General features: G+C 68.1%; 56 protein-coding genes and 6 pseudogenes (1 of these 62 only partly in view). 33 read left to right on the top strand and 29 right to left on the bottom strand.

The genetic code is table 11. The features are described 5' to 3' along the window. A pseudogene (locus AC067M_RS11340) lies at positions 1–1,008 on the bottom strand (hypothetical protein); the annotation flags it as partial. A 407-nt stretch (positions 1,009–1,415) separates the two neighbouring features. On the opposite strand from AC067M_RS11340, the gene AC067M_RS11345 reads away from it, so the two are divergent. The 3 genes from AC067M_RS11345 (at position 1,416) to AC067M_RS11355 (ending at position 3,706) form a co-directional block, all read left to right on the top strand. Further along, a complete protein-coding gene (locus AC067M_RS11345; protein WP_393621971.1) occupies positions 1,416–2,168 on the top strand; it encodes a GOLPH3/VPS74 family protein in 753 nt (250 codons plus the stop codon). A 296-nt stretch (positions 2,169–2,464) separates the two neighbouring features. Beyond that, positions 2,465–3,322 (top strand): helix-turn-helix domain-containing protein, encoded by an 858-nt coding sequence (locus AC067M_RS11350; RefSeq protein ID WP_478696753.1) that lies wholly within the window; start codon positions 2,465–2,467, stop codon positions 3,320–3,322. Between the two features lie 192 nt (positions 3,323–3,514). Continuing rightward, positions 3,515–3,706 (top strand): DUF397 domain-containing protein, encoded by a 192-nt coding sequence (locus AC067M_RS11355; RefSeq protein ID WP_478696880.1) that lies wholly within the window; start codon positions 3,515–3,517, stop codon positions 3,704–3,706. Between the two features lie 166 nt (positions 3,707–3,872). Here the strand turns inward: AC067M_RS11355 and AC067M_RS11360 are convergent, their stop codons facing one another. Genes AC067M_RS11360 through AC067M_RS11370 form a run of 3 tightly spaced genes read right to left on the bottom strand, consistent with a single transcriptional unit; the run spans position 3,873 to position 6,305 of the window. Beyond that, complete coding sequence (locus AC067M_RS11360) at positions 3,873–4,745, bottom strand: MerR family transcriptional regulator (protein WP_478696754.1); 873 nt, start codon at positions 4,743–4,745, stop codon at positions 3,873–3,875. Between the two features lie 55 nt (positions 4,746–4,800). Continuing rightward, the gene (locus AC067M_RS11365; protein WP_478696755.1) at positions 4,801–5,307 is read right to left on the bottom strand and encodes a glutathione peroxidase; all 507 of its coding nucleotides are present in this window, start codon (positions 5,305–5,307) and stop codon (positions 4,801–4,803) included. Continuing rightward, a complete protein-coding gene (locus AC067M_RS11370) occupies positions 5,304–6,305 on the bottom strand; it encodes an ArsR/SmtB family transcription factor (protein WP_478696756.1) in 1,002 nt (333 codons plus the stop codon). Before AC067M_RS11370 ends, AC067M_RS11365 begins: the two co-directional genes overlap by 4 nt. A gap of 85 nt (positions 6,306–6,390) precedes the next feature. Here AC067M_RS11370 and AC067M_RS11375 point away from each other — a divergent pair, with 85 nt between their 5' ends. Continuing rightward, positions 6,391–7,581, top strand: coding sequence for an MFS transporter (locus tag AC067M_RS11375; RefSeq protein WP_478696757.1), 1,191 nt, complete (start codon positions 6,391–6,393; stop codon positions 7,579–7,581). A 129-nt stretch (positions 7,582–7,710) separates the two neighbouring features. Here the strand turns inward: AC067M_RS11375 and AC067M_RS11380 are convergent, their stop codons facing one another. Continuing rightward, the gene (locus tag AC067M_RS11380) at positions 7,711–8,151 is read right to left on the bottom strand and encodes a MarR family winged helix-turn-helix transcriptional regulator (RefSeq protein WP_478696881.1); all 441 of its coding nucleotides are present in this window, start codon (positions 8,149–8,151) and stop codon (positions 7,711–7,713) included. A gap of 62 nt (positions 8,152–8,213) precedes the next feature. Beyond that, positions 8,214–8,873, bottom strand: coding sequence for a hypothetical protein (locus AC067M_RS11385; protein WP_478696758.1), 660 nt, complete (start codon positions 8,871–8,873; stop codon positions 8,214–8,216). Positions 8,874–9,030: 157 nt separating this feature from the next. Here AC067M_RS11385 and AC067M_RS11390 point away from each other — a divergent pair, with 157 nt between their 5' ends. Both AC067M_RS11390 and AC067M_RS11395 read left to right on the top strand, forming a co-directional pair. Continuing rightward, positions 9,031–9,531 carry a GNAT family N-acetyltransferase gene (locus tag AC067M_RS11390; protein WP_478696759.1) on the top strand — a complete coding sequence of 167 codons (501 nt, stop codon included), beginning with the start codon at positions 9,031–9,033 and terminating at the stop codon, positions 9,529–9,531. Between the two features lie 233 nt (positions 9,532–9,764). Then, positions 9,765–10,499, top strand: a complete 735-nt coding sequence (locus AC067M_RS11395; protein ID WP_478696760.1) for a YqeB family protein — start codon at positions 9,765–9,767, stop codon at positions 10,497–10,499. A 105-nt stretch (positions 10,500–10,604) separates the two neighbouring features. On the opposite strand, the gene AC067M_RS11400 is transcribed toward AC067M_RS11395, so the two are convergent. The 5 genes from AC067M_RS11400 to AC067M_RS11420 all read right to left on the bottom strand — a co-directional run bounded on the left by AC067M_RS11400 (position 10,605) and on the right by AC067M_RS11420 (position 14,590). Continuing rightward, positions 10,605–11,369 (bottom strand): hypothetical protein, encoded by a 765-nt coding sequence (locus AC067M_RS11400; RefSeq protein ID WP_478696761.1) that lies wholly within the window; start codon positions 11,367–11,369, stop codon positions 10,605–10,607. A 235-nt stretch (positions 11,370–11,604) separates the two neighbouring features. Then, positions 11,605–11,748, bottom strand: coding sequence for a hypothetical protein (locus tag AC067M_RS11405; RefSeq protein WP_478696762.1), 144 nt, complete (start codon positions 11,746–11,748; stop codon positions 11,605–11,607). A gap of 48 nt (positions 11,749–11,796) precedes the next feature. After that, complete coding sequence (locus AC067M_RS11410; RefSeq protein WP_478696763.1) at positions 11,797–12,777, bottom strand: polysaccharide deacetylase family protein; 981 nt, start codon at positions 12,775–12,777, stop codon at positions 11,797–11,799. Between the two features lie 31 nt (positions 12,778–12,808). Continuing rightward, positions 12,809–13,786, bottom strand: a complete 978-nt coding sequence (locus AC067M_RS11415) for a glycoside hydrolase family 11 protein (RefSeq protein WP_478696764.1) — start codon at positions 13,784–13,786, stop codon at positions 12,809–12,811. Between the two features lie 222 nt (positions 13,787–14,008). Further along, a complete protein-coding gene (locus tag AC067M_RS11420; protein WP_478696765.1) occupies positions 14,009–14,590 on the bottom strand; it encodes a hypothetical protein in 582 nt (193 codons plus the stop codon). Between the two features lie 161 nt (positions 14,591–14,751). On the opposite strand from AC067M_RS11420, the gene AC067M_RS11425 reads away from it, so the two are divergent. Further along, positions 14,752–15,552 carry a hypothetical protein gene (locus AC067M_RS11425; protein WP_478696766.1) on the top strand — a complete coding sequence of 267 codons (801 nt, stop codon included), beginning with the start codon at positions 14,752–14,754 and terminating at the stop codon, positions 15,550–15,552. Between the two features lie 160 nt (positions 15,553–15,712). Here the strand turns inward: AC067M_RS11425 and AC067M_RS11430 are convergent, their stop codons facing one another. Together AC067M_RS11430 and AC067M_RS11435 are read right to left on the bottom strand one after the other, a co-directional pair. Further along, positions 15,713–16,414: a DUF2637 domain-containing protein gene (locus AC067M_RS11430; protein ID WP_478696767.1), complete on the bottom strand. Its 702-nt coding sequence runs from the start codon at positions 16,412–16,414 to the stop codon at positions 15,713–15,715. Positions 16,415–16,429: 15 nt separating this feature from the next. Then, positions 16,430–16,618 carry a hypothetical protein gene (locus tag AC067M_RS11435; protein WP_478696768.1) on the bottom strand — a complete coding sequence of 63 codons (189 nt, stop codon included), beginning with the start codon at positions 16,616–16,618 and terminating at the stop codon, positions 16,430–16,432. A 396-nt stretch (positions 16,619–17,014) separates the two neighbouring features. Between AC067M_RS11435 and AC067M_RS11440 the strand changes: the two genes are divergently transcribed. Beyond that, positions 17,015–17,311, top strand: coding sequence for a GYD domain-containing protein (locus AC067M_RS11440; protein ID WP_478696769.1), 297 nt, complete (start codon positions 17,015–17,017; stop codon positions 17,309–17,311). A 41-nt stretch (positions 17,312–17,352) separates the two neighbouring features. Here AC067M_RS11440 and AC067M_RS11445 read toward each other — a convergent pair whose 3' ends face one another. Beyond that, positions 17,353–17,673: a GYD domain-containing protein gene (locus AC067M_RS11445; protein WP_478696770.1), complete on the bottom strand. Its 321-nt coding sequence runs from the start codon at positions 17,671–17,673 to the stop codon at positions 17,353–17,355. A gap of 427 nt (positions 17,674–18,100) precedes the next feature. Here AC067M_RS11445 and AC067M_RS11450 point away from each other — a divergent pair, with 427 nt between their 5' ends. Both AC067M_RS11450 and AC067M_RS11455 read left to right on the top strand, forming a co-directional pair. Further along, on the top strand, positions 18,101–19,432 hold the full coding sequence (locus tag AC067M_RS11450; RefSeq protein WP_478696882.1) for a phosphatase PAP2 family protein: 1,332 nt from the start codon (positions 18,101–18,103) through the stop codon (positions 19,430–19,432). Positions 19,433–19,643: 211 nt separating this feature from the next. Further along, entirely contained in the window at positions 19,644–20,126 is a 483-nt protein-coding gene (locus AC067M_RS11455; RefSeq protein ID WP_478696771.1) for a DUF5994 family protein, read from the top strand. A 58-nt stretch (positions 20,127–20,184) separates the two neighbouring features. On the opposite strand, the pseudogene AC067M_RS11460 reads toward AC067M_RS11455, so the two are convergent. The 3 genes and pseudogenes from AC067M_RS11460 to AC067M_RS11470 all read right to left on the bottom strand — a co-directional run. Beyond that, a pseudogene (locus AC067M_RS11460) lies at positions 20,185–20,366 on the bottom strand (serine/threonine-protein phosphatase); the annotation flags it as partial. Positions 20,367–20,484: 118 nt separating this feature from the next. Beyond that, positions 20,485–20,997, bottom strand: a complete 513-nt coding sequence (locus tag AC067M_RS11465) for a DUF5994 family protein (protein WP_478696772.1) — start codon at positions 20,995–20,997, stop codon at positions 20,485–20,487. Between the two features lie 588 nt (positions 20,998–21,585). Continuing rightward, on the bottom strand, positions 21,586–24,147 hold the full coding sequence (locus AC067M_RS11470) for a GH32 C-terminal domain-containing protein (protein WP_478696773.1): 2,562 nt from the start codon (positions 24,145–24,147) through the stop codon (positions 21,586–21,588). 496 nt (positions 24,148–24,643) lie between these two features. Here AC067M_RS11470 and AC067M_RS11475 point away from each other — a divergent pair, with 496 nt between their 5' ends. The 7 genes from AC067M_RS11475 to AC067M_RS11505 all read left to right on the top strand — a co-directional run bounded on the left by AC067M_RS11475 (position 24,644) and on the right by AC067M_RS11505 (position 36,339). Continuing rightward, complete coding sequence (locus AC067M_RS11475) at positions 24,644–25,651, top strand: LacI family DNA-binding transcriptional regulator (protein WP_478696774.1); 1,008 nt, start codon at positions 24,644–24,646, stop codon at positions 25,649–25,651. A 393-nt stretch (positions 25,652–26,044) separates the two neighbouring features. Beyond that, positions 26,045–27,343, top strand: a complete 1,299-nt coding sequence (locus AC067M_RS11480) for an extracellular solute-binding protein (protein ID WP_478696775.1) — start codon at positions 26,045–26,047, stop codon at positions 27,341–27,343. Between the two features lie 42 nt (positions 27,344–27,385). Then, entirely contained in the window at positions 27,386–28,363 is a 978-nt protein-coding gene (locus AC067M_RS11485; protein WP_478696776.1) for a carbohydrate ABC transporter permease, read from the top strand. Between the two features lie 6 nt (positions 28,364–28,369). Further along, a complete protein-coding gene (locus AC067M_RS11490; RefSeq protein WP_478696777.1) occupies positions 28,370–29,257 on the top strand; it encodes a carbohydrate ABC transporter permease in 888 nt (295 codons plus the stop codon). 167 nt (positions 29,258–29,424) lie between these two features. Then, positions 29,425–31,722, top strand: coding sequence for a glycoside hydrolase family 3 N-terminal domain-containing protein (locus AC067M_RS11495; RefSeq protein ID WP_478696883.1), 2,298 nt, complete (start codon positions 29,425–29,427; stop codon positions 31,720–31,722). A 121-nt stretch (positions 31,723–31,843) separates the two neighbouring features. Then, positions 31,844–33,310, top strand: a complete 1,467-nt coding sequence (locus AC067M_RS11500; RefSeq protein WP_478696778.1) for a glycoside hydrolase family 32 protein — start codon at positions 31,844–31,846, stop codon at positions 33,308–33,310. A gap of 92 nt (positions 33,311–33,402) precedes the next feature. Then, complete coding sequence (locus AC067M_RS11505) at positions 33,403–36,339, top strand: discoidin domain-containing protein (protein ID WP_478696779.1); 2,937 nt, start codon at positions 33,403–33,405, stop codon at positions 36,337–36,339. Positions 36,340–36,382: 43 nt separating this feature from the next. Here the strand turns inward: AC067M_RS11505 and AC067M_RS11510 are convergent. Beyond that, positions 36,383–37,016 (bottom strand): annotated as a pseudogene (locus tag AC067M_RS11510) (transposase); the annotation flags it as partial. Positions 37,017–37,159: 143 nt separating this feature from the next. Beyond that, a complete protein-coding gene (locus AC067M_RS11515) occupies positions 37,160–38,044 on the bottom strand; it encodes an NAD(P)-dependent oxidoreductase (RefSeq protein ID WP_478696780.1) in 885 nt (294 codons plus the stop codon). A 49-nt stretch (positions 38,045–38,093) separates the two neighbouring features. On the opposite strand from AC067M_RS11515, the gene AC067M_RS11520 reads away from it, so the two are divergent. The 4 genes from AC067M_RS11520 (at position 38,094) to AC067M_RS11535 (ending at position 40,717) form a co-directional block, all read left to right on the top strand. After that, positions 38,094–38,501, top strand: coding sequence for a MerR family transcriptional regulator (locus AC067M_RS11520; protein WP_478696781.1), 408 nt, complete (start codon positions 38,094–38,096; stop codon positions 38,499–38,501). A 563-nt stretch (positions 38,502–39,064) separates the two neighbouring features. After that, positions 39,065–39,550 carry a hypothetical protein gene (locus AC067M_RS11525; RefSeq protein WP_478696884.1) on the top strand — a complete coding sequence of 162 codons (486 nt, stop codon included), beginning with the start codon at positions 39,065–39,067 and terminating at the stop codon, positions 39,548–39,550. 25 nt (positions 39,551–39,575) lie between these two features. Beyond that, positions 39,576–40,517, top strand: coding sequence for a hypothetical protein (locus AC067M_RS11530; RefSeq protein WP_478696782.1), 942 nt, complete (start codon positions 39,576–39,578; stop codon positions 40,515–40,517). A 62-nt stretch (positions 40,518–40,579) separates the two neighbouring features. Next, positions 40,580–40,717, top strand: a complete 138-nt coding sequence (locus tag AC067M_RS11535; protein ID WP_478696783.1) for a hypothetical protein — start codon at positions 40,580–40,582, stop codon at positions 40,715–40,717. A gap of 172 nt (positions 40,718–40,889) precedes the next feature. On the opposite strand, the gene AC067M_RS11540 is transcribed toward AC067M_RS11535, so the two are convergent. From AC067M_RS11540 to AC067M_RS11550, 3 genes are all read right to left on the bottom strand, one after another. Then, positions 40,890–41,441: a DinB family protein gene (locus tag AC067M_RS11540; RefSeq protein WP_478696784.1), complete on the bottom strand. Its 552-nt coding sequence runs from the start codon at positions 41,439–41,441 to the stop codon at positions 40,890–40,892. A 220-nt stretch (positions 41,442–41,661) separates the two neighbouring features. Next, positions 41,662–42,426 (bottom strand): class I SAM-dependent methyltransferase, encoded by a 765-nt coding sequence (locus AC067M_RS11545; protein ID WP_478696785.1) that lies wholly within the window; start codon positions 42,424–42,426, stop codon positions 41,662–41,664. Beyond that, positions 42,423–42,632: a hypothetical protein gene (locus AC067M_RS11550; protein WP_478696786.1), complete on the bottom strand. Its 210-nt coding sequence runs from the start codon at positions 42,630–42,632 to the stop codon at positions 42,423–42,425. The genes AC067M_RS11545 and AC067M_RS11550 overlap by 4 nt, the downstream gene beginning before the upstream one ends. A 129-nt stretch (positions 42,633–42,761) precedes the next feature. Between AC067M_RS11550 and AC067M_RS11555 the strand changes: the two are divergent. Both AC067M_RS11555 and AC067M_RS11560 read left to right on the top strand, forming a co-directional pair. Then, positions 42,762–42,824, top strand: a pseudogene (locus AC067M_RS11555) (AsnC family transcriptional regulator); the annotation flags it as partial. A 203-nt stretch (positions 42,825–43,027) separates the two neighbouring features. Beyond that, entirely contained in the window at positions 43,028–43,234 is a 207-nt protein-coding gene (locus AC067M_RS11560) for a hypothetical protein (RefSeq protein WP_478696787.1), read from the top strand. A gap of 29 nt (positions 43,235–43,263) precedes the next feature. Here the strand turns inward: AC067M_RS11560 and AC067M_RS11565 are convergent. Further along, positions 43,264–43,450, bottom strand: a pseudogene (locus AC067M_RS11565) (IS5/IS1182 family transposase); the annotation flags it as partial. Positions 43,451–43,621: 171 nt separating this feature from the next. Then, positions 43,622–44,218: a TetR/AcrR family transcriptional regulator gene (locus AC067M_RS11570; protein WP_478696788.1), complete on the bottom strand. Its 597-nt coding sequence runs from the start codon at positions 44,216–44,218 to the stop codon at positions 43,622–43,624. A gap of 84 nt (positions 44,219–44,302) precedes the next feature. On the opposite strand from AC067M_RS11570, the gene AC067M_RS11575 reads away from it, so the two are divergent. The 3 genes from AC067M_RS11575 (at position 44,303) to AC067M_RS11585 (ending at position 45,863) form a co-directional block, all read left to right on the top strand. Beyond that, complete coding sequence (locus AC067M_RS11575; protein WP_478696789.1) at positions 44,303–44,725, top strand: DUF1707 SHOCT-like domain-containing protein; 423 nt, start codon at positions 44,303–44,305, stop codon at positions 44,723–44,725. A 243-nt stretch (positions 44,726–44,968) separates the two neighbouring features. After that, positions 44,969–45,250, top strand: coding sequence for a hypothetical protein (locus AC067M_RS11580; protein WP_478696790.1), 282 nt, complete (start codon positions 44,969–44,971; stop codon positions 45,248–45,250). Positions 45,251–45,377: 127 nt separating this feature from the next. Next, positions 45,378–45,863, top strand: coding sequence for a DUF1877 family protein (locus tag AC067M_RS11585; RefSeq protein WP_478696791.1), 486 nt, complete (start codon positions 45,378–45,380; stop codon positions 45,861–45,863). Between the two features lie 18 nt (positions 45,864–45,881). Here the strand turns inward: AC067M_RS11585 and AC067M_RS11590 are convergent, their stop codons facing one another. Next, positions 45,882–46,757, bottom strand: coding sequence for an IS5 family transposase (locus tag AC067M_RS11590; protein WP_478696792.1), 876 nt, complete (start codon positions 46,755–46,757; stop codon positions 45,882–45,884). 502 nt (positions 46,758–47,259) lie between these two features. Next, the gene (locus AC067M_RS11595; protein WP_478696793.1) at positions 47,260–47,724 is read right to left on the bottom strand and encodes a hypothetical protein; all 465 of its coding nucleotides are present in this window, start codon (positions 47,722–47,724) and stop codon (positions 47,260–47,262) included. 273 nt (positions 47,725–47,997) lie between these two features. Here AC067M_RS11595 and AC067M_RS11600 point away from each other — a divergent pair. Next, a pseudogene (locus AC067M_RS11600) lies at positions 47,998–48,377 on the top strand (transposase); the annotation flags it as partial. 8 nt (positions 48,378–48,385) lie between these two features. Here AC067M_RS11600 and AC067M_RS11605 read toward each other — a convergent pair. After that, on the bottom strand, positions 48,386–48,913 hold the full coding sequence (locus AC067M_RS11605) for a hypothetical protein (RefSeq protein ID WP_478696794.1): 528 nt from the start codon (positions 48,911–48,913) through the stop codon (positions 48,386–48,388). Positions 48,914–49,124: 211 nt separating this feature from the next. Here AC067M_RS11605 and AC067M_RS11610 point away from each other — a divergent pair, with 211 nt between their 5' ends. The 3 genes from AC067M_RS11610 to AC067M_RS11620 are packed head-to-tail and all read left to right on the top strand — an operon-like array spanning position 49,125 to position 50,340. Beyond that, a complete protein-coding gene (locus AC067M_RS11610) occupies positions 49,125–49,730 on the top strand; it encodes a dihydrofolate reductase family protein (RefSeq protein WP_478696795.1) in 606 nt (201 codons plus the stop codon). Between the two features lie 48 nt (positions 49,731–49,778). Next, on the top strand, positions 49,779–49,985 hold the full coding sequence (locus tag AC067M_RS11615; RefSeq protein WP_478696796.1) for a hypothetical protein: 207 nt from the start codon (positions 49,779–49,781) through the stop codon (positions 49,983–49,985). Positions 49,986–50,022: 37 nt separating this feature from the next. Beyond that, complete coding sequence (locus AC067M_RS11620; RefSeq protein ID WP_478696797.1) at positions 50,023–50,340, top strand: hypothetical protein; 318 nt, start codon at positions 50,023–50,025, stop codon at positions 50,338–50,340. Positions 50,341–50,707: 367 nt separating this feature from the next. On the opposite strand, the gene AC067M_RS11625 is transcribed toward AC067M_RS11620, so the two are convergent. Together AC067M_RS11625 and AC067M_RS11630 are read right to left on the bottom strand one after the other, a co-directional pair. Continuing rightward, positions 50,708–51,046 carry a hypothetical protein gene (locus AC067M_RS11625; protein ID WP_478696798.1) on the bottom strand — a complete coding sequence of 113 codons (339 nt, stop codon included), beginning with the start codon at positions 51,044–51,046 and terminating at the stop codon, positions 50,708–50,710. Between the two features lie 36 nt (positions 51,047–51,082). Then, positions 51,083–53,050, bottom strand: a complete 1,968-nt coding sequence (locus AC067M_RS11630) for a choice-of-anchor P family protein (RefSeq protein ID WP_478696799.1) — start codon at positions 53,048–53,050, stop codon at positions 51,083–51,085. A 598-nt stretch (positions 53,051–53,648) separates the two neighbouring features. Here AC067M_RS11630 and AC067M_RS11635 point away from each other — a divergent pair. From AC067M_RS11635 to AC067M_RS11645, 3 genes are all read left to right on the top strand, one after another. Further along, the gene (locus tag AC067M_RS11635; protein ID WP_478696885.1) at positions 53,649–54,002 is read left to right on the top strand and encodes a hypothetical protein; all 354 of its coding nucleotides are present in this window, start codon (positions 53,649–53,651) and stop codon (positions 54,000–54,002) included. A 300-nt stretch (positions 54,003–54,302) separates the two neighbouring features. Beyond that, complete coding sequence (locus AC067M_RS11640) at positions 54,303–54,638, top strand: ArsR/SmtB family transcription factor (protein ID WP_478696800.1); 336 nt, start codon at positions 54,303–54,305, stop codon at positions 54,636–54,638. Next, on the top strand, positions 54,638–55,065 hold the 5' portion of the coding sequence (locus tag AC067M_RS11645; protein ID WP_478696801.1) for a cation diffusion facilitator family transporter. 292 nt of this gene lie beyond the right edge of the window; only the first 428 of its 720 coding nucleotides appear in the window; its start codon is at positions 54,638–54,640; the stop codon falls past the right edge of the window. Before AC067M_RS11640 ends, AC067M_RS11645 begins: the two co-directional genes overlap by 1 nt.

Genomic DNA, 55,065 nt, shown 5'->3' on the forward strand with positions numbered 1-55,065 from the left:
GGGGTCCGTCTTCGCGGGGCTGTCCGTTTCGGCGGGCTTGGGGTCGGTCTTCGCGGGGCTGGAGCTCGTCGCGGAGTCGGCCGCGCTGCCGGAGCCGGTCTTGCCCTTCACGCCGCGCTTGGGCTGGGCGTCGCCTTCCGAACCCGCCTCTGCCGCGGCGCCGGCCTTCAGGGCGCCATCGGTCGCCTTCGTGGCGGGCTCGTCGGTGTCGCTGTCAGCGCCGGGCCCGGCCTCGGAAGCCGCGTCCACGTCCGTGCGGTCGTCGGCGGTGTCGGAGTCCGAGTCGCCCTCATCGCGGGCACCCGCCCCGGCCGCCTCGTCGGCATCCTGCGCCTCCGGGGCGCCCTGGGCGTCGTCGGTACCCCGGCCACCCGCCGCTCCAACGCCGCCGGCGGCCCCCTGAGCGCCCGCGGGGGCTCGCCCGGTCTCGTCGGCGCCCGCGGCGTCCTGCTCGCCCAGCGCAGCCGCCGCAGCGCCCTGCTTGCCCGCTGCGGACCCCGTGGCGGCCGTAGAGGCGTGTTCGGCCTTCCTGGGGCCCTCAGCGTCCTGCTCGTCCTTCGCGGCCGTTCCAACGCCCTGCTTGCCCGCCTCGGCGTCCGCGGAACCCGTAGAAGCGCGCTCGGCCTTCCCTGCGTCCTCCGCGTCCTGACTGCTCTTCGGGGCGTTCTCGGCCTTCTGGGCGTCCTTGGAGGTGCGGCCCGGCTTCTCTGTGTCGGCGGGCTCCGCAGGGGGCTGCGTAACCGTTTCGCTGGACGTGGTGTCCGTCTCGGGCTTCGCCGTCGGCTTGTCCTCGGCGGTCTGGACCCAGGCGGCCACGGCGGCGCGCAGACGGGCGTCCCCCGTGGTGTCGTCGCCGTCGTCCTCGGCGCCCTCGCGGGACTCGGAATCGGTCGCGGCCGGGTCCTGCACCGAACCCTCGGTGTCCTCCGGGGCTTCGGCCTCGGCCTCCGCCGAGGCGTCCTCGGCGCTCTCGATGTCCCCGGTGTCCGACCTCCGCACGGAGAACACGCGTGTCGCCGTGTCCACACCCGCTCGGGGGCCCGTGCCGCCCTCCCGGGTTGCCGGGAGGCGTGGGTCGCGGGCTTTGGACCTGGCCTCGGGAACCGGACCCGCGCTCCCCGACGTCGGTTCTGCCGACGACTCGCGCTGCTTCGACCTGTCGGGGGACTCGCCCGCCACCGATGCCTCCTCCATGTGCCGCACGGCCTCCGTGCGCCTGCCGAACCGTGAACCGCCGCCGGAACACCGCCACAACGCGCTGTCCGAACCATGTACCAGTGTCCTGTGTGAGGACTTGGCTCCTGCGGTAGACGAGAACGACATACCTACCGGTTCCCTCACAAACAGGTCACGCACCCTCGACAGACCAATGTGAGAGGGGTCACCCTGTCATTCATCCACGCGGGGAGGCATGGATGGGCAGGAGCCGCAGAACCATTCCGGAAGAGCTTCTGTTGCTGGCATTGGACCCGACCACGGGTACCACTGCACAGCCGCAGTCGCTCGACCTTGGTCTGGCCGGAGCACAGCTAGTGGAGCTGGCGCTGGCCGGACGGATAGCCCCAGACGGGGATCGTATCGCCGTGGTGTCCCCACGGCCGACTGGAGATCCAACACTGGACTGCGCGTTGGAGTTGCTGCGAAGGCGTGGCGCTCCCGTACGTGCCGTCCACTGGATCGGCGGGCCTCGACTGGGGCTCCGCCAGACCTACCTCTCGCATCTGGAGCGGTGCGGCATGGTGCATGCCGTGGCGGGTCAGATGTGCGGGGTGCTTCCGACGACCCGGTACCAGGCGACGGACACCGACATCAGCCGCGAGATCAGGGCGCGGCTGGACTCGGCGATCCGTACCGGCGTACCGCCGGACCCGCGGACCGCGGCGCTCGCCGCCCTGGCCCACGCGGTCGGTCTCGGCAAGCACCTGTACCCGGGGAACGAGGGACGCTCGTCCCGGTCCCGGTTGCGGGACCTGATCCGGCACGACCCCATGGGCGGGCTCGTCGCGCACGCCGTGATGGACGTCCAGAACGGCGCGGCGGCCCAGCCTCGCCGTCCGGCACCGGCCGGCCGCCAGGCCGCCCCCGGCGCCCGGCCGGCTCCGGAACCCGCGCGTGGCGTTCCGGTGCAGCCGCGCCGCGGACCCATGGCGCGTGTCGTGGCCCACTGAGCCGTAGTTCCACGACACGCCGACAACCGCAAGACCCGTTCGGGAGCCGCCGCGGCCCGCGCGGGGTGGTGGACCGTACGTCCTCGGACACACTCGGTCCCGCCACCCCGCGCGGACGCATGTCCGCGCGTACCCGCCGCTGTCGCACGCTCCTCGTGCACATCCGGCCGGCACGCCCCCAACTGGCGTGTACCAGCTGCATATCGACCGTTTTCCAGCGGTAGAAAGCACCTTGGTGGCAGTCTGCTCAGCAGCAGATACGCAAAGTGGAGCACGCAGCCGGAGGTGCACGTCCCGTGGCGTCCAATGTCAATCCCACCGTCAGGCGACGCCGGCTGGGCCAGGAGCTGCGTCGGCTCCGTGAGCTCAAGGGCATGACCGCCGAAGAAGTGGCCGAGCGCCTGCTGGTGTCCCAGTCGAAGATCAGCCGACTGGAGAACGGCCGCCGCAGCATCAGTCAGCGTGATGTGCGCGATCTGTGCGGGGTCTACGAGGTGGAGGACCACCGCATCATCGACTCCCTGATGCAGATGGCCAAGGACTCGCGCCAGCAGGGCTGGTGGCACACCTTCGGGGACATCCCCTACAGCGTCTACATCGGCCTGGAGACGGACGCGGCCAGCCTGCGCGTGTTCGCCCCGCAGGTCGTGCCGGGGCTGCTGCAGACCCGCGCGTACGCGGAGGCGGTCATCACGGGGGCGCTGCCGGAGACGGCGACGGCCGAGATCGAGAAACGGGTCCAGGTGCGCATGCGCCGACAGGAACGTGTCTCCGCCGTGGAGAACCCGCTGCGTCTGTGGGCGGTGCTCGACGAGGCCGCGCTGCGCCGGGTCGTCGGGGACCGGCAGTTGATGCGCGAGCAGTTGGAACACCTCGCCGAGGTCTCCCAGCTGCCCCATGTCACCGTGCAGGTGCTGCCGTTCGACGTGGGCGCGCATCCAGGCCTCAACGGCCAGTACGCGATCCTCGAGTTCCCGGACACGGCGGACTCCAGCGTCGTCTACATCGAGGGAGTCACCAGTGACCTGTATCTGGAGAAGGCGCCCGATGTTCAGAACTACAGCGTCATGTACGAGCATCTGCGGGCACAGGCGATGAATGCGGACCAAACCCGGCAGTTCATTGGGAACTTGGCAAAAGAGTACGCCCGCTGACCTCATCGCGATGGAAGGCGCCGAACAGTACACCTTGGGCAGGCCCAAGGGAAGACTCGCTTGGAATATGCCATCCAGTCGAGTGAATCACTGCTCTGCCTGAGGGAGTTGACGAGTAGCGTCGATCAAGCCAGCAAGACGACGACGCTGGCGCAAAGCGCACTCAACAACGGGCAAGTCATCGGAGCAGAAATGGCAATTCTTAACGGTGCCACGCAAGAGTGGACCAAGTCCTCGTACTCCGTCGGGAACGGCGAATGCGTCGAAGTCAAGTCACCTACCCTCTCGGCACTGGCCGTCCGAGACTCCAAGGACCCCCAGGGTCCCGTGCTGGCCTTCCCGGCCGACGCGTGGAGCGCGTTCGTGGCATCGGTCAAGCCGTAGGACGAGTAGAACCCGTAGAACCCGCAGGACTCGCAACAACCGTAGTGCGACAACTTCACACGCAATACCGACAGAGCCCTCTCGACTAGCCCGCCGTCCTTGCCGAGGGGGCTCGGCTCGTGCCCGCCGAGCCCCACCGAGCCCCACGAGGCCTTACTTCACGGCTTCAGGGCTTCAGGGGAAACGCCACATCGCACACCGGGTCCTCGGGCCCCGCCGCATCCCAGTCCGCGAAGTAGACCTCGCGGCAGGGACCGTCGCCGGACAGTCCCTCCTCTTCCATCCACTCCTCGACCGCCTCGAAGGCCGCCAGGATCTGCGGGTGGGCCACCTGCGCCTTGGTGATCCGGGTGTAGGCCAGCCGTCGCGCCGGCTCCACCCGCACCTTCGTCTCCCGGCCCCGGCCCCGCTGCTCGACCCAGGCCCGTGCCGCCGCCTCGTCGGCGACCGGTACGCACGCCTCGGCGGGGCCGTCGCTCTCCATGGACACCTCGGAGTGGTAGACGACGTACGGCGGAGCGGTGACTCCACCGCACTCGCGCGCCGCCTCCTCCAGCCGGCCCAGCGACGCCCCGATCCATGCCGGCAGCTCGTCCGCCAGCGTGTGCCGCGTCTCGGTGATCACCACCCGCTCGGGTACGTCGACCGTCTCGACCACGAACTTTCCGTACATCTCGGAGCTCCTCCCCGACAGCCGTCCACGGAGGTACTCGGCGAGCGTCCGCTGCCCCGCCACCCGCGTCTCGACGTCCGCCCAGTAGGCGGTGAGCCGGTCCGCGGCCTCGGCCCCGTCGGCCGCCTCGACCACATCGGCGATGCGGGCCAGCGGCATGTCGAGCTGGCGCAGCAGCGCCACGAGGCGGGCGCGTTCCACCTGGTCCGCGCGGTAGTAGCGGTAGCCGCTGGCCTCGTCGACGTGCGCCGGGGCCAGCAGTCCGAGGCGGTCGTACAGCCGCAGGGCCTTGGGCGAGAGCCGGGCCCGCGCGGCGAACGCGCCGATGGTGAGCAGATCTGCGTCCACCGTGTGATCCTCCGTCACCGGGCGGTCCTGTCGCCCGGTGAGAAGGACGCTCCGCCTTGCCCCAGGGGCAGGGTCAACCCGCCAGCTGGCCCTCGACAGCGGCGACCAGCTCCGCGGACTCCGGCTCGGTCTGCGGGGAGAACCGGGCGACGACACTGCCGTCCCGTCCGAGAAGGAACTTCTCGAAGTTCCACCGGATGTCCCCGGTGTGCCCCTCGGCGTCGGCGAAGCCGACGAGCCGCTCGTACAGCGCGTGCCGGCCCTCGCCGTTCACCTCGACCTTCTCGGTCAGCGGGAAGGACACGCCGTACGTCGCCGAGCAGAACTCGGCGATCTCCTCGGCCGTGCCCGGCTCCTGCCCGAGGAACTGGTTGCAGGGCACGCCGAGCACGGTGAAGCCCTGGCCGGCGTACCGCTCCTGGAGCCGCTCCAGGCCGGAGTACTGCGGGGTCAGCCCGCACTTGGAAGCCACGTTCACGATGAGCACGGCCTTGCCCGCGTACTGCGAAAGGTCGGCGGAACCGCCCGTGAGAGCGCCTATTTCGACGTCGAGAGGGGAGGAGGTGGCGTCAGTAGTCATGAGCGGATGCTAACGCCGCCGAATGGCGCGGAGGGCGTGCCCCCCGCCTCCACCAGGACCTCGCCCGCCGCCGTCCGGGAATACAGCACCGAGCGGCCCGCGCGGCGCCGGGTCACCAGCCCGGCGTCCAGCAGGACCCGAAGATGCCGTCCGACGGAGCCGAGGCCCTGGCCGGTGACGGCGACCAGCTGGGTGGTGCTCATCGGGGTACCGAGCAGGACGAGCACCGCCGCCCGGGCCGGGCCCAGGAGAGCGCCCAGGCTCGCCGGGACGGGCCGGTGGGCGGGGTCCTCGGCGAGGGCGCCCGCGCACGGGTAGACGACGGCGTACCGGTTCCACTCCTCCCACGAAACCCAGCCGGTCTGCGGGGTGACCGGCACGAACACCAGTTCGGCGCCGGAGATCTCGCGCGGCGGATACTCGTGCAGGTTCACCTGGAAGCGGTTCTCGCCCAGCCAGCGCGTCCCCGGCCGCAACGAGTCCAGCACGGCCGCCCAGCCGCCCCGGCTCATCTGCGCGGTCCGCGCGACGACATCCGCCTCCAGGATGCGCCGCCGCCGCTCCCAGTACGGCCGTACGGTCTCGCCCCACACGTACGTGAGGAGCGCGGCCGCCCGCTCGGGCAGGTCGTCGCGCTCCAGTGCGGCGGGCAGCGGACCGGCGAGGGAGACCCGCAGATGCGCCCGTGCCGCGTCGGGGTGGACCGCCCGCACCCGGCCGACACCCTCCTCGAAACTCTCCCCGTCCCGGGGTGTCGGCGTGAGGAAGTCGGCGATCCAGTCCCTGCCGAGCCCGGCGCGGACGAGCAGCGCGGTGACCGGATCGGCGGCCAGGCGCGCGCGATAGCCGGGCAGATGCGCCCGCAGCCAGTCCCGCTCACCGGGATGGGACGCCGTGCCCGCGTGCAGCAGCTTCAGGCTCGCGAAGGTCTCGGCGAGCGGGGAGAGCACGAACCGGCTGCGGGCGAGAGTGTCGGCGTTGACCTGCCACCAGCCCACGACCCCTCCGCACCGGTCCTCGTACGACGTTTCGCATCTGTGCGAAACAATAACGACCGCTCGCGGCCCGCCCGAGCCTTGGCGCATGCCCAGCTACCGCGGCCTCTTCCGCATCCCGGAGTTCACCCCTCTCTTCCTCGGCTCCGCCGCCCACACCGCGGCCCAGACGGTGAGCGGTCTGGCGCTCGGCACGCTGGTGTACCGGGCGACGGACTCGCCGCTGCTGTCGGCGGTGAGCATGTTCGGCCCGTCGCTCGCGCAGGTGCTGGGCGCGACCTTCCTGCTGTCGGGGGCCGACCGGCTGCCCCCGCGGACGACGCTGGCGGGCGTCGCCCTGTCGTTCGCGGCGGGTACGGCGGTCATGGCGCTGCCCGGCCTGCCGCTGTGGGCGGTGTTCGCGGTCGTCCTTGCCCAGGGCCTGGTCGGCGCGCTTGGCGGCGGGGTCCGCTGGGGCCTGTTGACCGAGATTTTGCCGCCGGAGGGCTATCTGGCAGGACGTTCGCTGTTCAACATGATGAACGGCTTGCTGCAGATCACCGGCTACGCGATCGGCGGCGCCCTGGTCGCCGTCCTCTCCCCGCGTGCGGCCCTGCTGCTGGCCGCCCTGCTGTACGCCACGTCCGCGGCGGGCCTGCGCCTGGGCCTGACCGCGCGCCCGCCCCGCGCCACCGGCCGCCCCTCCGCGGCCGCGACCTGGCGCGCCAACGCCTTGCTGTGGTCCTCCCGTCCGCGACGCCTGGTCTATCTCGGCCTGTGGATCCCCAACGGCCTGGTCGTCGGCTGCGAATCCCTCTTCGTGTCGTACGACCCCGGCGCCGCGGGCACGTTGTTCGCCTGCGCGGCGCTGGGCATGCTGGTGGGTGACGTGGTCGTCGGCCGCCTGGCCCCGCCGGGGGTACGGTCCCGTCTCGCCGTGCCGCTCCTGCTCCTCCTGGCCACCCCGTACGCCTTCTTCGCGCTGCACCCGGACACGCCGGTGGCCGCGTTGTGCGCCGCGCTGGCCTCGGTGGGCTTCGGGGCGGGCCTGGTCCAGCAGGAGCGCCTGGTGGACCTCACGCCAGCGGAGTTGAGCGGTCACTCGCTGGGGCTGGACTCCGCGGGGAGGCTGACGATGCAGGGCGTGAGCGCGGCTGTGGCGGGTTCGGTGGCCCAACTGACCTCGCCGGCGACCGCGATCACGGTGATGGCCGTGATGTCGGTCGGGGTGACGCTGACGTTGGCGACGGCAGGCCGTAGGCGGCTGCCGATGCCAGTGGAAATCCGCAGTGAGAACTAACCGCAACACGAACTAACCGCAACACGAACTAACCGCAACACGAACTAACCGCAACACGAACTAACCGCAATACGAACTAACTGCATATGAACTGCACTGCAATACGAACTAACCGCATGCGCATGACCGCTAGAGGCCGTTCTCGGGGCCGAGGAACACCTCGGGCACCTTGTTGGCGAGGACGACGTGGGCGAGGAGGGCGGTGAGCTGCTCGCGCTCGGGGCCGCCGAGGCCGGCGGGGAGGGCCTCGACGCGGCGGCACGTCTCGTCGTGGAACTCCCTGGCCAGTACGGTCCCCTCGTCCGTCAGCCCGACGCGTACGGCTCGCCCGTCCCGGGGGTCGGGCTCCCGTCGCACCAGCCCCCGCTGCATCGTCCGGTCCACCAGACCGGTCAGGCTCGACTTCGCCAGCCCGAGGAGTTCACCGAGCTCGGTCATGCCCAGGGGCTGCGGGATCAATACGCACAGCAGTTTGCCCTGCTGCGGGGTGAGGCCGTACGCGCGGCTCGAGTCGGCGTACACGGCGTTCACCAGGAAAGCGGAGCGCACCAGCGCGGTCACGAGGCTCATCTGCTGCTCACCTGCGGTTTCGACCATCGGGTAAGGGTACCGAGCGGGGAGGGGCGAGGCGGTCACTCGTCCTGAGGGGGTGCCTCCCCCTCCACCAGCCGTTCCGCGATGTCGTCCGCCCACTCCTGCGCCCACCGCCGCAGGGCGACGATGTCCGGCTCGTCGAGGCCGAGGGCGGCGAACTCGCGGTCGTCGATCAACTCGACGGCGGCCAGACGGCTCTGCAGGTCGGCGAGATCGAACAAGTCCCGCGCATGCCGGCGCCCCAGCTCCTCCAGCTCGGGAGCGGTCCAGTACTCGGCCCCCGCGCGCACGTCGACGAGCTCGCGGGCGAGCCCTCCGTCGACGAGGTCCCGCACGCGGATCCCGACGAGGTCCTCCAGCGCGACGGCCGGCCCGCGCTCGGTGTGTACGGGCGCCCGCCAGAGCACCTCCTTGAGCACGTTCACCTCACACGCCTCACCCGTGCCCGGATCGGTCACGACCATCCGTCCGGCCAACGGCTCCACATCCACCACCCGAACGAGCCACCCCAACTCACCGAGTCCACCCTTCACCGCCTCCACCACGTCCCCCATCCCCACCGCACTGTCAGTGGCGACCTCCACACCCGCCCCCACCCGCCCGACCAACCCGTGAGCCCACACCCCACACCCACCGGACAGCGCAAGCGAGAACCGCGCGCCCACGGCAAGGATGTCCACCATCAGACGCCCGTTCATGAAGGCGACTGTAGGGGCCACCACCATCCGGAACCGCCCGAACAGCCCGATCCCCGGTGTGTCGAACCACTGAGTGGGAGGAGGCCCAATTAATCGCACCCACGCCATGCCCTGACGGGGGCAGACTCGGGAGGAGTCGTTCAGAGAGGGGCCGGGGATGGCAGACGTGCGGTTGGAGCGGTTGAGGGCAGAGCATGTGGGGGCTCTGTTGGTGTTTGAGAAGGAGAATCGGACGTACTTTGCACGGTCCATACCGGATCGGGGAGATGCGTATTTTGAGGAGTTCGAGAGTCGGTGTCGGGCGCTGCTCGCGGAGCAGGACGCGGGGGTGTGTCACTTCCATGTTGTGGTGGACGGTCAGGGGGAGCTGATCGGGCGGGTGAATCTCGTGGACGTCGAGGGCGGGGGCGCTGAGCTCGGTTATCGGATCGGGGAGCGTGCGGCGGGCCGGGGCGTCGCCACGGCTGCGGTGGGGGAGGTGTGCCGGTTGGCGGCCGAGGAGTACGGGTTGGTCGGGCTCATGGCGGTCACCACGGTCGACAACGCGGCGTCCAGGGCCGTACTGGAGCGGAACGAGTTCATCTGCGTGGAGGACATCGTTCTCGTCGGGCGCCCGGGGGTCCGCTACCGGCGTCGGCTCGCGCTCTCGCCTCGCTGACGGTCTGTTCCGCCATGGTGGCCTTCGCAGTCGGCTTGCGGAACAGGTCGTAGGCGAAGCTGACCGCAGGTCGTAGGAGGCGGCGGTGCGCCCGGTACAAGCCGGGCGCGTACGTCACCTCACGGACCATGCGCACAGCTTCCCGGAGCTGGTTGGCAGCGTGACCAAGGTCGGCCCATTCATCGACCTTCGGCTACTGTCCCGCGCCGCTCGGGGTACCTAGCATGCGAAACATGGCGAGCAACCACTCTGACAACACGTTCGGCACCTCCCCCGCGACCGAGGCGTCCACCGCCACCGTGCTCGGCTATCCGCGTTCCGACAGGACCCTGCTCCTTGTCGGTATGCCCCTGGCCGGTGCCGTCGTGGGATTACTCCTGCCGGTGCTGGCGAGACAGATCACCGGCTTGTCCAAGCTGCCCCTGCGGACGGTTGTCGAGTTCGTCGCCTCCGTGGAGGAGACCTGGCAGATCATCGCGTTCATGGCCGGCAACCTCGTCCTCGGCCTGGTGCTGGCCTTCGTCTCCCTCTCGGAGTCGCTGACGATCACGCTCACCGACTCCCGGGTCGAGGCCGCCCACGACCACTTGGGGCGGGAGGCCCACGCCCGCGCCGACGTGTCGGCCGTGTTCATGGACGGCAGGACCCTCGTCGTCCTGGACCACGACTCCCGCCAACTCGTCCGCGGCACGCACGCGGCCCCCGCGCGGCAACTGGCCGCCGCCTTTCGCGCGCACGGCTACCCCTGGCAGGACGGCGACCCGTACGCCGACCTGTACCAGAAGTGGAGCCCCGGATCGGGCGCCCTGCGCCCCGAGGCCGACGCCGTACTGACCGCCCGCAAGGAAGCGCTGAAGCGCAAGTCGGCTTACGACGTACGCGAGTTGACCCGAGCAGTCGAGGAACTCGGCCACACCGTCAGGGAGAGGGGAACCGAACAGTTCTGGCGGCCACTTGTCGAGTCCTGACCGTCGGGAGCGCGGCCCGTCCGTGCCCGACCTGGACGTCCGCCCACGCCGCTGGCTTTCCGACCGCGCGCCCGCCGACCGCCGGGGCCGGCGAGCGCGGTGGCGTCAGCGCACGTCGACGAAGTCGCCCGCGGCCTTGACCGCGGAAGTCGTGCTGGTGCCGGCGAAGTTCCAGCGCCAGTAACCGTCGGCGGCGGCCGTGACGTTCGCCTTCAGCTTGCCCGTCCCGTCGCTCTTCACCGTCTTGACGGTGGTGTAGGTGTCGCTGCCCTTGCGGCGGAACTGAAGCTGCGCGGACTGAGAGGTGTAGCCCGCGTAGCTGTACCTGTCCCAGTTGGCGCGGGCCAGCTTGCCCGTGACCGTGATCGTCCTGCCCTTGGTCACCGGCTCCGGTGAGGCGTTGACGCTGAGCGTGGCGCGCCGCTGCACGGGGTGCGTCTTGTAGACGTCTCCGTAGTAATCCCCGTCCTTGGCCCGGAGCTGGACATACACGTTCCAGGGGCCGGCGAGGGTGTTACGGGGCAGATCGATGTCCCGGTCGAGCTTGACGGTGAGCTTGCAGGTGGACGTGGTGGCGTTGACGGCGGTGCAACTGGGAACGCCGTGGAAGGACCAGTAGTCGTCCCCCTTCTCCCGCTCGAGCTGCACAAACGCGTCGTTCTTGCTGATCCCCGAGTCGTCGGAGGCGGTCACGGAGATGGTGAACGACTCCGTCCGGGACGTGCCGAAGACGATGGGCTTGCCTCCGTTCACGGACACTTTCTTGATCACCACGTCGGTCTCCACCGCGTACGCGGGCGTGGTGGTGAGAGCGGAGCCGCAAAGGACGAGGGCGCCGGTGAGAACGGCACCTATGGATGCTGCACGCATGAATCCCCAAGGTTCGAGCCGGCCGACGATCCTGGATCCCCCCTGGTCGCGGGCACGGCAGGTGGCGTGAGGATACGGCACCGTGCGGGCGCCCGGCTCGGCGGGAATGACGGGACGGCCCGCGCCGGGTGCGGCGGGCCGTCGAGAGAGGCGGGGGCCTCTTCTTCGCCGGCATCCCCCAGATCAACGGCCTTCTGGTAACTGGGAGTTCCGGACCGCGTTCCTGATCCGGCTGTCACCCGCACGGGGGCCGGTAGGAGCGGTCCGGCAGGTAGTGCTTCCACTGCTTCTCGGTGATGGGGTCGCCGACCGCGTTGCACAGGTCGGTGATCACCGGGCCCAGCGTGCCCGGGGCGGCGGGACGCTCCACGATGTTCAACGGCATCATCATGGGTGGCTCGGCGACCATGGCCGCCGAGCCACAGAATCAGTTGGTGCTGCAGGAGACCGTCGGCCAGGTCCAGTTGCCGTTGTGCTGGATGGTGAGGCCGAAGTTGTTGCCGCTGCCGTTGGGTTTGGCGGTGAGTACCTGGGTGCTGAGGAAGTCGGCGCTGGTGTTCCAGGTGGAGAGGACCTTCGCCGGGGACGGGATGTTCATCGTCACGGTCCAGTTGCTGGATCCGGTGACCGCGACGTTGAGGTTGTAGCGGTCGCTCCACTGCTGCCCCGCGGACAGGGTCGCGGTGCAACCACTGCCGCCGCCCCCACCCCCGGAGCTCCCGTCGGGGGCGACCGCACGGCCGGTCTGCGGTGAGATCATCCCGGCGCACAGGCCGCGACCGGCCAACCCCTGCGCGATACGCGGGATCGCCGCGAGCGTGTTGGCGGACCAGTCGTGCATGAGGATGGTCTGCCCGTTGGTGAGCCGGGCGGCCGCCTGCACGATCGCGTCGGTGCTCGCGCCGTTCCAGTCCTGCGAGTCGACGTCCCAGATGACCTGGGTCAGACCGTACTTGGCCGCGACCGACTTCACTGTCGCGTTGGTCTCGCCGTACGGCGGGCGGAACAGTTTCGGCGTGCCGCCACCCGCGTTAGCGATGGCCTGCTGGGTGCGGGAGATCTCCGAGTCGATCTGTGCCTGGCTGAGCTGGGTCAGGTGGGGATGGGTGTAGCTGTGGTTGGCGACCCACATGCCGGCGTTGACCTGGGCGCGGACCTGGGAGGGGTTGGCGGCGGCGTTCTGGCCCTGGTTGAACATCGTGGCCCGCAGCCCGTTCTGCTTCAGCGCGTTGAGCAGGGCCGTCGTGTTGCCGGACGGGCCGTCGTCGAAGGTGAGCCCGACGTACCCGTTGCAGGCGGCGGCCTGTGCAGGGGTGCCGGCGTGGATGCCGAGGGTACCGGCGGCGAGCGCGATGACGGCCGATGTGGTGAGCAGGCGGCGTACCGATAAATGCGGTGTGATGCGCATACGGAGCGGTCCTCCAGCCTTTTGGGTGGGGCTACGTCGCGTTGCAGCTGACGGTTGGCCAGGTCCAGTTGCCGTTGTGCTGGATGGTGAGGCCGAAGTTGTTGCCGCTGCCGTTGGGTTTGGCGGTGAGTACCTGGGGGCTGGGGAAGCTGGCGCTGGTGTTCCAGGTGGAGAGGACCTTCGCCGGGGACGGGATGTTCATCGTCACGGTCCAGTTGCTGGATCCGGTGACCGCGACGTTGAGGTTGTAGCGGTCGCTCCACTGCTGGCCCGCGGACAGGGTCGCGCTGCAGCTGCTGCCGCCGCCGCCCCCGCCGCCTCCGCCGCCCGAACCGGTGCCGCCCACCGTGATGTTGGAGCTGCCGCTGCTCTGGTAGCCCTCGGTCGCCATGATCATGTAGTACTTGAAGTTACCCAGGGGCATTCCGGCGCGGGCCCAGGCGTCGAAGTGGTTGCCGGTGGTGATGGTCCCGCCCGTCCTCCTCGACTGCCGGACGCTCCAGTACTGGTCGAAGGTGCGCGTGCCCTCGACGGACGGGGCGTTGTACCGGGTCGTCTTGTAGATGTCGTACGTACCGCCGTCGGTGGTGACGGTGCCCTTGAACGTTCCCGTGGGCCGGAAGGTGCCCCAGTTGTCGACGACGTAGTACTCGACGAGCGGGTTCGACGTCCAGCCGTAGAGAGCCAGGTAGGCGTTGCCGGACGGGTTGAAGGAGCCCGAGTAGGTCACACTCCTGCGTCCGCCGGTGCTCCAGCCCTTGCCGGCGACGAAGTTCCCGGTGTTGCGCCAGGAGGTGCTGTAGCTGCCACCGGAGGCCAGGGTCATGGAGACCGTCCCCGGGGAGTCGGTCCAGAACGAGTAGTAGTAGCCGTTGTTGGTGCCGGTCTGGTTCGAGTTGATGACCGTGTCGGCGTGGGCGGTGCCCGGCAGGGCCACGACAGCCACGGCGATCAGCACGGTGGCCCAGACGCTGCTGAGGAACAGCCTGAAGCGATGTGTGGCATTCATGTGGGTGGAGTTTTGGTATGACCCTGCCAACTGTCAATAGTTTCGACATTGATCGCGAAACATTCGGTCACCTCGAACGGGCCAGTATGACGCATATTGCCTGTTCAATGCGGTGATGGAGGTATCAAGCCCCGAAAGATCCATTCGAAGCTCTCGGATAGGGGATCAAGGTGCGCCTTCAACCCGCATGCGATTCTTCGAATCTTTCGAAGAGTTTCCGTCTCACTCGACGAAGGAGGACCAGAACGGGATGGTGGCGTACGGCTGGTCCTGGGAAGCCGTCGCGCGGCCGCCGAACTCGTGGCGGAAGTAGTCGACCAGGTCGGAGCCGTAGCAAATGATGTCCGTCTGGTACATCGACAGCACCGGCGTACCGGTCCGCTCCGGATCGGCCAGCAGGTACCGGTGCGAGTAGACCGGCACCATCACCGGCACCTCGGCCAGATACGAGCGGGCCACGTCCAGGGCGTCCCTCATGTCCGTCGGCCGCTGCGCCCACTCCGGATGCCAGAACCCGTTGTGCTCCACGTCGAACAGCACCCCCTCCGCTGGCCGCGCCAGCCTCCCGGCCAGCTCCTCCGGGTCCCCGCCCCGCCAGTCCGGCCACTTACGGCTCCCCGTCGGCAGCCCCGCCCCCAGCAGCACCCGATGCTCCGGAGCAAACCGGAACCCCCACCGCTCCTCGACCCCGTCAAGCTCCCGCTCACTCATCCCTCGGCCGACCTCCACGTACGCAGGCAGCATCGTCAGCAACGCACGGGCGCCTTCAGGGGTCAGCGGGTTCTCGGAGCTGATCGGATTCATGAGCGGAACGGTAGGACATCCGAGGGCGGCGGGGCAGGCAGACGAAGGGGGCGCTGACCGCCCTCGCCGGCATCGTGGCGCTGGGCCCCGGGCGCGCCGAGTGGTAATGTCCCGCTCTTCGCCAGGTGCGCCTGCGCGGAGTCCCAGCGGTAGGTCCTGCCATGCCCCAGTCTCCTGACCTCGAGCCGTATCTCGCGATGTGGCGACACGCGCTCGCCGAAGCCGATCGCGTCTTCGCTTCACCCCCGGAGCTCGACCGCCCGGTGCACGGCTGCACCTACTGCACCCCGGAGTCGGAGTTGCTCATGCTCGGCGGTGATCCGGCCGCCGTGCCGGACGATCTCCTCGGGCACTTCATGCGCGAGGTGGTCAGCCACTGGGATGAGGACCAGTACCCAGTCCTGTGGCGCCGCCTCATGCCCCGCGCGCTGCGCTCCTGGGCGCCGGAGGGCCATGGCGTCGATCCGTCCCGCGAGCTCGGCCATCTCGGCCACGACGGCGCCAGGCTCGTGGACTGGCCCGCCCCCGAACGTGCCGCGGTGGAGCGAGCCTTCCGCGCGCTGCTGGCCCTCGCCCTGGTCGACGGCCGGTCTTCCTCGGACATCGTCGACCTCCTGGAGGGAATCGCCCACGCGACGGGGGACCTGCAACCATGGCTGGCATACATGGCCGGGCTCTCCGGCCCCGACGCGGACGCCGGGCTCGTCCGCCTCGGCCTCGACTGGGCGACCGAACTCCTCTGGGAGGACTTCGAGTTCTCATGGTGGTACGACGGTGACCCCCAGGTGATCGCCGCCTGGCTGCCCACCCAGCGTGCCCGCATCGCCGCCTTCGCCTCGCGTCACCCGCGCTGCAAGACCGCGGCGGACGCGCTGATCGCCTTCGACAGCCTCCAGGCCGGTGACCACAGCCCCTGGCTGTACCCGTACAACCCGAAGAAGAGCCTCACCCTGATCCCGTGAGCGGACTCTCCGAGAGTCCGCTTCCGGCCCTGGTGGTGGGGGTGTAGGGCTCGGAGCAGAGGTGCGTGATCGTGGCGTCGTCCGGGCTCACTCCCGGCCTTCGCCGCCGAGTGAGGCGCAGGCGCGCAGGCGCGACGTGCTCCGCGCGGGGCGCCGGTCGCTACTGCCGGTGGGATCGTGTGCTCTGTCGCGGCGGCAAGGTCAGGGTGATCTGTCGGACGAGTTGCTGGAAGCACGCCAGCGACGCGAGCGACGGCAGGGCAGCTCCGGCGACGCCGATGAAGGTCTTGTCGGCCTGGGCCACGCACAGCATCATCGCGACGGAGGAGAACAGCAGGACGATGAGCCATGAGTGCACAGCTCGGCGCCGATGCAAGGCGGTTCGCAGGATGGACAGGGAGGCCACCATCCAGGGGCCGTACACGAGAAGAGGCCACCAGAGAACAGTTCCGCTCCGTGTGCCGGCGGGAATGTTCTGCAGAGGGGCGTAGGCCACCATGCCGCCGAAGACGCTGACCATCGCCACGATGACGGCGACGATCGCGACGATCAGATAGCTGCCGGTCTGCAACCACCCGAGTCGCAGTTTTCGGACTCGCACCTTTCGGTGCCCGGCGGAAGAAGGCCGGATGGGCGGCAACTGGGCGGTGAGCTGTGCCAGGTTCTCCATCGGCTCGGCGAAGTCGACGCAGGGTGACGGCTCACCGCGAGGTGGCGGCACGGTGGCCGCCTGCTCCGTCGGCGTGGCCTCCTGGAGGAGATAGGTAAGTTCCTCGACCGGGTCCCAGCCCGAGTCGTAGGGGTATGCGTCGGAATACCATTCGCGTCGCGCAAAGGCGGGATCCGCGTAGTCGTGGTTCATGAAAATCCGCTTTCGTCACGCGCGTTCCGCGTGGCAGCCGGGACTTCCCTGACTGCTCCACCGCTGATTGAGTTCGTCCTGGACCGCCTCCAGCAGCGTGAGGAACTCCCGGAGCAGCGACTCGGCGACCGGGGGCTCGACCCGTGCACCCTCCCCGTGCGAGGTGCCCCGCACCTCGAGCGCCGAGTAGGCCAGACCGGGCATGCACGCCCTCGCGCCACGGTGAGGCAAGCTGTGGAGGCTCTCGTTCGTCATGCCCCGATAACACCGCTATCCCTCCTCCAGATGCGCGGCAAATGAGTGACCGCTGGCGTACGATAAACGCTGATGAGACCGTTCATTGATTATTTTTCTGTGTTTCAGAATCGGCACGTTATGAGTCGAGCGGTTTGTCTTCCCGGGCCATCCTTGAGCAGCAAATAGGATTCGCTGCCAATAGACAGACCCCGAGCCACGCGGCTCCGTGCTGCCTTGAGATGGACGGCGTCACCGTGTCGGTCAGAAGGTGCTTCCCTCGTTCGGATGCACAGCTTGTGCGGGTTTCTCCCGGTGCGTCCAGGATGGGACTCGCGACGCGTCCCCTCGTGAAGGTGAAGGACCATGCCGACGTATGTCACCTTGCTGAACTGGACCGATCAAGGGGTCCGCAACTACAAGGACACCGCGAAGCGTGCCGAGGCCTTCGGTTCAGCGGTGCAGAAGCTCGGGGCGAAGCTCCTGAACATCTACTGGACCGTCGGTCCGTACGACCTCGTCGCCGTCGTGGAGGCGCCCGACGACGAAACCGCCACCGCGGCGCTCCTGCAAGTCGGCGGGGTGGGCAACGTCCGCACCACGACCCTGCGGGCCTTCGGCCAAGAGGAAATGAACCGCATCATCGCCAAGGCGGCCGGTTGAGGACCTGGCAGACATGACGGTCCGGCGGCCCGGACCGCTCATTACGTGCCGGGGGCGCGAAAGGTGACCTGCCGGCGGGCGGCCTCATCGATCTCGTCGAGGGTGAGGAGAGGGGTTGCCCGGGTGTGGAGGGCGCCGCTGGCCTTGACGGTGAGGCTGATGGCGGCCATGGAGACCGGGTCGGGGAGGTCGACGATGATCACGATGTCGTCCTCCCCGAAGGCGAAGTACATGGCCTCGACCCGCCCGCCGAGTTCGGTGACGACCTGGTCGACGGCGGCACTGCGCCCACTCGCGCCTTCCTTGAGCAGCCCCTTGGTGCCCTCGGGCGTGTAGGTGGCCTGGATGAGAAACTTCGGCATAGGAATGCTTCCTGCCCCTCGCTCGTCCGGTACGCGAAATGCCTTCCCCCTGCCATGTCGGCCGCTACGCACAGAACGACTGGATTCACTCGCCAGAAGCGGGCTTCCACTGGCTGGGCCAACACGCGCGATCGGGCGACCCGCATGGGACACGGCAGGTCCCAGGGCTCAGGAACCGGAGTCCACACCGCCATCGTCGTTGAGACTGTCCATGTACCAACCCTCATCATCGGCCAGCTGCCCCCCGGCCATCCCATGATGATGCCGGCCACATCTGCCCGCCGAAGCCGCAACTTCGCATCGCTCCGATATTATGTTCGAACTCGCGATGATCAACCCCATCGCTTTTCATCTCCCCAGCCATACGAACAAATCGGCCGAACGATTGATATCTAGAGCATCGCGGATGTTTTCGCGGATAAGCGGCATGACTTCGTTGCTTGCGTGGCCTCATCGGCGCGCGATGCTGTGGGGCGCGGCGGGTGTGGTGGCTCTTGGATTCCTCATCACGCTGGAGATCGCTGCACGCCGCTACGGTCAACCGGGGCCGATCAGCACCCAGGTGAGCGCCCTGATCTTCGCCCCGAAACCGGGGCCGCTGTACGGCGGTCTGGCGTTGATGCTGGTGGTGCTCACTTGGCGGCAACGGTTCATCGCGGCTGGTGCCGCGATCGGTATCGACGCCGTCTTCCTGCTGGTGCGGTGGGCTGTCGACGCCAAGATGGCCGACGGCCATTCCGTCGGCACCGGCGCGTTGTGGGTGATGCTGGGCTCTGCGGTCATCGCCGTCACGCGCCGCACCGGCCGGGAACGGGTCGTGCTGCTGAAGGGCGTCGGGCTGGGCCTGTTGCTGGTGGCCGGCCGCAAGACCGGCGACACCTGGCTACTCATCACGGCGAAGGCCCGCCCGACGGTGCTCGACCAGTACGTGGCCACCGCCGACCATGCGCTGGGCAACCCGTCGTGGGCGGTGGGCCGGCTGGTCGAGGCCACCGGCCCGATCGGCAGCCATGTTCTCCACCTGGTCTACGCGCAGCTTGCGGTGGCCGCAGTTGTCGTCGCGTTCTACCAGCTGCGCAACGTGGCGGTCGAGCGCCGCTTCCCGGGCCATCATCTGGTGCGCACCTTTTTGGTGATCGGCCTTCTCGGGCCGGCCATCTACATGATCTTCCCAGTGGTCGGACCGGTCTTCGCCTACGGCCCGGGCGCCTCCGGCACCGGCGGCGTGCAGTGGGCGGCGGCCAACCTGTGGCCGAACACGCTGCCGCCGATCAGCCCCCCGCACCCGATGTCATACGACGGGATCACCCCCCGCAACTGCATGCCCAGCCTGCACACGGCGTGGGCCACCGCCATCTTCATTCATTCCCGCAGGGCCCCACGGATCCTGCGGTTCGCGGGCACGTTCTGGCTGGTTGCCACGCTCACGGCGACGCTGGGCTTCGGCTATCACTACGGCGTGGATCTCATCGTCGGTGTGGTGTTCGCGCTCACGATCGAGGCGGCCATGCGCTCACTCGCACGTGGCTGGGACCGGTCAGGAATCCAGCTGGTCGCTTACGGCACGACGGTCTTCGCCGTGCTCTTGGTGTCATATCGCTATCTGCCGATGGAGATGGCGGAACGTCCGTGGGTGTTCGGCCCCCTTCTCCTTCTGGCGATGGCCTCAGTGATCCACGGCTACATACGGACCACCAGGCTGTGGGACCCGAAGGCCGCGCCGGCGCTCCAGCCGGAACCGCAACCCGAACCAGCCTGAGCCGCGGTTGCTGTGTGGTGGGCCCAGCCCAGCCGTCCTGGCGCTGTATCACCGCACGTCGTCGTGGAGAGGCAAGAGGCGAGGACGCGTGGCGGCGGAGCCGAGTGGGCAGGGCGCTCGCGAGACACTGCCGCCCGGCGGCACGGGAGTAGCGTGGTAGAGGCGAGGCGAGTCCCGTGTTCGCACCGGCTCCCGAAGACGGGTGGTCCACTTGACCAGTTCCGATACACCCTCTCCTTCCCTGCGCCTGCCCAGTGGCGTTCATGCGGCCGTCCGACCGGGGTGCGCGCTGCTCCGGCTGGAGACGACGGAGTCGCGTGAAGGCGTTCTCGACGGTGCGTGGTGGCCCCGGTCGCGTGACATCGGTGCCGAGCTGCCCGCGCTGGTGAGCGCCCTCACCGTGCACCTCGGCCCTGTGACCCGCGTAGGGCTGGACACCGCGGCCTGGGAAGGGCTCCCGACGCGACTCGTCGTCGACGACCGGGTGGTGCACATCGACTCCTTTCCGGTGGGTGACGACACCGTCCTGATCACCCGGGGCGACCAGGACCTCTTCTCGCTGATGGTGGTCCCGCCACACGCGACACCCGAGGCCGCCCGCGCCGCGATGGCCCAGGCCGTCCGGGCCGACAACATCACCCGGGCGGAACAGATCCTCATCGACGCCGGAAGCGGGCAGGTCCTTGCGGAATGACGGGCCGCCTCGGCCGAGGCCGGCGCAATGGCGGCGAAGGAGCAGCCGGCCGTAGCTGCAGCACCTGCGGACGGCGGCGGCCCCCCATCCGCGCCACCACGTCGGCAACCAGCGGGCCGATGAGCCGATGAGATGGGGCGGCAGTTCGTGCGCGCGATCCAGGACCGCCCCCAGCAGGGATTCCCCGACACTCTCGGAGCGGTCCGTGTGCTGTCCTGCCGTCCCCCCCCCACCCGCCATGATCCGCGCCTGTCAAGGTGGCGGGCCGGGACGGCGGACGGGCTGCTCGCGTCATCGCTCCACCCGGAGGTCCCCGACCGGACCGGCCGACCGGTCACCTGGCCCGAACGCGTCGGGCTCACCTGAGTCCCGGGCCTCCTTCCGACTCCCATGTGGCTTCTCCGCCGAGGCCGTTCTCGGCGAGTGCAAGGAGGCGCGGGGCCGACAGAGGGTTTTCGGGATCGGCTGCGGCGGTCAGCAGCCGGGTGGCTGCTCCGGCCGGCTCGTCGGGTGGAATGACCAGCAGTTGCCAGCGTCCCATGGTGTCGCAGTCCAGGGTGATGGCATGCGCTTCAGCGGCGCGGTCGGTCAGGAGCACCTCGATCACGTGGCCGGGCGCCCTCACCTTCTGCGGGGCATCGGGCCAGCACGCGGCGTCCACCGTGACGTGGGTGACGGTGCCGACGCCCGGGTCCAATGAGCCGAGCAGCGCGGGCAACTCCAGTTCCAGCGCGTCGGAGCGTGGCCACCACGCTCCGTCCAGTGGGCCGTGGCTGACGTCCGGCGTGAGGCTCAGCCGGGGCAAGGGCATCCGGTAGGTATGGGCGTCACCTGGTGGCGTACCTTCGGCGGGCTTTCTGATGGCGTCCATCGTGCGATCCCGTCCCGGGCGGCTTTTCATCTGCCCGCGTCTGCCACTCGCCGCGAACGGCCTCGCCGTGGTCGTGCGGCCGGAAACCTCTCGGCACGTGCCAGCGTACTCCGGGCCGTGGTGCACAGAGCGGGGCGCGACCGCCGTGCGGAGGTACATCCGTACCGGCCGCGGACGACGGGTGGCACGACCACCCCGGCCGGTAGGGCCGCCGCCTCATCTACCACGACAGCGCCCCGCAGGGACGGCGAGACTCTCGGCTGCGCTCGCACGGGAGGAAATTCCATCGCGTCGACGCCCTCCTCCGCCTGGCAGCTGCGCGCACCAGACCCCGCTCACCGGCGTCGCCCAGCCACCGTCGCTTTCCCGACTTGATCGGCGGGACAGGTCCTAGTCGACGCTAGAGCTGCGCCGCCGCGACGGACGCGCCCCTGGTGCTGTGAACGGAAACGTTCACCGGCTCGCGACGCCCGGCACGAGCGGTGCCCCGGGCCGTACCGACGCCGCGGGTGCGGCGTCTCCGCCGTGCGCCGAGAGCCGCGCGCCGGAAGCCGCTGCAGGCCGACCGGCGCACGGACCCTTGGGGCGTCACCGCCGGATGGACCCCAGCTGCCACGCCCACAGGCGGTTGAGGGTGGCGGTGCCGCCCTCGGCGAAGACCTCGACGCCGGTGCTGGAAGGGTCGGGGAAGATCTGGTCGGTGATCACTGCCTCGCCGTTGCCGCCGAAGACCTCGACGGACGACCAGTCGACCAGAATCCGCAGCTTGACCTTGCCGTTCTTGGCCTTCAGGGGTGCGGTCTGGACGCCGGGGAAGGTGCTGTTGAAGTCCCCGGCACCGGAGCGGGTGCGGTCGACGTACAGCTCCTGGGTCGTGGTGTCGTAGCCGATGACGGTCTCCTCGCCGCCTGCTCCGGTGCGCACCTTCAGGCCGAAGCGGTCGGCGTCCTTGAGGGAGAAGGTCGCCTCGATGTCGAGCGCCTTGCCCTTGGCCGTGGGGCCGATCAGGGGCTTGGAGGTGCTCTTGACGGTGACGCCGGACGCGGTCGCCGCCGGGCGCTTCTGGCGGAGGGACAACAGGCTCCCCACCGGCTTGCTGGTCAGCCGGATCTGGCCGTCGACGGTGCGCAGGGCCATCTCCCTCGGAACGCTCTGCGCGCCGCGCCAGGGGGAGGTGGGGACGGAGCCGGCGTAGTCCCAGTTGTTCATCCAGCCGATCATGTAGCGCTTGCCGCCCGGTGCGTTCTCCCAGGACACGGCCGCGTAGTAGTCCTTGCCGTAGTCGGCCCAGTCGGCGCGCTGCGCGACGGACTTGGCGGGCTTGTCAGCGCCGGTGAACTGGTCGGCCATGACGTGGCCCCAGCCGGCGGTGTTCATGTCGACGACCTGGATCTGCGCCTTCTTGCCGGCGTACGGGCGCAGGTCGAAGGACGCCCAGTCCAGGCTCTCGCTGTCGGCGCCGGTGGCGCTGCGGACGACCTTGCCGTCGACGATCAGGTTGACGGACGTCTCCTGGGAGACGGGCGTGGCCAAGGCGTCGGACAACATGATGTGGTCGACGTTGACGTGGCCCCAGCCGCTGGTGTTGTCGTCGACGATCTTTATCTGCGCCTTCTTGCCTGCGAGGTCGCTGACGTCCCAGGAGGCCCAGTTGAGTGCTTCGGCGTCCTTTCCGGTGGCGCTGCGGACGACCTGGCCGTCCACGAGGAGTTCGACGGCGGTGGGGTTGTCCGAGCCGACCGGGTGGTTGCCGCCGCCGATGAGGAAGTTGATGTGCTTCTTGTCGATGGTGAATTCGGGTGAGGTGAGGGTGCCGGTGGTGGCGTCGCCGTTCAGGAAGGTGTTGGCCAGCCCGCCTCCCAGGAAGCCGGAGACTTCTTGCTGGCCGGGGAGGGTGCCGGTGGCCGGTGCGGTGCCGAAGGCGTCGCCGGTCGCCGTCCAGTCGCCGTAGGTTCCGCCTTCGAAGTCGGCGAAGAGCGTGCCCTCGGGCGGAGTTCTGTCCATGACGGTTCCGGCCTCGTACGGATGCCGCCCGCCACCGATCTTGAAGTTCAGGTAGGGGCTGTCGACGGTGAAGGAGGGGGAGGTGAGGAGGCCAGTGGCGCCGTCACCGCCGTGGAAGCTGTTGGCGAGGCCCTTGCCGTCGAAGCCGGTGACAGCCCCCTGCCCGTCCACTGCCCCGGCTGCCGGTCCCTGGCCGAAGGCGGTTCCGGTCGTCGTCCACTCACCGAAGCCGGCGCTCTCGAAGTCCTGGACGACCGTGCCGGTGGGCGGTGTGTAGGTGCCCTTGTCGTCTGCCGTGAACTTCTTGCCGTCGAAGTCGCCGACGAAGTACTGGGCGGCCGAACCGCCCGCGATGCCCCCGGGGTTGATGTTGACGACCAGGACCCACTTGATGTTGTTCGGGTCCCCGTCGACCGCGAGGGGGAACAGGTCGGGGCACTCCCACACGCCGCCCGTCGCACCGGCCGGCCCGAACTCGCTGAGCGACTCCCAGTCCTTGAGGTTCTTGGACGAGTAGAACCGCACCTTGTGCTCGGCGGACAGCGACACCGTCATCAGCCAGCTCTTCGTCGGCGCGTACCACTGGACCTTGGGATCGCGGAAGTTGGTGGAGCCCATGTCGATCACGGGATTGCCCTGGTACTTGGTCCAGGTGCGGCCGCGGTCGGTGCTGTAGGCGAGCGACTGGGCCTGCTTGCCGCCGTTCTTGTAGGCGCTGGTGTAGATCGCCACCATGGCCGGGTTCTTCTTCGTGCCGAACCCGGTGGTGTTGTCCCAGTCGACGACCGCGCTGCCGGAGAACACCATCTCCTCGTCGTCGTGCGACAGGGCGAGCGGCAGTTCCTTCCAGTGCACGAGGTCCTTGCTCACTGCATGGCCCCATGACATGTCGCCCCACGAGTTGCCGTTGGGGTTGTACTGGTAGAAGAGGTGGTATTCGCCCTCGTAGTAGACGAGGCCGTTGGGGTCGTTCATCCAGTTCTTCTGCGGAGTGAAGTGGAACTGGGGTCTGTAGGTCTCGGTGTAGGGCGGGATGTCGGCAGCGACGGCCTGGGGGGCGAGCGGCGCGGCGGACAGGGCGCAGACCGTCGCCACCGCCGCCATCAACCGCATGCGGGCATGCCGGGATACACGTGCAGAGCTCATGGCGACTCCTTGTCCCGCGGCCGTCCGCGCAGCGGTGACCGCGGCCCCGACGCGGACGGCTCGAAAAGTGGCGTCCCGGGTCGGCGTCGACGTCCACGCCGCCGCCCAGGTGTCATCGTTGACTTGTGTCATCGATGACATCGAGTGCCCGATTATGAGGTGCAACCCGGCCGGTGCGTCAACGGTCCGGCGCGATTACTCACGCCGTAGTGGGTGCGGGACTGGTAAACGAACAGGTCAGGGCAGCTGCCTGGGTGACGAACCGGCAGACCTCCGCGACGTCGTCGGGACCACGGCGGGGCGCAGGCCCGAATTCTGGTGAACGACTTGTTTCCGGTGTGTTGACCGGTCGAGCCTCTCGGTGCTTCACTGCCGGAACCGCTACCGAAACCGGTTCCGGAAGCGGTTCCGGTACCGGTTCCACGAGGGTCGGTACGATCTGGCCTTCGGTGCGGGAGGACGTCTTCCGCCTCTGCAGGAAGGGAGGGGAGGTGACATGGGAGTCACTATCGCCGACGTGGCCGCGCGGGCCGGGGTCAGCAAGACGACGGTCTCGCGGGTGCTGAACGCCAAGGGCGAGATCAACGAGAACACCGTCTCGAGGGTCCGCAAGGCGATCTCGGAGCTGGGCTATGTGCCGAGCGCCGGGGCAGTGGGGCTCGCGCGCGGCACGACACAGATGATCGGCATGCTGGTCCCTGACCTGGCCTGGGCCTGGGCCGGCATCGTGCAGGCGGTCGTCGAAACGCTGGAGACCGAGGGCTTCGGACTGCGCATGCTGACCTGGAACCGCGGTGAGGAGTCGCTGCGCAGGCTGGGCGTGCAGGTCGCTGCCAAGTCGTTCGACGGGCTGCTGGTGATAGAGCCCGAGGGGGCCCTGGGATCCATCACGGAACTGCACGAAGCCGGACTGCCGGTGGTGCTGATCGACGACCGCTTCCAGCGGCCGGGATTCCCCTACGTGGCCACCACCAACCGGGAGGGCGGTGAACAGGCGGCGCGCCACCTGCTGGATCTCGGCCGCCGTCGCCCTCTGGTGGTGACCGGTCCCGACGCGTACGGCTGTACTCAGGAACGGCTGGGCGGCTTCGTCGACGTCTATGCGAAGGCCGGGATCGAGCTCGGCCAACGCAGCATCATCGGCGGGGACTTCTTGTTCGACAGCAGTCGGAGCGCGGTGGCGCAAGCGCTCGCGGACGGCGTGGAGTTCGACGCGGTCTTCGGGCACAACGACCCGTCGGCGGCCGGCGCGCTCGCGGCCTTGCACGAGGCCGGCCTTCGGATTCCGCGCGATGTCGCCGTGGTGGGGTTCGATGACATCGAGCTGGCGTCGTACACCTATCCGGCACTGACCACCATCCGCCAGCCGATGCGGGAAATGGGCGAGGCGGCGGCGCGTCTGCTGCTCGACCATGTGCGGAGATCGCCGGAGGCGGCCTCCTCGCGCATCGTTCCCACCAGCCTCGTGGTCCGCGGCTCGACGTTAGAGCCGAACTCGAACTGACGCGATGTCATCGCGATGCGCACGTGATGGCGCCTCGCGGCGGGGCGGTGCGTTGCCGGTGACGCACCGCCCCCCGTCTCCTTGAAACCTCGGCGAACCTCTTCGGCTTCGCCTTTCTCACCCGGGCGGCTGCGCCTGCGTTCACGCGGCACCGCCCGCATGCACTTTCCGCCCGTTCGTTCCCGATCCGGGACACCGAAAGGGCGCCTGGCACACCCCGCCCGGCCGCTACCCACTCCGCGTGGACGCTCCCACCGCGACCCGCGAGGGACCGCTGACGCCGCTGTCACCACAGACGCTGCCCAATCGTGGGCCGGCCCATCCGGGCGCCCTCCCCTTCCTCCCCTTCGCCACCCCCCGCGCCTGTCTCGCTCAACGGCAAGGAGCCGCATCATGCGTATCACTACCCGTCAAGCTGTCAGAACCGTCCAGATCCTGTGCGCCACCCTCACGGCAGCCCTCGTGGCCACTGGCTGCGGCCGGAGCGAGGATTCCGGCCCCGGCAACGATGCCCCCGCCGAGATCGGCGCGGGCAAGGCCAAGGGGACGGTGGTCATGTGGTCCATGGGCGACCCCGACGAAGACCTGAAGGAGCTGGCCAAGAAGTTCGAGCAGGAAAACCCGGACGCAGACGTCAAGATCACCGCGGTCCCGTGGGACGGCGCCCACGACAAGCTGACCACCGCGATAGCCGGCGGCAACACACCGGACATGTCCATGGTGGGCAGCACCTGGATGGCCGAGATGGCCGCCTTGAACGGCTTCCAGGCCACCCCGGCGTCGATCAAGTCGTCGGACTTCTACCCCGGCCAGTGGGACACCACCAAGTACAAGAACACCTCCTACGGCGTCCCGTTCATCGCCGACACCCAAGCGGTCTACTACCGGACCGATTTCACGGCGAAGGCCGGCATCAAGGGCGCCCTGGCCGGCGACTGGGACGGATACCTGAAGGACCTCAAGGCTGTCCAGGCCACCGCCGGCAAGGAGAACCCCAAGCTGCGCCACGCCAGCGGGCTGGTGATGGGCTTCAACTCCTGGATCTTCTGGCTGCCGATGGTCTGGCAGCAGGGCAGTGACATCTACGACGCCAAGACCGGAAAGTTCACCTTCGACACGCCCGAGGTCGCCAAGGCGCTGGAGAACTACGCAAGCGTTCCGAAGCAGGGCCTCGCGCCGACCGACAGGGCGGACAACGTGCAGAGCTTCCAGGACGGGCTGACCGCGGTCTACCAGGAGGGCGCGTGGGCCGGCGGCACCTTCCACAAGGACTCCCCGCAGCTGGACGGCAAGTGGAAGACCATGCCGATGCCGTACACCAAGCAGCCCGCCGGGTTCGCCGGCGGCACCGACCTGGCGGTGTTCAAGGAGGCCAAGAACCCCGACGCGGCATGGAAGTTCGCCCAGTTCCTGACCGAGCCCGCCAATCTCGCGACCTATTCCAAGGCCACCGGCAGCCTGCCTCCTTCGCCCCAGGCGTGGACCGAGGGGAAGCTGACCGAGGACGAGAACTTGAAGGCGTTCGCCGAGCAGCTCGAGGTCAGCAAGGCGCCGCCCGCCATCACGACCTGGCAGCAGATCGCCGACACCATCGACTCCGAACTGGAGAAGCTGACCCTCGGCAAGGCCACCGTCGCCGAGGTGCAGAAGACGCTGCAGTCCAAGGCCACCAGCATCGGCACCGGCCGCTGAGCGCCGCCGCGTGAGTATCCCTCGTACGGACGGATGACATCCATGTCCACGAAAACGCTCCCCGAGCGGGGCGACACCCACGAGCAGGGCACCGCACGGCCGGAACAGAACCCCGGTCACCGGCGCTTCGCGGTCCGGGGCACGGCGCGCGGCAGGCAGGCCCGGGCCGCCTGGATGCTCGCCGCCCCGTTCCTCGCGCTGTTCGCGGCCTTCATGCTGCTGCCGGTGGTGTGGTCGCTGCTGATGGGCCTGACCGACACCAAGAGCGCGGACCTGCGTACGCCGCTGAACGTGTCGTTCGTCGGCTTCGACAACTACGTACGCCTCTTTACGGATCCGCAGTTTTTCACGGCCCTGCGCAACACGGCCGTGTTCGTCCTGGTGGCCCTGCCCCTGACCCTGGCCGCCGGGCTCGCAGCGGCGGTTGCCCTCGACCGGGGTATCCGCCGCTTCCGGGCCGTCTTCCGGGTCGGCTTCTACCTGCCGGTGATCACCAGCATCGTGGCCGTCGCCGTGGTGTGGAAGACGCTGCTCGAACCTCGCGCGGGACTGGTGAACCTCGTCCTGGGCTGGTTCGGGATCGACGGCCCGTCCTGGCTGGCGGACACCCGCTTCGCCCTGCCCGTCATGATCGTGATGGCGGTGTGGCGCAACCTGGGCACCGTCATGATCATCATGCTGGCGGGACTGCAGTCCGTACCCCAGTCCCTGATGGAAGCGGCCGAACTCGACGGCGCCGGGCCCTGGCAGCGGTTCTGGAGCGTCACCTTCCCACTCCTGCGCCCCGCCCTGCTGCTGACCGCCGTGACCACCGGCATCGGCTATCTGCAGTTCTTCGACGAGCCGTTCGTCATGACCGACGGCGGACCCCTGGACTCCACCCTGTCGGCCACGTTGTACGCCTACAAACAGTTCGGCAACGGCAACTACGAGATGGCCTCGGCCGCCGGCTACGTCATCTTCGTCCTCATCGTCGCGCTGACGGTACTGCAGTTCCGGCTGCTGCGAGACAAGGACTGACGACCCATGAGCACCCTCTCCACTCTCCGAACCCCACAACCGGGCACGAACCGCGCCCTGAGGCGCCGCCGCATCCGGCAGAACTGGGGCCAGCCCTGGCTGTACCTACCGCTCGCCGGCGCCCTGCTGCTGATGATCGCGCCGTTCCTGTGGATGCTGTCCGGGTCGTTCAAGCCCGAGGCCGACATCCGCAAAGTCCCGCCCGTCCTGATACCCACGGCGCCCACGACCGCCAACTACGGTGAGCTGTTCAGCACGCTCGACTTCACGAGCATGTTCGCCAACTCCGTGATCGTGGCCGTCGCGGTCACCGCCGGGAACCTGATCTTCTGCTCGATGCTCGGATACGCCCTGGCCAAGTTGGAGTTCCGCGGACAGCGCGCCGTGTTCCTGCTGGTCATGGGGACGCTCATGATCCCCGGCCTGGTCACCTTCGTACCGCTGTACGTGCTGGTGGCCAACATGCAGCTGACCGGCTCACTGCTCGGGCTGATCCTGCCGTTCCTGGCCACCCCCTTCGGGGTGTTCCTGATGCGGCAGTTCATCTCCACCCTGCCCGACGAACTCATCGACGCCGCCCGCGTCGACGGCTGCCGCGAACTGGCCATCTTCGCGAAGATCATCCTTCCGCTGACCAAACCGGCCCTCGCCACGCTGGGGATCATCACCTTCCTAGGCTCCTGGAACAACTTCCTGTGGCCCCTGGTCGTGGCCCAGAACGAGAGCCAGTACACCCTCCCCGTCGGCCTCGCCCTGGCCAGCAGCGGACAGTCCTTCACCCGCTTCGGCATCCTGCTCGCCGGCGCCATGGTCGTCCTACTGCCGGTGATGATCGTCTTCCTCCTCTTCCAACGCCAGTTCGTGGCCGGCATCGCCACCACCGGCCTGAAGTGACACCCCGGCTTCTGCCCCGCCGCCCTCTGCGGCATTGGTCCCGCCCGGGGCGGCGGACGGACGACCCGCGAGGCCCACCGCAGCAGGCGGCGGCGTCGCTGCGGCGAAGCGCTCGCCGTCGCCCATCAACTCTCTGATCTGTGACAACTCATCTCTTGGAGAACACCGTGGGACAGCCGGTCCACTCTGCCGTGTACCTGGATCCGGAAGCGTCCGTGGAAGCGAGAATCGACGACTTGCTGTCACGGATGACCCTGCCGGAGAAGGTCGGGCAGCTGCTGATGCTCGACGCACAACACGGGGACCTGGACGACATCGTGTCCGCCAAGCTGGCCGGATCGGTCCTGCATGTGTCTCCCGACCAGATGCCGGAGGCCATGGAACTGGCCCGGCAGACACGGCTCGGCATCCCGCTGCTGACCGCCGACGACGGCATCCACGGCCACTCGTTCTGGCCGGGTGCGACCATCTTCCCGACCCAGCTGGCCATGGCCTGTACCTGGGATGCCTCCCTGCTCCACCGGGTCGCCCGAGTGGCCGCGACCGAGATCGCGGCCACTGGAATCCACGGGACGTTCTCCCCGGTGCTGTGCATCACCCGGGACCTGCGCTGGGGCCGTATCAACGAGACGTTCGGCGAGGACCCGTTCCTGATCGGCGAACTCGGGGCGGCGATGGTGCGCGGCTACCAGGGTGAGGGCCTCGGCGACCCGACAGCCGTGCTGGCGTACGCCAAGCACTTCGCGGGCTACTCCGAAACTCTGGGCGGGCGCGACGCCAGCGAAGCCGATCTCAGCCCCCGCAAGCTGCGCTCGTGGTTCCTGCCCCCCTTCGAGCAGGCGGTACGGGCCGGCTGCCGCGGCTTCATGCTCGGCTACCAGTCGATCGACGGGGTGCCCATCACCGCGAATGAGTGGCTGATCAACGATGTACTCAAGGGCGAGTGGGGCTTCACCGGGACACTGGTGACCGACTGGGACAACGTCGGCCGGATGGTCTACGACCAGCGGACCTGCGCCGACTACGCCGAGGCGGCGGCGGTCGCGGTCAGCGCCGGCAACGACCTCATCATGGCCACGCCCGCGTTCTTCGAGGGCGCGCAAGAGGCGGTCGCCCGCGGCCTGATCGAGGAAAAGCAGATCGATGACGCGGTACGGCGGGTTCTGCGGCTGAAGTTCGAGCTCGGGCTCTTCGAGGACCCGCGCACTCCTGACCCCGAGCGGCAGGCGCGGGTGATCGGCTGCCGCGAACACGCCGACCTCAACCTGGAGACCGCCCGACGCTCCCTGGTGCTGCTGCGCAACGTGGGCATCCTGCCCCTCGAAGGCGGGCTGACCTCGGACGGAACGGGTCGCGCCGTGAGCCGGGGTACGCCGCGGACGATCGCGGTCATCGGCCCCAACGCCGACAACACGGAAGCCATGCTCGGCGACTGGGCGGGCGCCACCGGCCAGGTCCCGTGGATGCCCGAAGGCCATCCACGGGAGTCGGTGGAGACGGTCCTCGACGGCCTTCGCGCCGTCGCACCCGCCGAGTGGACCATCACGCACGCCCGCGGAGCCGACATCGAAAGCCCCGACCAGGACACGGGGTGGTCCCTCGGCCCCGACGGCCAACCGCAGCCGGACGTCTTCACTCCCGCCCCGGTCGACCAGGCACAACTTGGGGAGGCCATCGCCGCCGCAGAGGCCGCCGACTACGCCGTCGTGGTCGTGGGGGACACCATCGCCCTCACCGGCGAGGTGCGCTCCACGGCCACGCTCGACCTCCAGGGAGGCCAGCTCGCACTGCTGGACGCGGTCGCCGCCACCGGCACACCCATGATCGTCGTACTCGCCCAGTCCAAGCCGAGCACCCTCCCGGACTCGGCACTGAACGCGGCGGCACTCATCGAGGCGTTCAACCCGGGCATGCGCGGTGGCCGCGCCGTCGCGGAACTCCTCTTCGGACTCATCGAACCGAGCGGCCGGCTCCCGGTCTCCTTCGCCCGCCACGTCGGACAGCAGCCGGTCTTCTACAACCAGGTGCGAGGCCAGCACGGAACCCGCTACGCGGACCTCACCCAGGACCCCCTGTTCGCGTTCGGGGAAGGCCTCTCCTACACCACCGTCACCTACTCCGACCTCGTCGTGCACGACCCGGACGTCCCGGCTGACGGCACCGTCGACGCGACGGTGCGGCTCACCAACAGCGGCAGCCGTCCTGCCCTGGAGACGGTCCAGGCATACATCAGCGACCTGACCACCAGCGTCACCTGGGCCGAGCAGGAGCTGAAGGCGTTCACCCAGGTCGAGATCCCTCCCGGCGAAAGCCTGAACGCCATCGTCAGCATCCCTGCCTCGCAGTGCTCACTCGTCACGGCCGACAACCGCCGCGTGGTCGAACCAGGTGAGTTCGCACTCCGCGTCGGCCCCAGCTCACGACGGGACCAGCAGCTGAGCGCACGATTCCGCATCCGGATCTGAAGGCCGTATCTGGACCTGAAGGCCGTACGCGGGCCTTGCAGACCCCCGCCCCGCCGACCCGCCGCCCCGCCAATCAGAGGGCCGGCGGGGCGGGCCCTCAGACATACCGAAAGGCACGCGTGTGTCCACCACACCCCCCGATCCGCACCGCCCCGTGGCGCACCTGCGCCCGCCCCGGAACTGGATCAACGACCCCAACGGGCTGGTCTTCCATGACGGCCACTACCACGTCTGCTACCAGTACAACCCGTATGGTGCGACCCACGCGCACATGCACTGGGGTCACTTCCGCAGCCCCGACCTGCTGAGCTGGGAGCCGCTGCCGATCGCCCTGTCCCCGGCCCCGGGTGGCGTGGACGCCGACGGCTGCTTCTCCGGCAACGCCGTCTCCGACGGCGAACGGCTGGTCGCCTTCTACTCCGCGCACCGCGAGGACCGCTCGTTCCAGCACCAGCCGGTCACCTGCGCCGTCTCCGACGATGGCGGTAGAAGCTTCCACCCGCGGGGCGAACTGCTCATCGCCGACCTGCTCGAGGGCTGCACCATGTACCGCGACCCCTACGTCTGGCAGGACGGCGACGGCTGGCGGATGCTGGTCGGCGCCGCCCTCGCGGACGGCCGCGCCGCCGCCCTGCTGTACGACTCGCCCGACCTGAAGACTTGGACCTACCGGGGGCCCTTCGTCGCCCGCGAGAAGGAGCCGATCAGCGGCACCGACCTGCTCACCGGCGAGGGCTGGGAATGCCCCCAATACCTCCCGGCAGCCGACGGACACGGCGCCCTCATCGTCAGCGCATGGAACCTACCCACCGGCCCGCAGAGCGTCGCGGCCCTGATCGGCGCGGAGCACGACGGTCACTTCGAGGCCGGCCCGGCGGTGCCCGCCGACCACGGCCCCGACTGCTACGCACCCGCCCTCCTGCGCGCACCGGGCAACCGGTGGCTGCTGTGGGGCTGGTCGTGGGAAGCACGCGACGAAGCCTGGGCGGTCGCGGACGGATGGGCCGGCGTCCTCACCCTGCCCCGCGAGATCCATGTCGACGACGACGGCACACTGCGCCAGCAGCCCGCCACCGAACTGCTCGCCCTGCGCGGCGAGCACGCAGTGCACGCCGAGGGGGTGACGCACGGCCCGGTGCACCTCGGCAGTGTGGGCCGCGCCTTCGACCTGACGGCCCGTCTGGAGACGACCGGAGACGCCGGCCTGCGGCTGCTCACGACTCCGGACGGCGCTGAGTACCTCGACATCCGCCTCGATGCTGATGCGGGCGAACTGGTTGTCGACCGTGACCACGCCTCACTGGACCCCCGGGCCCGCGGCGGTTCCCACCGGATGCCCTGCCCGGCAGACCGGCCTGTCGACCTGCGCATCGTCGTCGACCACTCCATCGCCGAAATCTTCCTGATCACCACCGGCCAAGTCCTCACCCTGCGCTTCTACCCCACAGGGCAGAGCCCGTGGCGACTGCAGGCCCGCACCGCACCGGGGACGCGCTTCGGCTTCGCGGTCGACGCGTGGGAACTGCACCCGCTCGTGATCAAGGAGCCGAGCACCGGCGCCGCAGAGTCGGCGCCGGCGGCGCCGTAGAACCGACTCCAACCGGTCGATCCCCCACCTCGGCAATGTGTCCCACCCGCTCTCCCAAGTACTGAACAAGCAGGTCCGAAGGAGGATCTTCCATGAGGTCATACGGTCTCGGACGACGCCAGTTCCTGGCCACCGCGGTCGGTGTCGCCGCCGCCTGGACCCAGCTTTCCGGCAGCGCCATCGCCGCCCCGCAGCTGAAGCAAGCCTCACGTGACAATTCCGTCCGTGTGTGGCTGACGGACGTATCGGCCGACACGTGGGTCGCAGGCCAGGACGATGTGCTGTTCAAGGCGAGGAGAACGGCCAACCCGCTGACGATCAAGATCGACGACAGCGTCAAGTACCAGAAGGTCGAAGGCTTCGGCGCGGCCATGACCGACTCCTCCGCCTGGCTCATGGACAAGCTGTCCCCTGCCGAGCGGACCAAGCTGATGAAAAAGCTGTTCGATCCCTCGAAGGGGATCGGCCTCAGCCTGCTCCGCTCTCCGATGGGCGCCACGGATTTCAACGCGTCCGGGAACTACTCCTACAACGACATGCCCGCGGGACAAACGGACCCCACGCTGTCCAACTTCTCAGTCCAGCATGACGTGCCGTACATCATTCCGGCCTTGCGGCAGGCCCTCTCACTCAACCCGTCCATCAAGATCATGGCCAACCCGTGGAGCCCACCAGGCTGGATGAAGACCTCCGATTCCATGATCGGAGGCACCCTCAAGAGCGAGTACACCTCCGCGCTGGCCAACTACTTCGTCAAGTTCATCCAAGCCTATGGCGAAGCTGGCGTTCCCATCTCCTACATTTCCCCGCAGAACGAACCCATGGGTACTCCCACCTGGCCCGGCATGTTCCTGTCCGCCTATCAGGAAGCCGATGTGATCCAGGAGATCGGCAAGGCGTTCGAAGCCAACGGAATCTCCACGAAGATCCTGGCTTGGGATCACAACTGGGACGTGCCCTCGTATCCCGAGACGATCTTCAGCGACCCCGCAGCCTCCAAGTACACCGCGGGAACCGGGTGGCACATCTACAGCGGCAACCCGAACTACCAGACAGTGGTCCACAACGACTACCCGAGCAAGGAAACCTTCATCACGGAAGCCACCGGAGGCGTTTGGCAGGACAGCAACCAGACGGCGTTCAGCGAAGCACTGGGTACGTGGATCATCAACGGAACGCGCAACTGGGCGAACGGGGTGATGCTGTGGAACATCGCACTCGACCCCGATCGGGGCCCGCTCAACAGCGACACCGCCGGTATACCCATGCTGCGGGGCTTGCTCACGATCGACCCGGCCGACGGGCGGGTGACCTACAACGTGGACTACCACGCCCTCGCTCACGCCAGCAGGTTCGTCAAGCCCGGAGCACGCAGGATCTACTCGAACACCTTCGGCGAAGGAAGCATAGAGAACGTCGCGTTCCAGAACCCGGACGGATCGAAGGTCCTCATCGCGCACAACTCGGGCAGCGCCGCGAAAACCTTCAGCGTCGCGGACGGGACACACTCGTTCGACTACACCCTTAACGCCGGCGACGCCGTAACCTTCACGTACTCCGGACCTGCGCAGAGCGGCCACACCCCCGCAGCGACCAAGGTCTCGGACCCGACACACGACTTCACGTTCACGTCGGCATCCGGTCCGGTCACCGTCACGTACGACCCGGCACTGCTGCCCTACCAGAACTCCATCCGCACCGGAAGCAAGCTGGTCACGTACTCCCTGCCGATCGGAGCTTCCGTCCAGACGACAGGAAGGGCGCTGAGCCGTAGCAAATGGACCGCCACGGGTTCCGCGCAGCCGGATTGGGGTGTGGCCGCGAACGCGATCGACGGCGACATCAACACCAGGTGGAGTCTCGGGCACGGGACGACGAGCGGCGACTGGTTCCAGATCGACCTGGGGAGCCCTACGAGCTTCAATAAGATCGTTTTCGACACCGGTGTGAATAATTCGTTCGACTACGTCACGAAGTATCAGATCTACGTTTCGAACGACGGTGTCGATTGGGGCAGCGCGATTGCGAGCGGCAGCGGGGGCATCGGCAAGATAGCCGTCACATTGCCGACCCGAACGGCACAGTACATTCGCATCGTCAGTACTGCGGCCTCCGGCTTCTGGTGGGCCATCGGCGACATCGAGGTGTACGGGTCTGCGCGTGGAACCGGCTCGATCACAGCTCCGACAGCGGTATCGAACGGCCTCCAGCTGAAGAACTGGACCAGCAAGGAAGGGGAGCAGGTCACCGTAGTATTCAACGGGACCACCGACAGCAAGAGTTTCAAGATATCCACCGACGGCTCGTACACCTATACGCTGCCGAGCGGCACCTCGGCGATGTTCACCACCAAGAAGCTGTCGAGCTTCCCATCGCCGACCTTCAGCGAAATGAAGCCGGAACGTGGCATGCCGCGCTCTAAGTTCACGATCCGCGGTTCTGGTTTCGGTGACGCGCAAGGGCTGGGTACGGTGTATTTCGGATCGAGCTATGCCGAAATAGACACCTGGTCGGACACCAGCATCAGCGCCTACGTTCCGAAGGGGCTTCCTGCGGGGAAGGTCACGGTTTCCGTGAAGGGAGGCAGTGGAGCAGACGCAGGTGGATCATCGTTCGACGTCATAGATCTTGGTCCTGCTCTGCCTCGGACGGGCTGGACCGCAAAGGCTTCGGACGCAAGCCAGTGGGATGCGCCCGGAAACATGCTCGACGGCAATTCCGACACTCGCTACAGCTCCGGAACAGGGCAGTACGACGGCCTCTGGATCCAAGTGGACATGGGACAAACGCAGACCTTCAGCAAGATTGTGTTGGATGTCGGCGGCAGTGTCAGCGACTATGCGCGAAGCACAGACGTATACGTATCCACGGATGGAACCGACTGGACCAAGGTCTCTTCCGTAGCGGACGGCCAACGAGTCCACCTGATTTCCTTCCCGACGCAAACAGCTCGCTACATCAAGGTCGTCAACACCGGCAACGTTGCGCGCAGCTGGTGGTCTGTCGCAGAATTCAACGTCTACGACTGACCTCGGTCTTTCGGGGAGGTGTGTCTAACCTCGATATTTCGTGCAGGGGCAGCCAGGCCAGAACCTCAAGGGCGAGCTGGACTATCTCCAGCCAGATCCGGTTCTGCGCGGTGTCATGCAGGGGCAGGTTGGTCAGCCCGGTGGTGCGGGCAGCACGGATGCGGTCCTCGGCCCGCGCCCGCAGCCGGTGGCGCAGCTCCAGCTTCGCGATCGGGGCGTCGGCTGTGTTGGTGGCGAAGCAGGTCAGCCGATGGCCGTCGGCGTCGGTGAAGCGCAACTGGGCGCCGGGGTGCGGACGTTCCTTGCGAACGATGAGCCTCAACTCCTTCGGCCAGCCGTGAAGCACGTCGCCGGCCAGCTCTGCGACCCAGGCGCCGTCGCGGATCTGGCCGTCGGACTCGATCGCAGGGGTCCAGGCGGAGGCCGGCACCTTGAGCACTGCGGCATAGATGGCGTCGGTGATGGTCATGCCGACCGAGTACGAGAGCTCGGCCGCGCTGGGCGAGCCAGGCCACGAACTCGTGCGTTCCGCTGCCGCAATCGCAGCGGATCAGGGTCTGCCGCCCGCGTCGGTACCGCTTGGGCAGCTGGGCCAGGGCCGTTCGCGTGGCCTCGATGTGATCGGCGGCGGTGTTGCTCCCGGCATTCCCCGGCCGCTGCAGCGCAGCCACCGGGCTGGAAAGTGCCTCCGAACCACGCGCGAACAAGGACCTCGACAATCCTCATTCTCGCTGGTCAGAGGCATTTTCCGTGTTCGTGATCGCGATCCGGACAGCCCGCCACGCGAAAGGCCGAAGCCAGAGCCCGGTGTCGGGATCGGTCAGTCGTTGCGGGGTTTGCCGAACTCTTCTATCAGCACGGGATACTGCTCCCCACCGTGTCCGGCGGCGATCGAGCGGTCTGCCATCGCCTTGATCAACTTCGGCAGTTCGGCGTTGACACCCACCGCCTCGCTCTCCTCGATCAGGTGTGCCATCGCCCGCGCGTCGGTCTCCAGGGCCGACACCTCGGCCGGGAAGGAGCCGCTGTCGATCTGCTTGGCGTACCCAGGCAGCCATTCGGCCACCCCGGCAGCGATCTGCTGCGCAAACGGCGCATACGTTGCGGCGTCAACACCGGCCGTCCTGAGCAGGGCAGTGCCCTGGAGCCAGGCGTTCAGGACGCTCCACATCATGGCTAGGCCGGCGACGTCGTACAGGGACGCCAGCCCATGGTCCGCACCGAGGTAGGTGACGGTGCCGAGCGCGTCGAGTGTTGACTTGTGTGCCTCGAAGTCCGACTGCGGCCCGCTGTGCAGAATCACCGCCTCGGCGCTGCCGATCGCCGGCGGGATGGCCATGATGGCGCCGTCCAGGTAATGGGCACCGCGTTGCTCGGCCCATTGGGCGGCTTCCCGGGCCTGGGCCGAGTCGCCCGAGGTCAGGTTGATCAACGTCCTGCCGTCCAGCTCGATATCGCTCGCGCCGAGCAGCTCGTGCATGGCCTGGTAGTCGCTGACGCAGATGATCGTCAGAGAACCTGCCTTGAGCGCGTCGCCGACTGTTGGCGCCAGCCGTGCACCCTGGGTCACCAGCGGGTCGGCCTTGAAGGTCGTACGGTTCCACACGGTTGTGGGATGCCCGGCTTTCAGGAACGCGCTGGCGAGGGCCTGGCCCATCAGCCCAAGTCCGATGACTGTCACGGGTGTTGCGGGTTTGTTGTTCATGGCAGCATCGTCAACGTTGATACCGGTCTGAAGGTCAAGTGAGGTTTCGATGCGGATCGGGGAACTGAGTCATCGGACGGGCGTCAATGCCCATCAGTTGCGCTACTACGAGGCCCAGGGCCTGCTGGAGGCAGACCGCGGCGCGAACGGTTACCGCGAGTACGACGAGCGCGCCGTGCTGCGGGTGAAGCAGATCCGGCACCTGCTTGGTGCTGGTTTGTCCTCCGAGGACATCGCGTACCTGCTGCCCTGTGCGGTCGGGGAGGCCCCGGAGCTGCTCGGTTGTCCCGAGTTGCTGACCGCGATGCGGTCACGGCTGCAGCGGCTGGACGATCAGATGGACAGGCTCGCTCGATCCCGCGACGCTCTTGCCGACTACATTGATGCGGCCGAGCGAATGGGCAACAAGACCTATCCACCGTTTGACGATGCCGACCTGGAGCCCGTCCCCGCCTGAGCAGCCGGGGTGCCCCGTCTTGCGAACCGTCTCGGCCAGCAGCACCCCGCTGGCTTGCGAGACCACCGCCGACGCCCCGGCCTGGAGACGATCACGTGGAGACAGAGCAGCAGGCTCCACCTGGAGAGTGACTTCTGTCCCGCGGTGGACGGAGCCTCCGACCAGCCTCATCCTCCCAGGTCAGGAGTGCTTCCACTCATCCGATCAGCATTCGGGGCCGCCCAACATCGTGAAAGCCCCAGGCTAATCCGTGCCGGGGAGCCTTACCTGGAGGGGCCGCCCCACCGCACTGCAGCGGACGTACCGCCGACACTCCTGTGCCATCCTTTGGTCGCATGGTCCCTCGTCCTGACGGCGGACCAACTTCGACCCACGGGTCGATCCTCGGCGGCCCCTGTGCCTGCGACTCTCGTGATCGAGACCGGCCGACCACCAGTCACCGAAACCGAGGACCGCGCATGCAGCCGTTCCCACACGTCGAGGACACCGCAGCCGCTCGCCCCGGGCGGGTCCGCGCCGCATGGCAGGCGGCCCACAAGCCCGCTGCCGGAGTATCTCGGCGGATGCAATTAGTGGCCTATACCGTGCCGTTAGCCGTCCTGCCATCCAGCATCTGGCGCCTGCCGGCCGTGTTCGACGATGGAATCGGGCTCGGCGAGAAGGCGTACATCGTCCTACTGTCGATCCTCTCCGAAGTCCTTGCCTTCACGGCGATCGGGCTGATCGCCGGTTGGGGCGAGGTGTTCCCGCGCTGGATACCTTTCCTGCAGGGCCGCCGTGTCCCAACGAAGGCAACGGTCATCCCGGCAGCCATCGGTGCCACGGTCCTCACGCTCATTACCGTCCAGTCCCTCGTCACCCAGTTCATGGGCACCACGATCCGAGGTGACGACCTGCCCGCCAACTCCCCCAGTGAGGTGGGCGGATGGGAGACCGCCTGGTTCTACGTCTGCTACGCGCCGCTGATTCTGTGGGGTCCGCTGCTGGCCGTACTGACCGTCGCGTACTGGAAGCGCCGCGCGCCCCAGAACGCGCATGCGCGGGCCTGAGTGGCGTGGCGGAGAAGGAGTTCAGGTGGATCGGTGGGATCGGGTCGGGAGGGTCGCGGCGTATGGGGCAGCACTGGCACTGACGCCGTACTTGCTGATCAAGGTGTCGTGGGTGGTCGGTTCGCTCCTGGGGCTGCTGCCGGCCGGGGCCGGGTTCGGCAAGGTGGAGTGGGTGGTGCTCAACAGCGCAACGATCGGTATGGCAGGGACCGGTATCGCCGTGGCGCTCGCGCTGGTGCGGCCGTGGGGGATGCGCCTACCGGGAGCTCCGTTGGCTTTCTGCGCTTGGGTTGGCACGGGGTTTCTCGTCCCGGTGTTGCCGTACGCCGTCCTCAGTTCGCTGCTGGGCTCGGCGGATGGCAATGCGAAGGATGGGGGTGACGCGGGCCCGTCGATGCCGGGCTGGGAGGCCGCGCTGGTTCAGATCGGCTTCGTAGGCATGGGGCTGGGTCTGGCCATCGCACTACCCACGTACTTGCGGCGACGCTGGCCGGACGCGTTCGCGGGTCGGCTCGGCGACGGTGGAGAGGGTGAGCCAAGGGTGCCGCCATGGATGACCGTGGCCGGAGCCACAGTCGGTCTCATCTGGCTGTACTGGGCGGCGGGCGGCACCGCAGGTGTGACCCACCGCGGCGAGCGGGACACCGCTTGGCACGTGCTGTCCGGAGTTTTCGGGCTCTGGGCGTTCGTGGCGTCAGCCGCCACCTGGGCTGCCGTCCGAGGCCGGCCCGCACGAGTACCTCGGTGGGGCCCGATGGTGCTCGGCTGGCTCGGCTCGGGCTCGTTGTTCGCCTGGAGCGGCTGGAAGCTTCCGTTCACCCTGTACCTGGCGGTCGCGCAACCGGCCGACGCGGCCCTGCCGGAAAGCCTCGCGCTCGCGGCACTCCTCCACCTTGTAGCGGTGGGGGCGGGCATCGCGATGCTGCGAGCGCTCGTTCGTACGCGGCTGGCGCCATCGAACTCGTAGCCGATCCTCTCCCGCGTGCGTCACTCGACAGGCTGGGCGCTTCAGTGCGCGAAAGGCACCGTGTGAAGAGCTCAGCCACACGAGGGGTGCTCGCGCAGGTGGTCCTGCCCACCCTGGTCGCCGTGGGCGTGGTGGCCGTCGCCCTGGTCCGCGACCGGCTGGGCCGGAACAGGCCGCACAGCACCGTCACCCCCTCGTAGGGCCGGCGCGCGGCCGGCCCCGCACGACGTGGCAGTCCTGAGCCCTGCCCTGGGCCACGCGGTCAAGTCCCGTCCTACGCCGTATGGTCGGCCGCTCGTACGAGAGCAGAGCGAAGCCGGCTGAACGGAGCGGCGCTAGGCATCGGCGGTCCAGCCGAGGTGGGCCCCGGCCTCACACGCCGACCGCTCCGTCGATGCGTTCGCGGAGCAGGTCGGCGTGGCCGTTGTGGCGGGCGTACTCCTCGATCATGTGGATGAGAACCCAGCGCAGGGACACCGTTCCGCGCCAGCAGTCGTCGCCCTCGACGTCGAGGTCGGGGGCCTCGGCGACGAACTGTTCGGCGAAGGCCACCTCGGTCCGCCACGCCTCCCACGCCGCGGCGACGACCCCGGGGTCGTCCGTGGCGCCGTCGAAGTCCTCGTCGGGGGCGGCAGTCGAGGAGAAGAGGGCCGGCACGTCCTGCCCGGCCAGGACCCGCCGGAACCAGCGGCGTTCCACATCGGCGAGGTGTCGGACCAGGCCGAGCAGCGAGAGCGTGGACGGCTCCACGGACCGCAGGGACAACTCCCCGTCCAGGCCGGAGCACTTCAACTGCAGCGTGGCACGCTGGGCGCTCAGGACATCGATGAGCATCCGCCGTTCGTCGCCGGTCGTCGGGCCGGTGAACCGGCGATCGCTGTCGGCGCCGCCGAACAGTTCGGCTCTTCTCGTGGGGTCGTTCATGTCCGCCCTTCTGTTCGTCCTGGTTCGCGCGGCCGTGACTGCCACGGTCGCGTACCGTCTTGTGAAGTCGCCGCCCGTCGCGCCTGGTCGGCTCCGGGCATCTGCTGTTCGCCGACCGGGAAGGCACCGCGCCGAGGATCACGGTTCCTCAGCGAGGTCGTCACCCCACGGTCGTCGCCGGTGTCGTAGGAGAGTGTCGTAGGAGAGCCGTGAATGCCCGTCAGCACTTCACGGCGTGGAGGATCCGCAGCCCCCTGGAGTCCGCTGCGTCGCGGCGGACGTCCAGTCCCGCCGCCCGGCACTGTGCGACCAGCCAGGAGGACGCGATCCGCAGCTTGGGGTAGCTGCTTGCCTGTTGCTGCCAGGAGCCGTTCGTCCGGGTGTGGAGCAGGTCGTGGACGATCACCGTGTCCTCGTCGCGGTATTCGAGGAAGCAGGTGAGCAGCCGGTCGTCGCTGCTGCGGACCGGGATGAAACGGTCCGTGCCGCGCAGCTCAGCTGTGAGATCGCGGTACGTGACGACGAGATGGCCGCCCGAGACGAGGGCACGGCTGATGTGGCCGAGCAGTGCGGGGACGTCCGCCTTGGACGGGAGGTGGGGAAGCGTGTCACCCATGCAGACGACCGCCGCGACCGAGTCCGGCTCGGCCACCTCGGGCAGCACGGTGCGAATGTCGCCGTGCACCGGCCGTACCGCCTCGGGGCCCCGGACGTACGAGACGAGCTCGTCGAGAAGTCGGCGGCTGGTGTCCACGGCGATCACGGGGGAGAAGCCGAGGCGGACCAACGCCAGCGTCTGTGCGCCGGAGCCGCAGCCCAGGTCGATGGCCGTACCGTCGTCTTCGGTCCCCGCCAGGCCGAGTTCCGCGAGCAGCGCGGCCTGCCGGTCGGCGACCTCGTGGACGTCGCCGCCCAGCATCCAGGTGTAGTGCTCGGCGAGCAGCCGGTCGTAGTGGTCGGCGGTGGTACCCGCGTCCGGGGTCACGGCGTGCTCCTTCGGGTTGTCTGTACGGCTTCCCGTCCGCCGGTCTGCGTGAGCAGCGAGGCGTCGGGCCAGGTGAAGCGGAGCTTGGCGGGCGAGCCGGCGAGCCGGGACGCCACGCCGCCGGGGGGCGAAACCGGCGCCTTCTCGACACAGGTGCCGCCCAGGGCCCGGTAGAACTCCTGGGCCGCCGTGATCTGTTCGAGCATGAGCCCGCCAGTCTCCTCGTTGTCCGATTCGATGACGTCATACTGGACGACTGACTCGTTGGTGAGGCGCTTGGCCGAACGTTTGGCTGAAGATCAGATCCGGTAACCGGCCATGGATGAGATTCGGAGATCGTCCGGCTTCTCCAGACAGATGCACGGCAGTCCAACCGCGAACTCGCCCGGCAACTCGGCATTGCCCCCTCGACCTGCCTGGAGCGGGTTCGGGCGCTCCACCGCCGTGGTGTCATCCGCGGGTACCACACCGACATCGAACCCGCGGCCCTCAACCGCAGCGTTCAGGCGCTCGTGTCGGTTCAGGTACGCCACTCAGTCGCGCCGTCATCGACGCCTTCAAGGTCTTCGCCAGTGGGCTGCCGGAAGTCCTCCACGTCTTCGTGCTCTCCGGGGGCGACGACTTCCTCCTTCACGTCGCCATTCAGGAGCTGGACCACCTGCACGTCGCCGTTCAGGAGCTGGACCACCTGCACGTCTTCCTCACCGACCGGCTCAGCAAGCGCGGTGAAATCACCGGCTTCCGCACCTCGGTCATTTTCCGGCAGGTGAGCAACACCGCCCCCGTACGCCTTCCCGCGCGCAACTAGGCACTGTCCGGGGGTGGTTGGATGCCATCTCATGTGGCGAGGCTGCGGTGGCAGATGAGGGTGCAGGTGATGCTGCTGAAGGCGATGCTGGTGAAGGCGAGGAAGCGGTCAGCCTTGCGTTCGTAGCGTCGGTGGAGGCGGCGGCGGCCGGGCGAGCCCGGCCATGGTGCGTTCGATGGTCCAGCGATGGCGGCCCAGGCGCTGCGAACTCCGTAGATGTCAGGCTGCCAGGGGCTGGTCTTCTGGGGGCAGAAACGGCGGCATGGACGCCGGACGTGACCTGCGGCTCATTGCTGACTAAGGCTGCCCAAGGGGACGACGACCGATGTTCCCCGTGGTTCCCCGCACGCATCTGGCACGCATCTGGCACGACCTGGCCGCCCCGAACTACTCGCAGAGGCGGATGTCTGGCCCACGGTCCGGGATCAGGGTGTCCAAGGCCTGGTCCAGGACTGTGAGCAGGCGCTCGTGCTCCTGCGGGGTGTACAGCATGCGCAATGCAAGGCCGTCGGACAGTGCGATCACGGCATCGGCGACGGCCGCCGCGTGGGCGTTGTGCCCGGCCGACTCCAGCCAGGCGGCCAGTGCCTGACGGATGTCCTCGTCGACCTGCCGCCGGATCGCGGCAAGGCGTGGGTGATGTGCTGCGTGGACGGCGAAGGCGAGTTGGATGGTGGCTTCGGCGCGTCGCTCGGCGTCCACGGGGAGCGTGGTCAGGATCAGTTCGCGCAGCGCCTGGCGCAGCGGCAGTGCGGTGTTCACGTCGGCCATTCGGCGCTCGATGCGCTCACCGGCCAGCTCGGCGGCGAAGGTGAGCATTTCGTCCTTGGTGCGGAAGTACTTCTGAACGGCGCCGGGGGAGCGGCCGGCGGCCGCGGCCACGGTGCGAACGCTGACCTCGTCAAGGCCGCGTTCGGAGACCAGCTGGAGCAAGGCTGCACCGATCTGCCGGCGTTGTTCCTCCCTGTCAACCGTCTTGGGCATCGGTCAGGCTCCCATCTATAAGATACAGTCGTATTCTAAAGCGTCATCGGGTTGGGTGCTAAGCGTTGCCGAAAGGGGACAGTGGTGGACGATCGACGTAAGCATGCTGTGCCTGCTGTGCGGGTCTCGGACCGGGATCGTGACGAAGTGCTCGTTGTGCTGGCAGCGGCGTTGGCCGAGGGGCGAATCGATCCGTACGAGCATGAGGCCCGTTCGGAACGCGCTCTGCAGGCGCGCACGGCCGATGAACTTGGCTTCGTGGTAGCTGACTTGCCTGAACCAGCACCCACCCGCGCGGAGCAGGACCGTAAAGATCTCAGGGAGTGGCTGGCCGAATGGCGCTACTGGCTCGGCGGCGCATTGATCATGTCCGGGATCTGGGGCGCGCGTTGTGTGCGGGAGGGAGAGCTTACGTACTACTGGCCGGTCACGCCGCTGGCGGTGTGGGCAGCCGTGCTGATCGCCATCGCTGTCTGGCCGCGCGAACCAGACGACACGAATGAATGAGACGGTGGCCACGCTGCCCTGACAGGTGGGTGGAGTCTCCATGGGCTTGGCGAGCGCAGGCAACTGCGACCAGTAGCGGTCTACTGATCAGCCCTCCCGCTGACCAGCGGAACAGAAGAAGCCTATGGCTCTGACCAGGTCGGATGCCGTGGGCTTCTGTCGTTGGTGGTCGGTATCGGCCGACCTCGGACGGCCCTGACTTCACGACTGGCCGTCGCTGGTCCGCCGCGCTCGCGGGAACGGATGGGCACTGCACTCGTCGCTTTTTCAGAGTTGATACTGCAGACAACAGGAGATCATGAGCGCATGAGTCTTGGATTACGGCGCACAGCCGGCATAGCAAGCGTGCTGGTCGGCATCACTCTCGCGGCCTGGCTGGTCTTCGGCTCTCCCAAAGACTGGGAGGGCGGCATGACGTGGCTACGTCATGGTCTGGCGTTGGCATCCCTGGGAGTGATCGTACTTGCCGCCCGGTTGATCTTTCCCGAGACCGAGAAAGGCACGTCCGACACGGTGTCCGACTAGGCCGTGTACCGAAAGTCCTGCCAGATGGCGCGAGTCGATCTCGACGACACATGGCTGTCAGTGCCCTCAAGTAGATTCTGTCCGTTCGACCCGACGGGTGGGTCGTCGAGCTGAGGGATTCATCGTCGTGAGCATCTACCTGCACTTTCGTGCCGTGGCGGAGTCCGAGATTCGGGACGACCACACCTGGCTCGCTGCGTTCATGTCTGAGGCTTGGGAAAACGACGAAGCCGAGTACGCAGCAGGCATTGCCCACTCGATCAACAAGAGCTGGAACGCTGTCAACGACCTCTATGCCGCGGCCGATGCCCTCTGCACAGACGCCGACGAGCCTTGGACACTGCCGATCTACGGCGGCCGCCCCGTGCCCCACAGCACTGATGCGGACCCCTCCAATCCACCGCTGATGCTCCTGGAGCCGTCTGGAGTATCACAGGCCGCGCGTTTCCTTACGATTGTCTCTTTCGACGATCTGTGGAACGTTGTCGATGCCAGGTTCACTGCCCTCGGCTGGACCAGGCAGGAGCACCTCGAACATCACCGGGACCTGCAAGAGTTCTACGGGCAGGCGGCTTCGGCAGGCCACGCCGTGGTCAAAGCGGTGTGGGCTTGATGCGTGATCACGTGCCGGTCACAGCCATTCGTCGATGGCTGCAACCAGCACAGTCGCCTCGTAGCGGACGGCGAGTTTGTCGTACCGGGTTGCCACGGCACGGTGCCTCTTGAGGCGGTTGATCCCGCACTCGACCGCATGACGCTGGCGGTAGTCGACCGGGTCGAAACGCGGAGGCCGGCCGCCGCGCGAGCCGAGCTTCTGGCGGTTACGCGCCTGGTCGGCCTTGTCCGGGATGGTGCAGTGGATCCCTCGGCGGCGCAGGTAGGCACGGTTCTTGCGGGAGGCGTACGCCTTGTCCGCCCGCACCCGATTGGGACGGACGCGTGGCCGGCCCGGCCCGAGGCGGGGCACGCGGACCTTCTCCAGCACCGGTTCGAACTGTGGCGAGTCGGCGCGCTGCCCGGCGGTCACCACGATCGACATGGGCTTCTGCCCCTGTTCGACGGCCAGGTGCAGCTTGGTGGTGAATCCGCCGCGCGAGCGTCCCAGCCCGTGATCACGAGGCTCGGTGAACACGCCACCTGGCGGTTCCTTCTGCAGATCGCCCTGCTTGCGAGCCCCGGCCGCATGCTGATGGGCGCGACAGACCGTGGAGTCGACGCTCAGATCCCACGTGATCGCACCCTCCGCATCGGCCAGGGACTGGAGCCGGGTGAGGATCCGGTGCCAGGTGCCGTCCCGCTGCCACCGGCGGAACAGGTCGTAGACCCGGCCCCACGGCCCGTACTCGACCGGGATGTCCCGCCACGGGACACCGGTCCGAACCCGGAACCGTATGCCGTCGATGAGCCGCCGACGAGGCCAGACGGGCGGCCGGCCCGCCTTCGCACCCTTCGGCAACAGCGGCTCCAGCACCGTCCACTGCTCGTCCGTGAGATCTCCCCGCCCCATGAACCGTGATCATTCACAGCCCAAGATCCACTTTCGATACACGGCCTAGGTCGGCGTATCGACTTTGGCCGGGAGCTGTTTTCTGGCCGCGAGTGATCATGGGCCCGTAGGCTTCCGGCGCGTCAGGCAGTCTGTGAACCTACCCCATGAGCCACATGGATCGGCTCCTGCGGAAGAAGCGGCCTGGTCGAGGGTGGTGACCGCCCGCGTGGTTGTCAAAGGCCCCGGACCATGATCGGTCCGGGGCCTTTTGCCTGGTGCCTCCGGCAGGATTCGAACCTGCGACACCCGCTTTAGGGGAGAGGCTGGGGCGTCAGGCCGGCGACCCGCGGCTTCACCGGCCGAACTCACAGGTGGGAAGACGCCCGCCAGTCACCCTCATTGACCGCAACTGACCCCTGCATCTTGCACGGTTGTGGCACGCGACGAGCAGATGGCCCGGAGCTTGGTCGGCCCTTCGCTCGGCGGCCCCGCTGTGAGTGACGGGGGCTCGCCTCTCGTTTCAGATCCGCCCGCCGGTCAGACGGGTAATCGGACCGTGCGTGCGGTGCCCCGCACGGCGACCCGCCAGGTATGACGTGGCGCCCAACGCAGACAAGCCCGCACCCACACCGGCAGCGAGGAGCTTTCGATGGGCGATCACCGTCCATGCCGTCTTGGCGGAGGCCACGGCCTGTCCCGAGGCGGCGATGACGGCCTGGCGGCCGGCTTGGACACGCTCGGCAGCGCTGTGCACTACAGCGCTGCCCGTCCCGGCCGCACGCTCGGCCGCGTCCCCAGCTGCTGACGCCACGTTATGGGACTTTTCGGCTGCCTTGTCTGCCGCCTGCGATGCGGGAGCAGTCGCCTTCGCCGTAGCCCGCTGGGCCTTGGCAGATGCACTTCGCTTGGATGCGGAATTTTGATTCGTGCCGCTGTTCGATTCATTCATGGACTTCGCGTTGCCGCTCGCGTCAACGGCAAACACACTCCGCCAGGACGGCTAGGACGGTCCATGCCGATACACACCTAGCACGACTCCTCTTCGTCCCGAACTCTCGGCTGCAAGGTCGTTACGGTCCAGGACGCTGGTCGGGTGGTCGTCTGAAGCCGTTGGTGGTCGGTTGCGGTGGTTGCTGTGCTCCGAACTCCCTCAGCCCGGACCAGCCATGGTGCAACGGCAGGCGCACTGTCCCGTGAGCGAGGCCGGAAAGCTCGGTGAGTGCCTGGGGGAGCCGTCGGCGTACTTCGCGCGGCGCAGCTCGGATACTCCATCGGTATCTCCGCCGCGAACCTGCATGACAGCCAGGCCCTGATCCCGCTGGTCCGCGGCATCCCGCCCATCCGCTCACGCCGCGGCCCGCGACGCCGCAGGCCCGGCAAACTGCACGGAGACAAGGGTTACGACTACCAGCACCTGCGGCGCTGGCTGTCCTCCCGCGGCATCCGGCACCGCCTCGCCCGCAAGGGCATCGAGTCATCCCAACGACTGGGCGGCACCGACGGGTTGTGGAACGGACCATGTCCTGGCTGTCCGGCTGCCGACGCCTCCACCGCCGCTACAAGCGCAAGCCGGAACACTTCCTCGCCTTCACCGCCATCGCCGCGACCCTCATATGCCACCGCCTGCCCACCAACTGAATGACGGCCTACAGTTGGTCCCCCATGCCGGCTGGTTCTGGAGGATGCGGCCCGCCACCGTCCTTGATGTCCTGCTCGCAGGTTCGTCCGTTGTAGGACTGGTCATTGGGGACCAATAGCACTCCGGCAACCTGCTCAGGGTGCTCGACGGCGAGCCACTCGTCGCCCGTGAGGTCACCGTCCGGCCCGAACGCCTGGGACGAATAGACCGTTTGACACCCCAACGCCACGCGCTTCTTGTCGACCGCGCAGGCGTCCACTGCAGGGCCGGAGCTCTCGTCGGCGCCGTCGAAGCGGTAGTGGAAGTGGACCTGGTCACCTTCGGAGGGCACCTGCGGGTGGGGCTCAAGGCGCCAGTCAACGACCTCGGCGGTGACGCCGAGAGGCCGCCCAGACGTGCCCTCGACCTGCACCCTGACACCGGCCTCACCGCGCTCCGCAGTCGTGTCGGTGCATCCCCAGGGGGAAGAGCAGCCGGATAGGGCGAAAATCGCCAGAGCCAACGGAGCAACGGCAAGTACCCGTGCGGGGAACACTCAGGTGGCCTCCAGTCAGGGTGGAGCGGAGCAGTGTATCCCGGGGCATGGCAGCTGCAGGTGATAGCGACGAGCATCGCTCGGGTCGGCCAAGAGGTACCGCACCTCACAGCCGGGCTGATCCACGAGGGCCATGGTGCTGCGCCGGGGAAGTTCCGCCGATGAGTTTCCGGCGGTTGTGCGGTCTACCTGTCGACGAAGGGAGCGCACCATGCGCGAAATCATCGTTTGCACGTTCCTGACGCTGGACGGCGTCATGCAGGCGCCCGGCGGTCCGGACGAGGACGCTGAGAGCGGCTTCGAGCACGGCGGCTGGCAGAAACCGGTGGCCGACGACGAGGTCGGCACGGCCATCGCCGGTTGGTACGAGCGTTCCGACGCGATGCTGCTCGGCCGCAAGACGTACGAGATCTTCGCGTCGTACTGGCCGACGGCCGATCCCGACAACCCGTTCACCAACCGGATGAACAGCATGCACAAGTACGTGGCGTCTCGGACCCTGACGTCCGTCGAGTGGCAGAACTCCACGCTGCTGGAGGGCGACGTCGTCGATGCCGTACGCAAGCTGAAGGCGACCGACGGCGGCAAGATCAACGTCGTCGGCAGCGGCGACCTCGCCCAGACCCTCATGCAGCACGGCCTCGTCGACGAGTACCGGCTGACCATCCATCCGGTGATCATCGGCACCGGCAAGCGGCTGTTCGCTGACGGAGCGATCCCCACTGCGCTGGAGCCGGTCAGCGTCTCGACAACGAAGGGCGGCACCATCGTCGGCGTCTACCGGCCGAACGGTAAGCCCAGCTACGACAGCTACTGAGCGGTTTCGTCTGGATCACCGAGCGGACCAGAGAAGGATGCCCGCGACGTGGAGCCCGGCCAGGTAGTCGGATGGTCCAGCCGCGAGGCGGCCGGCACGCGCCACTGGCTGACCCGGTACGCCACGTACCTCAGCGCCATGTACGGCTGGGCGCAGCTGCTCGGGGTCACGGCCGACTGGCTGGAATGGCTGCTCTTCCATTTGGACGGTGAAGCGTTGGCAAGCGTCAACGAGTTTGCCACTTGCGGCTCTTGAGCTTGTGGACCGGAAAAAGTCAGGTGATCATGGCCGTATGAGTTCAGGTTTACGTCGTGCCGTGGGCTGGGTCGCCCTGGCGGCCGACATCGGTCTTGCGTTGTACATGTTCTACGGCCCTCCCCGTGACTGGGACGGCGCCATGCACTGGCTGTACTTCGGCCTCATGATGGCGACTCTCGGAGCGATCCATCTCATCGTCAAGCTGATCTTTCCCGAGCCCCAGGACGACGCCGGGGAGGACGCCGAGGGAGACACCGGGGACGACACCGAGGGGGACAACACCAAGGACGACGAGCCGGGTACATCGGATACATCGGATACATCGGATACATCGAGCACGGTGCGCGGCTGAATCCCTGATTCGACTCGCATGGCGGCCCGTCTCCGGCCGCAGGGCGAGCTGGGCCGCCAGTTTCGTCGTTCTCGTGCTCGCCCTGACCATGACGACCGCATGCGCCGTGCTACTGGAGTCGGGCGAGCGGGGGATCTCCCTCACCAAGCGTTGAGCCGGTACAGCCGTGGTCGTCGGCGGCCAGCCGTTCGTGCCCCGCTCCGGGGAAGTCGTCAAGGCGCTGAACGCGCTGCCGTCCGTCGAGCGCCTTGTTCCCGAACTGACCTTCCCCACAGCCGCTTTGAACCACTCCGGCACACCCGTCGAGAACATCGACCCGAAGCTGTCCGGGAAGACCGTGCACGCAGCCGTGTACACGGCATTGGATCTAGATCTTGATGTCGGCCTCTGGGTCAGCTCCTGCCTGGTAGCGGCCGGTGAGCACCCGTTCCCTCAGGTGTTCGATGTAGAGGGCGGTCTTGATCTCCAGCGGGAAGTCGGGCGGCCAGATCTGTCGCTCGTAGTGGAAGCGGTGGCCACGGAAGGAGAAGCGGGTCTCCGCGAGGACGGAAAGTTCCCTGTCCACGATGGCGAAGTGCTCCAGGCGCCCGCCCACCAAGCCCGGGATCCGACCCGGAACGAAGAGTTCGTCAAGCCCTTCGCGTACGAGTGCGCGGAAGCGCTCGACGTACTCGTCCCGGGTCTCGCTCACGTCCACGGGTGACATCCTCCGACACCTTCTGAGATCTGCACGCGGATATCGTCACGTGGCGCAGTTGTGGACCGCGCTGTCGACCGAGCCAAGAACGACGTCGCCGAGGTCGCCGACGACGATCAGGTGCACGGCGTTGACCTTGATCCCTTCGGACGCGCCGGCGACCGGCTGCTGCTCGTTGATGACGAGCCGGCTGCCGCCGGGGAGGCTGATCTCGCTGTTCGGGGCGGTCGGCACGGTGACCGCCGTACCGCCGATCGTCAGGGAGAGGCGGCTGCTGCCGGTCGCCCGCTCGCAGGTGCTGGACGCCGTGGCCGTCAGCCCTGAGACGCCGATCACGGGGAGGCCCGGAAGGCTGATGGTGGCCGTGGTCACTTCGGTCCTGGCGTTCGAGGTGCCCGGCGCGAGCATGGTGGTGACCGACGGGCACAGCCCCTCGGCGGTGAGGACGGCGGCCCGGACGGCAGCGGTGCACGGCGGCGCCGTGGTGGTGGCGGACGCCGTTCGGACCTGGCCGGTGTCGGGCTGCGCGGGCAGGGCGACCGGAGGCAACAGGGGCAGGTCGACCTGGGCAGACAGGCCGTACGCCCGGCCGGTGTAGTACTCCAGGAGCAGCGTCGCGGACGCACTCGACGCGAGGTAGTTGGTGTCCCCGGCGAAGGCCGCCCGCAGCGGCACGGTCGCCGCGTCGTTCAGCGGCTGGTCGGCCCGGCCGATGGTGCACCGGGCGGTGCCCGCCGCGTCCGTGGTGCCCTCGCAGGACTGGACTGTGGCGTCCTCGCCGAGGACGAAGCGCACGGACCGGTCCGCGACCGGCGCGCCGAGATAGTCCTTCAGCACGCCCGACAGCGTGACACCGGCGCCGTTGGCGAGGCGGGTGGGCCCGGTGTACTTCAGCGTCGTGGGGGACTTGACGGCCACCGTGGCGGAGTCAGAGGACGCCTCGTATCCGGCGTCGCCCGTGAACGTCACCGTGACCGCTATGGACGTGGGCGGCTGGCGCAGTTCGCCGATGGTGCAGCGGGCGGTGCCCGCTGCGTCCGTGGTTCCGTCGCAGGACTGGGCGGCGTCGCCCGTGCCGACGCGGAAGTGCAGGGTCCGGTCCGACACGGGACTGCCCGCGTAGTCGTTCAGGGCGGCGGACAGCGCCAGTGGACGGCCGTTGACGGCCTGCGTGGGTCCGGTGTACTTCACCGTCGTCGGCGACGCGGGCGTCAGGGACGAGGTGTCCGAGGAGGGCTTGAACCCGTCGTCACCCGCGAATGTCACCGTGACGGCCACAGCCCCGGAGGGCTGGCGCAGTTCGCCGATGGTGCAGCGGGCGGTGCCCGCCGCGTCCGTGGTTCCGTCGCAGGACTGGGCGGCGTCGCCCGTGCCGACGCGGAAGTGCAGGGTCTTGCGCTGGACCGGGATGCCCAGGTCGTCGACGAGCGAGGCGGACAGGGCCAGGGGGCTGCCGTTGGTGCCGCGAGTGGGTCCGGTGTACGTCAGCGTCGTGGGCAGCGCGGGAACCGACGGGACACAGTCCGGATGTACGTCGGTGGCGGGCGCGGGCGCGATACACGGCAGGATGTAGTAGGCGGTGATGATGCCGAACGGGTAGCTGTCGCCGGACCGGGGGTCGGCCAGGGGGCTGTAGACCACGAAGAGGTTCGTCTCCCCGTTCGTGCACCGGATGCGGGCGTCGGCGCCGGCGACGCAGTTCGCCGGGTTCGCGATGGTGGCCTGGATGTCCTGTGTGGGCGGGACCACCCCGTGCTGCTGGATGTGAACCCGGCCGAACCCGTCGATCACCTGACCGGTCGGGCTCGTGTAGTCGTCCTGACCGGTGCGAAGCGGGATGTCGTTGCCGTACTGGTCGTAGAAGAGCTTCTCCACCGTCCAGTTGATCGGATTCGGATTGGCCGGGGCGGCGTACGCCGTGCCCGCCGCCGCGGTCACTCCCAGCAGACCGGCGAGAACGCACGCGACGATGGCGAGGATCATGCCTCGCAGGCGCGCGGTCGGACGCTTCATCCCGATTCCCCCGTATTCCCCGAGGTGGCGGCGTCGCACCCCGGTCATCGAGGGGGGCCGTTTCACCGACCACGCCGTCTCTGTCTTCATGTCAAGCTGTGAGCGTAACGGGGCCTTATCCGCTGGGAGTTGGCCATACGGTGATTGCTTTTGGCGTGTCCTGTGAAGTAGCCCGAGTGCGAGTGAACCGCTCCGGGTCCGGTGGAGGCTCCGGACTGCGCACTGCCCCGGACGAGGAGTCCGAGGCCGAACAGAGGGCCTCCCTGGGGAGAAAACCCGGGTAAGCGGCGTAATACGTTGGCCCCCGGCAGGATTCGAACCTGCGACACCCGCTTGAGGAGTTCGATCCGTGCCCGCTCCGGATGCGGTCGGCGACTGGTGCGACGGCCGGACAGAGTCGCTGGTGTACGCCCCCGTCCGGCGTCGTTGATGTCAGCCCTGGATGTCAGAAGCCTTTTGATCCGTAGCTCTAGCCGGATCGGCCAGCGAGGGCCATTCCGGCCGCTACCAGGCCCCCGGAGGGGCGCTACCGGGCGTGGGCGATTGCCGGGGTTGCGGTGCCTGGCTGCTGTATCGCAGGATCCCGGTGGGGGTGACCATGGAACGGCATGTGCTGGAGCAGCTGTTGGCCGGTGACGACGAGGTGTCCGCGGCTGCTCTGGCTGCCCTCCGCAGCGGCGCCACCTACAGCGTGTGGGATACGGCACATCCCGCAGAGCGGCATGCCGGGGTCTTTGCAATCCGTCTTCGGCGCATGCGGCTGCACGGTGTAGAACCTCTTGGGCTGGAACGAATGGTGCAGCTCCTCCGCGAGCATGGCCGGCCGGTGCGCGGAGGGATGATCGATTCTGCCGATCAGAAATGGACCTTCCTGTTCTACTTCACCGAAGACGGCAGCGCACTGGTGGCCTGCGCCCGCCTGCAGCGGTGGGTCGAGCAATCACCGCTTTAGAGGGAGGCTGGGACGTCGTGCCGTTGGCCTGCGGCTTTCTTGGCCGTGCCAGGAGGCACTAACCCGCCCGCCAGTCACCCTGGTTGCCCCTTGCTGAGGTGCCGCAGGTGAGCAGGGTCACCGGCCAGTGACGACAGTCGTAGGAGCCCGTCACTGTCTGCCTGGGTCCGCTGGCGTTGATGTCAGGACTGATGTCAGCCCGCTTCCCAGCAGCCGTTTGCCCACCACTCGGCCGAGAGTGTGCCCACTGAACAACTATCCACGTTTTCCTGAATTCAGGATTCGCTGTACTGTCGAGGGGTGCTGACTGTTGCCTCCGACATTGAGGTGCTGGCGCGCTTCGGCCGTGCGCTCGCCGACCCGATCCGCTGCCGCATCCTGCTGGCCTTGCGTGATGCCCCTGCCTACCCCGCCGAACTCGCCGATGCCCTCGCCGTCTCCCGCACTCGACTGTCGAATCACCTCGCGTGCCTCCGGGACTGCGGCCTGGTTGTGACCGTGCCCGACGGTCGCCGCACCCGCTACGAACTGGCCGACGAACGCCTCGGCCACGCACTCGACAACCTGCGCACCGCCGTGGTTGCAGTCGAGGCCGACCGCACCTGTCCCGACGCGGACGAGAAGGACTGCTGCTGATGACCGCCGGGATATCGATATCGCTCGGACCTTCCCCGGCCCGCCGCGACGCACTCGCCCGGCGGATACGGCTGCTGGTCGCCGCGACCATCACCTACAACGTCATCGAGGCCGTGGTGGCCATCACCGCCGGCACCCTCGCCTCGTCCACCGCCCTGATCGGCTTCGGCCTGGACTCCGTCATCGAGGTCTCTTCTGCCGCTGCGGTCGCCTGGCAGTTCTCGGCGGCCGACCACGCAGCACGAGAGGCCCGCGAGAAGACCACCCTCCGCATCATCGCCGTCTCCTTCTTCGCACTCGCCCTGTACGTCGCAGTCGACGCGGTACGTGCGCTGACAGGCACCGGCGAGGCTGAACGATCCGTCCCCGGCATCGTCATCGCCGCCCTCTCGCTCGCCGTCATGCCCTTCCTGTCGGCCGCTCAGCG

It is taken from the genome of Streptomyces sp. NPDC043427, assembly GCF_056436655.1.

Bases quoted from the DNA above. Each gene is read 5' to 3' on its own strand.
- AC067M_RS11345 (WP_393621971.1), top strand. From the start codon at position 1,416: ATGGGCAGGAGCCGCAGAACCATTCCGGAAGAGCTTCTGTTGCTGGCA.
- AC067M_RS11355 (WP_478696880.1), top strand. From the start codon at position 3,515: ATGGCAATTCTTAACGGTGCCACGCAAGAGTGGACCAAGTCCTCGTAC.
- AC067M_RS11365 (WP_478696755.1), bottom strand. From the start codon at position 5,307: ATGACTACTGACGCCACCTCCTCCCCTCTCGACGTCGAAATAGGCGCT.
- AC067M_RS11375 (WP_478696757.1), top strand. From the start codon at position 6,391: ATGCCCAGCTACCGCGGCCTCTTCCGCATCCCGGAGTTCACCCCTCTC.
- AC067M_RS11380 (WP_478696881.1), bottom strand. From the start codon at position 8,151: ATGAGCCTCGTGACCGCGCTGGTGCGCTCCGCTTTCCTGGTGAACGCC.
- AC067M_RS11385 (WP_478696758.1), bottom strand. From the start codon at position 8,873: ATGAACGGGCGTCTGATGGTGGACATCCTTGCCGTGGGCGCGCGGTTC.
- AC067M_RS11390 (WP_478696759.1), top strand. From the start codon at position 9,031: ATGGCAGACGTGCGGTTGGAGCGGTTGAGGGCAGAGCATGTGGGGGCT.
- AC067M_RS11395 (WP_478696760.1), top strand. From the start codon at position 9,765: ATGGCGAGCAACCACTCTGACAACACGTTCGGCACCTCCCCCGCGACC.
- AC067M_RS11400 (WP_478696761.1), bottom strand. From the start codon at position 11,369: ATGCGTGCAGCATCCATAGGTGCCGTTCTCACCGGCGCCCTCGTCCTT.
- AC067M_RS11410 (WP_478696763.1), bottom strand. From the start codon at position 12,777: ATGCGCATCACACCGCATTTATCGGTACGCCGCCTGCTCACCACATCG.
- AC067M_RS11415 (WP_478696764.1), bottom strand. From the start codon at position 13,786: ATGAATGCCACACATCGCTTCAGGCTGTTCCTCAGCAGCGTCTGGGCC.
- AC067M_RS11420 (WP_478696765.1), bottom strand. From the start codon at position 14,590: ATGAATCCGATCAGCTCCGAGAACCCGCTGACCCCTGAAGGCGCCCGT.
- AC067M_RS11425 (WP_478696766.1), top strand. From the start codon at position 14,752: ATGCCCCAGTCTCCTGACCTCGAGCCGTATCTCGCGATGTGGCGACAC.
- AC067M_RS11430 (WP_478696767.1), bottom strand. From the start codon at position 16,414: ATGAACCACGACTACGCGGATCCCGCCTTTGCGCGACGCGAATGGTAT.
- AC067M_RS11435 (WP_478696768.1), bottom strand. From the start codon at position 16,618: ATGCCCGGTCTGGCCTACTCGGCGCTCGAGGTGCGGGGCACCTCGCAC.
- AC067M_RS11440 (WP_478696769.1), top strand. From the start codon at position 17,015: ATGCCGACGTATGTCACCTTGCTGAACTGGACCGATCAAGGGGTCCGC.
- AC067M_RS11445 (WP_478696770.1), bottom strand. From the start codon at position 17,673: ATGCCGAAGTTTCTCATCCAGGCCACCTACACGCCCGAGGGCACCAAG.
- AC067M_RS11450 (WP_478696882.1), top strand. From the start codon at position 18,101: ATGACTTCGTTGCTTGCGTGGCCTCATCGGCGCGCGATGCTGTGGGGC.
- AC067M_RS11465 (WP_478696772.1), bottom strand. From the start codon at position 20,997: ATGGACGCCATCAGAAAGCCCGCCGAAGGTACGCCACCAGGTGACGCC.
- AC067M_RS11470 (WP_478696773.1), bottom strand. From the start codon at position 24,147: ATGAGCTCTGCACGTGTATCCCGGCATGCCCGCATGCGGTTGATGGCG.
- AC067M_RS11475 (WP_478696774.1), top strand. From the start codon at position 24,644: ATGGGAGTCACTATCGCCGACGTGGCCGCGCGGGCCGGGGTCAGCAAG.
- AC067M_RS11480 (WP_478696775.1), top strand. From the start codon at position 26,045: ATGCGTATCACTACCCGTCAAGCTGTCAGAACCGTCCAGATCCTGTGC.
- AC067M_RS11485 (WP_478696776.1), top strand. From the start codon at position 27,386: ATGTCCACGAAAACGCTCCCCGAGCGGGGCGACACCCACGAGCAGGGC.
- AC067M_RS11490 (WP_478696777.1), top strand. From the start codon at position 28,370: ATGAGCACCCTCTCCACTCTCCGAACCCCACAACCGGGCACGAACCGC.
- AC067M_RS11505 (WP_478696779.1), top strand. From the start codon at position 33,403: ATGAGGTCATACGGTCTCGGACGACGCCAGTTCCTGGCCACCGCGGTC.
- AC067M_RS11515 (WP_478696780.1), bottom strand. From the start codon at position 38,044: ATGAACAACAAACCCGCAACACCCGTGACAGTCATCGGACTTGGGCTG.
- AC067M_RS11520 (WP_478696781.1), top strand. From the start codon at position 38,094: ATGCGGATCGGGGAACTGAGTCATCGGACGGGCGTCAATGCCCATCAG.
- AC067M_RS11525 (WP_478696884.1), top strand. From the start codon at position 39,065: ATGCAATTAGTGGCCTATACCGTGCCGTTAGCCGTCCTGCCATCCAGC.
- AC067M_RS11540 (WP_478696784.1), bottom strand. From the start codon at position 41,441: ATGAACGACCCCACGAGAAGAGCCGAACTGTTCGGCGGCGCCGACAGC.
- AC067M_RS11550 (WP_478696786.1), bottom strand. From the start codon at position 42,632: ATGCTCGAACAGATCACGGCGGCCCAGGAGTTCTACCGGGCCCTGGGC.
- AC067M_RS11570 (WP_478696788.1), bottom strand. From the start codon at position 44,218: ATGCCCAAGACGGTTGACAGGGAGGAACAACGCCGGCAGATCGGTGCA.
- AC067M_RS11580 (WP_478696790.1), top strand. From the start codon at position 44,969: ATGGGCACTGCACTCGTCGCTTTTTCAGAGTTGATACTGCAGACAACA.
- AC067M_RS11590 (WP_478696792.1), bottom strand. From the start codon at position 46,757: ATGGGGCGGGGAGATCTCACGGACGAGCAGTGGACGGTGCTGGAGCCG.
- AC067M_RS11610 (WP_478696795.1), top strand. From the start codon at position 49,125: ATGCGCGAAATCATCGTTTGCACGTTCCTGACGCTGGACGGCGTCATG.
- AC067M_RS11620 (WP_478696797.1), top strand. From the start codon at position 50,023: ATGAGTTCAGGTTTACGTCGTGCCGTGGGCTGGGTCGCCCTGGCGGCC.
- AC067M_RS11625 (WP_478696798.1), bottom strand. From the start codon at position 51,046: ATGTCACCCGTGGACGTGAGCGAGACCCGGGACGAGTACGTCGAGCGC.
- AC067M_RS11630 (WP_478696799.1), bottom strand. From the start codon at position 53,050: ATGAAGCGTCCGACCGCGCGCCTGCGAGGCATGATCCTCGCCATCGTC.
- AC067M_RS11635 (WP_478696885.1), top strand. From the start codon at position 53,649: ATGGAACGGCATGTGCTGGAGCAGCTGTTGGCCGGTGACGACGAGGTG.